The organism is Poseidonocella sedimentorum (assembly GCF_900116005.1).
GTDB classification, from domain to species: Bacteria; Pseudomonadota; Alphaproteobacteria; order Rhodobacterales; family Rhodobacteraceae; genus Poseidonocella; species Poseidonocella sedimentorum.
In genome coordinates this window covers 562,741-617,628 of record NZ_FOYI01000001.1, presented here as the reverse complement: position 1 = coordinate 617,628, position 54,888 = coordinate 562,741, and the positions used below count along the sequence as shown (strand labels likewise).

The window sequence follows — 54,888 nt, the reverse complement described above, 5'->3', positions numbered from 1 at the left end:
TGGAAATCCTCGAAGCTGATGGGGATGTGCCGGATCGGCCGCCCGGTCGCCTCTGACATCTCACGCGCCATGTCGGCAAAGGTCATCAGGCGTGGCCCCGTCACCTCGTAGAGCTCGCCCTTGTGGCCCTCTTCGGTCAGCGCCGCGACCGCGACATCCGCAATGTCGTCGATGTCGATGATCGGCTCGGCGATATCGCCGCCGGGCATCGGCAGCACGCCGGCAAGGATCGGGTCACGCAGGTAGCCTTCGGAGAAGTTCTGCGCGAACCAGGCGGCTCGCACGATGGTGAAATCCACGCCTGAATCGCGCACGACCTGCTCACCGAGACGGGCGTGATGCTCGCCCCTGCCCGACAGCAGGACGAGGTGCTCGACGCCGACGTCTTTCGCCGTCTCGACGAGGGACTCGAGCGTCTCGACCGCGCCGGGGAATGCGAGATCGGGGAAGTAGGTGACATAGGCCGCGCGGGCACCGCGCAGGGCCGGAGCCCAGGTGTCTGGCGCCTCCCAATCGAAAGGCGTGGCGGATTTGCGTGCGCCGCGGCGCACATCGTGCCCCTTGGCTTCGAGGCGGGTGGCGACGCGGGCCCCGGTCTTGCCGGTGGCGCCGATGACGAGGACAGGTTTCGTTGGCATGGGTCTTGCTCCTTGACTTCAGGCAATGGCCAAGGGGTAGCAGCGGGGGCGCCGCGCGGTATTGACCGGGCTGGCCACCGTTTTGACCGCCGTCGCCAAAGCGGCGTCAACGGCTCGATCGTTCCTTGCGATAACTCGCTGGCGTCGTGCCGACCCAGCGTTTGAAAGCCCGGGTGAATGAGCTCTGTTCGGAGAACCCCGTCAGGAACGCGATCTCGGACAGGGAATAGCTTTCGTCGCGCAACAGCCCCTCGGCAAGGTCGCGGCGGGTGTCCTCGGCCAGGGTCTGGAAGCTCATCCCGTGTTCCGACAGACGCCGATGAAAGGAGCGCGCGCTCAGGCCAAGGCCGCGCGCGATATCCGCCATCCTGGGCGCACCCTCGCTGAGCGTCTGTGCGATGGCGTCCTTCGCGCGGGCGACCAGCGGGGCCTCCTCGGCAATTTCGGACAACTCGGCATCCAGATGCGAGATCAGGTACCGCGAAATTCCCTCGTCTCCGAGAATGTTGGGCTGCGCCAGCGTCTTCCGCGAGAACAGGATCGCATCCAATTGCGCGCCAAACCGGATGGGACAGCCGAAATAGCCGGCATGGGAGGCCGTGGACTTCGGGGCCGGATGCCGGACCAGCAGTTCCAGCGGCGTGACGGGCACCGGGCTGACCTGCCTCGCGATCGAAACGGCGCTCGCCAGCGTCGCCTCGTTCGACAGCCGAAGGCCCAGCCGCCGTTCGCCGGACCTGTGCAGGATGAAGAGCGTGCCGCGCGGATCGGGGCGCAGCTCATACTCCACCACGCTGGTCCAGAGCCGGCCATACCGCTCGACCCGCGCATAGGAGCTGCCGAGAGTCGTCGCCGCCTTGAACGCCAACCCCAGTGCGCCGTACTCGTCGAGCCGCATGGACGCACCAACGCGCACCGGCAGATCGGTCACATCCGTCTGCGCGGCGATGCGCTCCAGCATATCGTAATAACTATCCGCGGGCAGCATCGCCTTCGGATCCCAAGGCCCTTCCGCATCGAGACCGACCGAGGCAAGCACAGCGGCGGCATCGACGTCGGCGCCCGCCGCGGCGACCATCTTTCGCGCGAATAATGAGGTAACGTAGCCCATGATTGAAATATTGCGCAGAATGCGCCCGAGCTCCAGATCGGCGCCTGCCTGACGCCGTGGCGACGACCCGGATCAATCAGGCGGGACGATACGGGCTCTCGGCCAGGTATTTCGCGCATATTCTGGTCTGTGCTATTCGGGGGCGGTAGCGTTCCAGCTCGGAACGCCAAGCAATTCGATAGAGTGCCGACCGAGATGGACAAACTTTCCGTCATGCACGCCTTCCGCCGCATCGTCGAACGCGGCAGCTTCGCGCGTGCGGCGGAGGATCTTGGCGTCTCGCCCGCGCTTCTGAGCCGGGAGATCAAGCTGCTCGAAGAGAGCTTGGGGACCACCCTGCTCACCCGCACGACCCGCGCCATGTCGCTCACCGATGCCGGGCGGCTCTACTACGACGAGGCGACAGGCATTCTGGACGCCGTTGCCGGGGTCGAGACGCGCATCCGGGATGGCGCCGGGGCCGTGCGCGGCCACCTGAAGGTCAACGCCTCCAGCTCGTTCGGGCAGACGGTGATCGCGCCGATCCTGCCGGCGTTTCTTGACGCCTACCCCGATGTGCGGCTGACGCTGTCCATGGACGACCGCGTTGTCGACATGGTCGAGGGCGGGTTCGATGTCTCGATCCGCATTCGGCCTGCCATGCCGGACTCGGCGCTGGTGGCGCGAAAGGTCGGGACAATGCGGCAACGGATCTTCGCGGCACCCGCCTATCTGGAACGGGCGGGCATGCCGGTTGTCCCGCAGGACATCGCCCGGCACCGGGTGATCGGCTTCCTGCTTGCGGACCACCTGACGTCATGGGCGCTGACCGGCCCGTCCGGCACGGTCACGATGGGCCTCGATCCGCCGGTTCGGGTCGGCAACAGCCTCGTCCTGCGCGACCTCCTGATCGCGGGTCAGGGCATCGGCACCCTGCCGGACTTCGTCTCGAACGAGGCCGAGGCGCGGGGCGCGCTGGTGCGGGTTCTGCCCGACTGGGAGCTTCCCGCGCCGGAGATCTTCGCCGTGTCGGCCTCGCGGCTGGGGATGGACGCGAAGGTCACGGCGTTTCTCGACCACCTGCGCGCGGCGCTCCGGTCCTGACATTCTTCAACCTGCGTAAAGAATGAAGTGACGCGGCGCGGGTTATTCCGGCGCGGCTGATCCCCGATCCTCTCAGGCATCGAAACCCCATGCCCCGAGAGGATCCCATGACCCGTGTTCTCGTTCTCTACTATTCCAGCTATGGCCATGTCCGCGCCCTTGCGCAGGCCGAAGCCGAAGGCGCGCGCAGCGTGCCCGGCACCCATGTCGACCTGCGCCGCGTGCCTGAAACTGTTCCCGAGGAAATCCGGCAGAAGGCTGGCTTCGTGGCGGATGACACGCCCGTTGCCGCACCGGGCGATCTCGAAGCCTACGACGCCATCATCTTCGGCACGCCGACCCTCTTCGGCATGATGGCCGGGCAGATGAAATCCTTCCTCGATCAGGCCGGCGGCCTCTGGGCGCGGAATGCGCTTGTCGGCAAGGTCGCCGCCGTCTTCGCCTCCACCGGCTCGCAGCATGGCGGGCACGAGGCGACGCTGCTCTCTACACAGATCCCGCTCCAGCACTTCGGGATGCTGATCGCGGGCATGCCCTACAGCTTTGCCGGCCAGACGACGGCCGAGGGCATCATCGGCGGCGCGCCCTATGGCGCGGGCACCATCGCGGGCGCGGACGGCGCGCGCGCCCCCACCGAGACCGACCTCGCCGGCGCGCGCTTTCAGGGCGCGCATGTCGCCGGAATCGCCGCGCGGCTTGCCGGGGGCACCCAGTCACGGGAGGCCGCGTGATGGCGTCCCTCACCGTCGACTTCTTCCACGATGTGGTCTGCTGCTGGTGCTTCAACATCTCGTCGCGGATGCGGGCGCTTGACGCCGAGTTCGACCTCGACATCCAGCATCGCACCTTCGTGCTGCAAGCCAGCCGCGCCGAGATGGCCACCCGCTGGGGCGCGCCGGAAGACGCCCGCGCGACCATCCTCGGGCACTGGGCGGCCTGCCGCGAGGTCAGCGACCGGCCTGAGCGTGTCGATATCGACGCGATGCGCGCGGCGCCGTTCGAGTATCCCCATGGGCTGACCGCAGCGCTCGGGTGCAAGGCGGCGGAGCGGCTTGGCGGACAGGCCGCCCACTGGGACATGGCTGACCGCCTGCAGCGCGCGCATCTGACCGAAGCGCGAAACGTCGCCGATCCGGCAACGGTGCTGCACGCCGCCCGGGATCTCGGTTTCGAGAGCGCTGCCTTCGCCGATGTTTTCGAAGACCCGGCCACCCGTCGTGCCGTCGAGGCCGACCGGCAATACGCCCGCGCCCTTCAGGTCCGGTCCATTCCAACCCTCATCGTCCGCGAGACCGGCTCCCGCCTCGTCAACGGACCGCGAGAGGATCTGGCCGCTCAGCTGCGCGCCGCCCTCCGCCTCGCCGCCTGAAAGGAAATGCAATGACCCACACGTCCCTCCGCAATGAAGCCCGGCGCCGCCACCGCATCCCGCGCGGGGTTCCGCGCGAACTGCCGCCGCATCTGATGCGCGACATCGGCCTCGATCCCTGGCCGGACCGCCCGCGCTTTCCCTTCCATCCGCTCCGGTGAGACCCCATCAGGAGACAGACCCATGTCCCGCACCACCGACATCCTTCTCACAGCGCTCGCCCCGGCGATCTGGGGCAGCACCTATCTGGTCACGACCGAGGCGCTGCCCGCGGGATACCCCGTGACCCTCGCCGCGCTGAGGGCCTTGCCAGCCGGACTGCTGCTGCTTGCTGTCACGCGTTGCCTGCCCCCCCGGGCCTGGCTGGGCCGGGCCTTTCTGCTCGGCGGCCTGAACTTCGCGCTGTTCTGGGTGCTGCTTTTCGTGGCGGCCTACAGGCTTCCCGGCGGGGTCGCGGCCACGCTCGGCTCGCTTCAGGCCATGATGGTGATCTTCATGGCGCGCGGCTGGCTCCGCACGCCAATCCGGGCGGGCGCGGTTGCCGCGGCTGCGACCGGCGTCATCGGCGTGGCGCTCCTGCTGATCTCGCCGGACGCCGCCCTCGATCCCATCGGCGTCGCCGCCGGCCTCGGTGGCGCCGCGTCCATGGCCGCCGGCACGGTCCTCAGCCGGAAATGGCAACCGCCCGTCTCGGCCCTCAGCTTCACCGCCTGGCAGTTGACCGCCGGAGGGTTGATCCTGTTGCCGCTGGCGCTGATCGTGGAACCCGCGCTGCCGACACTGACGGCGACGAACCTTGCCGGGCTGGTCTGGCTCGGGCTCATCGGTGCTGCGGCCACCTATGCGCTCTGGTTCCGGGGCGTCGCCCGGATCGAGCCCGGCGCGGTCGCGATGCTGGGCATGATGAGCCCGGTCACGGCGGTGATCCTTGGCTGGGTGGTGCTGGGCCAGTCGCTGTCTTTGCTGCAATGCCTCGGCGCGCTGATCGTCCTCGGCTCGGTCTGGGCAGGTCAACGGGCGAGCCGCCCGACGACGCCAGCGCCGGCAAAGCCGAAACCGGGCCCCGACCCGGCTGGCGGTACGTTCCTGAACCGCACCGGTGCCTTTCCGGCAATGTTCGGCGCGAAGCCGTTCCGGTACGTTGTGGCCCATCGCACCGAAAGGAGGCCCTGATGACCGATCCCGCACCGATGCCCGCGTTTGCCCGCCAAGCCCGCCTTGCGGGCGTGCTGTACCTGCTCATCATCGTCGCGGGTCTGGGGGCCGAGCTGGGCCTGCGTGGCCCGTTGATCGACCTTGACGATGCGGCAGGCACCGCGGCGGCGATCCTGGCCGCCCCGGGCCAGTTCCGGCTGGCCATCGCCGCCGACCTGGTGATGGCGCTTTGCGATGCCGGGCTCGCCATACTGCTTTATCTGATCTTTCGGGCCGCGTCGCCGGGGCTTGCCCTGTCGGCGATGGTGTTCCGGCTGATCCAGACCGTACTGATCGCCGCGAACCTCATGGCCCTCCAGGCCGCGTGGCTTCTGATTTCCGGCCCCGGCGCGCGTGTGGGTGCCAACGCACTTGCGCTGGTGTTCCTCGATCTGCACGGACATGGCTATGATCTCGGCCTCGTCTTCTTTGGCGTCAACAGCTTGATCATGGGTCTGCTTGTCTGGCGATCCGGTCATTTTGCGAAGATCTTCGGGGCTGGCCTCGCGATCGCCGGGCTCGTCTATCTGATCGGCAGCGGCCTGCGCTTTTTCTCCCCCGAATGGTCCGAGGCCTTCGTGCCGGCGTATCTGCTGACGATCCTCGCCGAGACGGCGTTTTGCATCCGGCTGCTTTTTCAGAGAAACCCGCTCTGACATGGAGAGCCGGTTTCGGCCTGTCACAAACAACCATGAGAGGTTTCATGTCTCAACGAGGTTTCACTGTCCGCGCCTTGGGCGAAATCGCCATCCGGTGCATCGATCTTGATGCAATGGTCGCGTTCTATCGCGATGTCATCGGGCTCGAACCGCTCAACGATCCGGACAACGGCCGTATCGTATTTCTTCGCATCGCCGAGGGATTTGGCGGCCATACGGCGGTTCTGGCGCTGTTTCGTCATACCATCGAAGCCGCAGGCCGGACGCAGGCGTCTGACCTGCCCCCGGCGACGGGTCCAGGCTCATCGCTTCATCACCTTGCGCTCAGCCTGCCGTGGGATGAGCAGGAGGCCGTCATCGGCTGGTATGAGAACCTCGGGCTGGAATACACCGTCGAAACATTCGACTGGGTGGGTTGGCGCGGCGTTTTCACCTTCGACCCCGACGGCAACACCGTCGAACTCGTGGCCAAAGATCCACGCTGGGTCGCCTCTTGAAGCGCGGCATCTCAAGCGGCGCGCCGTTGAACGCGCTACCAAGCAAGACATGCGGGGTGCATGATCTGTCAAAGCCTTGGCGGCCGAGGCCAATGCTGTGGGATCAGGTCCGGCCACAGGCCATACCAGAAGTCATTTCACCCGAGATGAGGGGGCCCTAACAATGCTATCTGACTCTCCGACGCTGCACATGCTGTGCGGCAAGATCGCATCCGGGAAGTCCACCATGGCCGCCCAGCTTGGGGCCGCGCCCGGAACGGTTCTTGTTGCCGAGGACGTCTGGCTCGAGGCGCTCTTCGCAGAAGAGCTGCATTCGCTGAAGGATTATCTGCGGTGCTCATCGAAGCTCCAAACAGTCATGGGGCCTCACGTGGTTGCGCTTCTGAACGCAGGCGTGTCGGTGGTCCTCGACTTCCCGGCGAACACCGCCGCGCAACGCGCCTGGATGCGGGAAATCATCGCCGGCACCGGAGCCGCGCATGTGCTTCATGTGTTCGATGTGCCAGACGAGGTCTGCCTGGCGCGGCTGCGCGCGCGCAACGCGGCGGGAGACCACCCGTTCGCGGTGACGGAGGCCCAGTTCCACCAGTTTTCCAGTCACTTCGCACCACCGACCGCTGAAGAAGGCTTTGATCTCGTGGTGCATGGCAAAGCACACCGTCGGGCGCTGGAGACCTGATCCGAGGTTTATCGGATGGCAGCGCCCTGATGCTCATCATGACCCCGAGGGGCGCGCGCACGCGCCCTAGTCAGATGGGGGCGGGCAAGAGCAAAATCGCGTCGTGTTGTGATGCGGGAAACGAACCCGCCGCGCAGGTCCATCGCGGCGGGCCATGTTTTATTTTTGCGAAATCAACGGGGCTTTCCCGTGAAGGTCTTCGCGGTCCAGGGCATCGATCAGCCATTGCGCCACCGAGGCGCGTGAAATCTGCATCACGGGCTTGGGTTTGTTGGCCCCGTCCACCACATAGCTTTCGATGACGGGGGCCGTGCCGTCCTTTTTGCCCAGCATCATCGCGCGGCCCACTGTCCAATCCAGACCAGACGCGGCGAGCGCATCCTCGACCATTTCATGATCGCGGTAGGCCTGGCCCAGATTGGACCACTTGATGAGCATCCGCATCACAAAGGGTGCGGTGTCATAGCTGTCGTTCACCCCGGCGGCCCCCAACGACACGATGCGGCGCAGGCCTTGTTCGCGCATCGCGGCGATGGTGATATCAAAGATATCCTTCAACAGCGTGTCGCGGTTTACCAGCTTGGCAAACGGGGAGTCGGAGGCGCGCGCGTTGTTCAGCGTGCTGATAACCACGTCGCAGCCCTGCATCGCCTTTGCGACATCGTCGGCATTTTCGGGCGTGCCTTTGACAAGCGTCAGTTGGGGGTGGGTTTGCGATATCGCAGCCGGGTTGCGAACCAAGGCGCGCACGCTGTGTCCCGCGGCCAGGGCCTTTTGCATCACAAATGTTCCAGTGCGGCCGGAGCCGCCGTAAAGGAGGATCGTTTTCGTCATCTTCATGTCCTGTGACAAAGGGTGGGCCCGCCATTGTGACGGACCCCGTTTCGGTTAGGTTTTGCGCGACACCATCATCCGCAGCAGCGTGCCATCTTTGCGCACGAACTGGTTGAACACGGCGGCGGCAGCATGGATCGTGATCAAACCAAAGAGCACGATGTTCAAAAACCCGTGCACATCACCCAGATCGGCAACGCCGTTCCATGTCATCCCGCCGGTGATCACCATGCCGATCAGCGCGCCGTAGAGCGCCCAGTGAACAGTCGTGGCGATCCTGGCCTGCATCGGGGATGTCCCGGGCGCGTGGCCGGGCGCGCCGTAGCGGTAGCGCAGGTACAGCCGCGCCAACACAGCGAGAAAGATCGCTGATCCAAATCCCGCATGAACCCAGGCCATCGTCGTGTCATTGCCTGCGGGCGTGGCATGTGTCTGCAGTGCCCTGAGGGTGCGCTTCATCGGCTCGTTGAAAAGCCACTGCACCCAGAGGGCCGCAAAGACGACCCAGTGCAAGATGATCTGCGCGGGGCGGTAGGCTGCGGGGGATGTGCTCATGGTGCTCTCCTACGTGTCGCTGCGCAGAGTGAGGGCGATACCTGCGGGATCGGTCCCGCGCAGGACGTCGCCGTCTCGGCGCAGATGGTTCGGGGCGGCGAAGTCGCCATGGGTGATGAGTTCGTAGTGCACCAACCCCGCCATGTCTGTCGGCCTGGGCGGGCGGTTTGGCCCGGACCAGATGTTCATCGCCAGGCGATGCGTGTTGGGCTTGCCAGCGTTCATATCGGCAAAGCCCCAAGCGTCCAGCGTCAGGTGGCGCTCAAATCCAAGGGTCTCGAACCAGTCGAGGGCAGGCTCGAGTGCGGCGACCTTGAGGTGCAGATGCGCGAGGTAGCTGTCGTCGGCCAAGGGCGCCGAGGGGTCTGCGCCCGCCGCATGGGCCAGCTCGGCCTTCAGATCGAGCGGGCCGCGTCCGGAATGGGCATTGCCGTCAACATCGTAGAGCGCCAGCCCTCGACTCATGTCGCCGAAATGCGAAAACCGTTCTGGCGTCTCATAGGTTATTTCGATTTCCAGACCGTCAGGATCCTGCAAATACAGAGACTTCGCCATCAGGTGATCCGTCGGTCCCACCTGAATCTTCAGGTGGATCAGGCGGGCAAGCAGCCGCGAGAATTCGGCCTGACTGCGCACACCAATCGCTAGGTGATACATGCCCGTAAAGGGCGCTTTGACAGGGGCATTCGCACCGGGATGAAGGTTGATCAGCGTCCGGGCCTTTGTTCCCAATGCAATGCCGGGGGAGGCAATGTCGCGTTCGATCAACCCCAGGGCAGTGGTCCAGAAGGCAACCGCGCGATCAAGGTCGGTGACCTGAAGGTCCACCACGCCCCAAGACAGGCGGTCAGTTTGCGGAGACAGGTTTGTATGGTCGGCGGGCACGGATTTGAGCATGGGAAGGCAACCTGTTGAAGAATTGGGGCGCCCCGGCGGGAGATACCGGGGCGCGTCAGGGGCGATCAGGCGCGCGGTGCGATCGCTGCCTTCTTCGTGCGGCCCCAGACCACGAAGGCGGCCAGTGCAAACAGGATCGCGTTGATCGGCAGCACCTCGAACTCGCCGCGAATGATGTGCAGGCCAGAAGCCAGAACCATGATCACGGCAAGACCGGCGGCGGCCAGTGTCGTCAAACCCGGCATGATGCGTGTTGCGGCCGGCAGGATCAGCCCAAGAGCACCGGCAACTTCCGCAAGTCCGATGAACTTGATCAGCAGGAAGGGCGCGTTTTCCGCCCAGCCCATGCCCATCGCGACCAGGTCGGCCGATCCGGACGTCAGCTTTGTGGCGCCTGCCATCAGGAACATCGCAGCCAGGAGGGCCTGGGCGATCCACAGGCCGATGGTCCAGCCCTTGTTGGTTTGTACGGGGTTTGTGTCGAGTGTCGTCATGTCGTTGTCTTTCCTGAAATCGCTGTTGCAGCGTGTTGTGATGCAGACAGTGATAGACCTTTCCCTTTTCGACATCATTAGGGTATTTGTTGATTGAACATTCACTGTGAGTTGATGATGGACACACTTCTGAGCCTGCGTGTTTTTGCCGAAGTCGCTGAACACAAAAACTTTTCCGCCGTGGCGGAGCGCCTTGGTCTCTCGCCTGCGATGACCAGCAAACACGTCAAGCATGTGGAGGCGCGCGTCGGCGCGCGCCTGCTCAATCGCAACAGCCGCAACGTGAGTCTGACCGAGGCTGGCGCGCAGTATTTGCTGACGATCCGCCCCTTGCTTGATGGCTTGGCCGAAGCTGAGGCGCAATTGACCTCCGACAGCCTGTCACCGCGCGGTACGCTCAGAATGTCGATGCCTGCCTGGATGTCCACTCCAGCCTTCTCGCACATCCTGACCGCCTATCATCAGCAAAACCCGCATGTGATGTTTGATGTCGACCTGAGCGGGCGCAAGATCAACATGGTGGAAGAGGGAATCGATCTGGCGCTGCGCGTTGCGTTCAAGCTGGACGAGGGTCTGATCGCGCGCAAACTGGCGGAGGTCACGTTTCAGTTGGTGGCGGCGCCTGCATTCCTGGACAGGTTCGGCCGCCCCGATACCCCGGAAGATCTGATCAACGCGCCGCTGCTTGCCTATTCTCGGGTTGCCGCGGACGGGCGCCTCAAATTTGGTGGCGAGAATGGGCTGGATCTCAGGCTCAGGCCGATTCTGGTAAGCTCCGACGAGAACATTCTTCATCAGGCGGCAGTCGCTGGCATGGGCTTTGCCATGCTGCCAAACTGGTCAGCCCAGAACGACGTGAAAGACGGTCGACTTGAAACCGTATTGCCCGGGATCGCATGGCCGAAATTGCATATTCAGGCAATTTACCCTGATCGTAGCTACCTACCCGCCAAGGTACGAAGCTTTCTGGACTTCCTGGCCGGGCCGGATGGGTTCTCCGCCTTTTTGACGTAGCGCGTCGACGACCGAGTGCATGGCCCGGGCAACAGCCAGAAAACCCTCATCGCCGATCTTCGCCGCTCAGACGGACCATTTGAAGCCGACGGCCTCCTCCGAGACGTCCCACAGCCGCGCCATGACCGGTTTGTCATGCGCGTGGGGGTTCAGGGTTCCGCGACCGACCGGGCCGACGAATTCGCGCGTGCCGGTCGGGCCGTAGAGCGCGCGCGGCTCCAGCCCGTCCTCGGTCGCGCACATGACTTCGGGATAGGCGCCCTGCTCGGCGGTCTGGACCATCGGCGTCTTGGTCATGAGCCACCAGACAAGGCGCATCATGCGGCTACCGCTGGTCGAGATGAGAGAGGTCGCCGAGGAGCCGGGGTGACAGACATAGACTTCCACATCGCTCCGGCCCGCGGCGGCGAGGCGGTCCTGCAGCTCAAAGGCGAACATCATCTGCGCAAGCTTGCTCTGGGAATAGGCGGTGTTCGCGCCGTAGCCCTCTTCCCAGTTCATGTCGTCGAATTTGATCGTCTTGAGGCCCATGTTGTAGCCAAGGCTCGCCACCACGACGATCCGGCCCCGCGACTGCGCGATCCGATCGAAGAGCAGGCCGCAGAGCAGGAAATGGCCGTAGTGGTTGGTGCCGAGCTGGCTTTCGAACCCGTCCACCGTGAGCTTGCGCGTCGGGACCTGCGCGATGGCGGCGTTGCAGATGAGCGCGTCGATGCGGGGCACGGTCTGCGCCACCTCCCCGGCCGCGGCGCGCACGCTGTCCAGAACCGAGAGATCCATCCGCACAAAGCTCACATCGGCGCCGGCGCCGAATTCGGCCCGGAGCGCCTCGATCGCCGCCTGCGATTTTTCGGCCGAGCGGTTGAGCATGACGACTTTCGCGTTTTGCTTCAAAAGCATCCTCGCCGCCTGAAAGCCCGCCCCGGCGTTTGCGCCGGTGATGAGATAGGTCTTGCCCTCAAGGGGGCCGAGGCGCTCGGGCGTCCAGCCCTTGGGTGCGAACATCGTGTCTGCCATCTGGTCTCTCCTCTGCCCCGGGGTCCGGGGGCGTTCTTGTTCTGTCGAGAAAGCAGATAACTCTCCGACATCGCTCGAAACAGGCACAATAATCGCGAATACTTGCCCGATTGTCTCGCGCGCATTGCATTCGGCCATTTTCCTTGCCAGCCTACGGTCATGAGCAAGGACCGTATCACCCGGATCATCGAGCGCCGCCTGCCGCAGGCTGGCCTCGTCCAGACCGCGCTGAAAGGCGTGCGGCTCTTTCGCGTGACCGAGCCGGTGCCGTGTGTGCCGGCGGTCTATGAGCCGACGGTCGTGGCCATTCTTGGCGGCTCCAAGGAGGCGGTTCTGGACGGCGCGCACCGCGTCTACGACAGCAGCCGATACCTCCTTTGCCCGATGACCCTGCCGGTTGAGGCGGGCGCGCCGCAGGCCTCCGAGGACAGCCCGCTTCTGGGCGTGATGATCGCGCTGGAGCCGCGGGTCATGCGCGATCTTGCGATCGAAATGGAGAGCGCCGCCGGGGCCGTGCGCAGGTCCGAAGCCCCTCCCCCGCCAGCGCTCGCGCTCGCGGCGTGGGACGCGGGGTTCACCGAGGCGCTGCGCCGGCTTCTGGAGCTGCTCGACAGCCCGGTCGACACGGCGGTGCTCGGGCCGGGGCGCCTGCGCGAGCTCTATTACGCGGTGCTCCGGGGCGAGGCCGGCGCCGCCGCACGGCGGGCCTTCGGCGTCGGCAACGAGATCGCGCGCACCATCGATTACCTCTCCAGCCACCTGCAGGAACCGCTCACCATCGACGATATGGCGCGCCATGTCGGGATGAGCCGGGCCGTGTTTCACCGGCGTTTCAAGGAGGCGACGACCATGTCCCCGATCCAGTTCGTCAAATCGATGAGGCTCAACAACGCCGCGATGAAGATCGCCCAGGGAAAGACCGTGAACGAAGCGGCATGGGACGTGGGCTATGCGAGCACGTCGCAGTTCAGCCGCGAATTCAAACGCCTCTACGGCCACTCGCCGCGGGACTGGAGCCGGTCGGTGCAGGGCGCGGCGCGGCTCATGTGAGAGGTCCGTCGGGATCACTCCGAAGCTGCCGGTCTGGGTCTTGCTGAGGAACGCCTCTTGCGCCGCGACGACCTTTTGAGTGGGACTACCTCGGCCAGATCCGGGCGGTGGAGCCGATGAGGGTGATGTCCGTGAGGTGCATCACGCGCAGATCGGAGCCGACGATGGGCCCGGCGATGGCGCCGGAGGGCACCCGCCGCCCACCGCGTTTCAGCATCTTGAGCACCCGGGAAAAGGCGTCGCCGCCGACGGTGTCGACCGCCGCATCGACCGACTGCGCGCCGAGCGCCCGTGAAAGGTCAGCCCGACGCGCCGCGTTCGATCAGGGGCTGTCACGCTTGGGGTTTGCCGGTCCCGGCCTGCGCCAACGCCTCGCAGAACGCGCCGCCCCGCAAGCGAGGTCAGAGAACCTGGCGCACCGCCAGGCGAAGCTCGGGGTGCAGGATCCAGTTGCCGAGATCATCCTTGCCCTCGTCGGTCTCGGCCCGAAAGCCGAGCAGGGCCGTGCCGTCCGCGGCGTCCGGGGCGGCGCCGCCCTCGGCCTCGGACGAGAGGTATTCCGCGATCAAATGCCCCGTCGCCATGAAGGATTTATTGGCCGAGGACTTGGACTTGTAGCCCGCCGCATTGGCCATGCGCGCATCGGTCATCCCCTCGTCACCCGCCAGCGAGAGCGCCTTGAGCATGGCGCGCTGCGGGCCGGACAGCGTTACCTGACGGACCGCCTCGACATATTCTTCCACGCTGGGCACATCGACGCCGTTTTCAGAATCGCTGCGCCGCTCTTCATTGCGGCGGGTTTCGCGCGCGTCGATGACCTCGTGCAGCGCGGCAATCGCCGCCTCTTCCGTCGCGCCGGTCGCCTCGGCGATCATGCCGCGGGCCTTTGTCGGAGGTTTGGGAAAGGCGCGCGCCACGAAAGTGCCCGCAAGCCAGCCCGACTTGATCTGGTACCGGCTGTGCTCGCCGAGCTGGATGACAGCTTTCTCCTTGGGCTTTTCCGCCGGTTTCTTGGGTTTGGCCATGCTCTTGAACGGATCGCGGAGCGCGGTCGCCTGTCTTGATGAACCGTGGGTCGCCATGGGGAAACTCCTTGGAGTTGGGGTCGGAAAAATGACCTGCCGGGGAGGGGCGCAAGGCCCGATCAGGCAGTGTGCGGAGTGCGGGACCAGATGGCGGCATTCAGCGCGAATGCCACCGTGATCCAGATAAGGTAGAGGCCGAAGAGCGCGCTGGCGACAGGGTCGACCTGCCAGAAGGCCAGCGTGGTGATGAGGACCGAGATCCAGAGCACGGCCAGGATGGCCAGCGCGGCCCGGATTTTCTTCAATCCGAAAAAGACCCCTGACCACAGGGTGTTGAAGGCGATTTGCGTCGCCCAGAGGGCCAGAAGCGTCGCGCCAGAGGGCGCATCGGCCACACGCGCAGCCGCGATCGACATGCTCACGTAGAGGATCAGCCAGACGACGGGAAACATCCGGTCAGGCGGTGTCCACCGCGGCTTGTTGAGGCGGGCGTACCAGTCGCCGGGCTTGAACAGCATGCCGGAGACCGCCGGGGCGGCGCAGGCCGCAAGGCAGGCCGTGAAGACGACCCAATTCATGCGGGCCAATTCATGCGGGCCAATTCATGCGGGCCAGTTCATCCGCGCATGCCGCTTCGGCCGAGTGTCAGGCCCGCGCCGTTTGGCACGATCGCAGCCCTGACCGGGTTTGGGCGCAAGCGAAGTCGGGCAGTGGGCGCGCGAGGCGCCCATTGCCCTGTTCAACTCACGCGAGGGCGAGATTGGTCGCGCTTTCGCGGCCGTCACGGCCGGTTTCGACCTCGAACGTCACTTTCTGGGCGTCCGACAGAGTCGTCAGACCGGCGCGCTCAACGGCGGAAATGTGGACGAAGACGTCCTTGCCACCGGTTTCGGTTTCGATGAAGCCGAAGCCTTTTTGAGTATTGAAAAATTTCACGGTGCCTTTGGCCATATCCGTGGTCTCCTGTTCAAGTGCTGCCCACAGTACGCGGCAGCTCGGCAAAGTCAGACTGAATCGATCAACTGAGAGCCGGATGAACGGAAGCAGTGGTTCGAAGCAAATAACGTTAGCAGCGCACACATGCGCTTTTCGCGGGCGACATACAAGGATTATCGCGCCCGTTTGCGAAAATTCGCCGCGTCGCGGCCGCCTGCTCCCGCCGTATCATTGACAAGCAATCGGCGGCTCGCCATGTAGACAGGGCGTTATCGCTCTGCCGCGTGAGCAGGCGGGATACCCCGCCCCCGGCCCTGACGCACCGTTTTCCCACATCACGCAGGGGGGACCCCGCCCAGGGTGGCCCCGGCGCAATGCGGCGCCGTTGCGAACGCCCCGGGTGCACCCCGACCGACCGCGCCTGCGCGCGCCTCGGTGATGCCGGACGCAAGGTCCGGCCAAGGATAGACATGACGTTTGACGAACTTGGGCTCAATGCCCGCATGGTCACGCGGCTCGAGGGCCTCGGACTGACACAACCGACCCCGATTCAGCAAAAGGCGATCCCGCACGCGCTCGAGGGCCGCGACATTCTCGGCATCGCCCAGACCGGCACCGGCAAGACCGCCGCCTTCGGGCTTCCGCTGATCGTGACGCTCTCGAAACAGCAAGAACGCCCCGCGCCGCGCTCGGCCCGCGGCCTCGTGCTCGCCCCCACGCGCGAGCTGGCGAGCCAGATCGTCCAGACGCTGCAGGGGCTCACCGCCGATCTGCGGATCTCGCTCGTCGTCGGCGGCAAATCGATCAACGCCCAGACCGAGCGGCTCGCCCGCGGGACGGACATTCTCGTGGCCACGCCCGGCCGGCTGATCGACCTGATGGACCGCCGGGCCATCGATCTCGGCCAGACGCGGTTCCTCGTGCTCGACGAGGCCGACCAGATGCTCGACATCGGCTTTGTCCACGCCCTGCGCCGCATCGCCCCGATGCTGAACCCCGACCGCCAGACGATGATGTTTTCGGCCACGATGCCCAAGTCGATGGCCGAGCTTTCGCGCCAGTACCTGAACGATCCCGTCCGCGTCGAGGTCTCGCCTCCGGGCAAGGTCGCCGACAAGGTCAGCCATTCGGTGCATTTCGTCGCCAAGGACCAGAAACAGGGGCTGCTGATCGAGCTGCTGCGCGGCCACCGGCAGGACCGCGCGCTTGTCTTTGCGCGCACCAAACACGGCGCCGAGCGGCTGATGAAACAGCTCGACCGATCCGGATTCGCCGCCACCTCGATCCACGGCAACAAGAGCCAGGGACAGCGCGACCGCGCCATCGCGGCCTTCAAGGAGGGGTCGGTGCGCGTGCTGGTCGCAACGGACGTTGCGGCGCGCGGGATCGACATTCCCGGCGTGGCCTATGTCTACAACTACGATCTGCCGAACGTGCCGGAGAACTACGTGCACCGGATCGGGCGGACGGCGCGCGCAGGCAAAAGCGGCCAGGCGATCGCGTTTTGCGCCTCCGATGAGGTGAGCGAGCTCAAGGCAATCGAGAAGGTGCTCGGCATGCGCGTCGAGATCGGCGGCGGCCGGGCCTGGCCCGGTGCTGGCGAAGAGCCGAAAAAACCCGGCGGCAAGCGGCGGCGGCGGCGCCGTGCGGGGGCCCGGTCCGAACGGGTGGCCAACTGATCGGCGGCCCGGACCACGAGGACGCGCCCCGATGCCATCCGTCACCATCACCCACGTAACGACCTATCACTACGCCTCCCCGGTCCACCTGGGCCAGCACCGGCTGATGCTGCGCCCGCGCGAGACGCGGGACCTGAGCCTGACCTCCTTCGATCTGGAGATCACGCCCGAGGCCCGCGTCGACTGGTCCAATGACGTGGCCAACAACGCGATCGCAACGGCGCAGTTCGACACGGCGGCGACGCTGCTGTCCATCCGCTCCTGCGTGCGGCTGGAGCTGCGCGCCGCGGTCTGGCCCGTCTTCCCGATTGCGGCATCGGCGACGCGATATCCGTTTCGCTATGCGCCCGACGACCGGACCGATCTCGGTGCGCTCACCACGCCGCAATACGCCGATGACACCGGGCGCCTCACGGCCTGGGTGACCGGGTTCATCATGGGGCAGCCGACGGACACGCTGTCCTTGCTCAAGGACATCAGCAACGGCGTGACCGCCCGTATTTCCTACCAGAGCCGGGAGACGGAAGGCACGCAAGGCCCGCTCGAAACCCTCGACAGGGGCTGGGGCTCCTGCCGTGATTTCGCGGTGCTCTTCGCCGAAGCCGTCCGAACCCTCGGGTTCGGCGCGCGCCTCGTGTCGGGATACCTCTACGATCCCGGCGGCGATCAGTTGGGCTCCGCAGATGCGGGTTCGACCCATGCCTGGGTCGAGGTATTCGTGCCCGGCGCCGGCTGGATCGCGTTCGACCCCACCAATCGTTCGGTCGGCGCCACCAATCTGATCCCCGTCGCGGTCGCAAGACGGATCGGTCAGGTCGCGCCCGTCATCGGCAGCTTCCACGGACGGCCCGGCGATCTTCTGTCGATGGATGTCTCCGTCGATGTCCGCACCGGCTGAGCCTGCCCCAGCCACCTGCCCCGCCGGACTGGAAACGCACACCCCTGGCCATCGGGCGGGACCGGAAAATGATCGATCATTTTCCGGCACGTTTTCTGATCAATCAGAAAACGGCTCCAGACCCGGTCGACAGCATTGACCTTTGGCGGCCCGCGGGCGTTCAGGGTTGGTGGCCGAGCGCATCTGCGATCGTTTGGCCGATTTCTATGGCGCTCTCGGCGATGATCACCCCGGCTTCGGAGAGGATCTCGATCTTGTCCGCAGCGCTGTCGCCACGTGACACGGCGATCGCACCGGCGTGGCCGAAGGCGCGGCCGTGGGGGACGGTCTGTCCGGCGACATGGGCGATGACCGGCTTGCTGACGTGGCCCTTGATGAACTCCGCCGCTTCGGCCTCCTGCGGCCCGCCGATCTCGCCGATCATTGCGATCACCTCGGTGTCATCGTCCTGCTCGAACCAGCCAAGCACATCGCGAAACGACGAGCCGTTGATCTGATCGCCGCCGATCCCCACCGATGTCGAAACGCCGACGCCAAGCGCCTTTAGTTGGGCTGCCGTCTCGTAACTCAGCGTTCCGGAGCGTGAGATGATGCCCACCGGTCCCGGCAGGTAGACCTCGCCCGGCATGATGCCCATCAGCGCCTTGCCCGGGCTGATGGTGCCGGCGCAGTTCGGCCCGGTGAGGATCATCCGCCGCTCGCGCGGGTAGCGCCACATGTAACGTTTGACCGCGATCATGTCCTGCGCCGGGATGCCGTCGGTGATGCAGACGCAATAGCTGATACCGCCGTCGGCGGCCTCCATGATGCTGTCGGCGGCAAAGGGGGGCGGCACGAAGACGAGGCTCGCCGTCGCCCCGGTCTCCGCCACCGCCGCCTTGACCGTGTCGAACACAGGCAGCCCTTCGACGCTCTCGCCCCCGCGCCCGGGCGCCACGCCGCCAACGACGTTGGTTCCGTAAAGCTGCATCCGGCGGGTGTGGAACTGGGCGAGCTTGCCGGTGATCCCCTGCACCAGAACGCGGGTCTGCCCGTCGATCAGGATGCTCACGGCTCGGCCCAGAGCTTGGTGGCCTGGGCCTGATCGCTGCGCCAGGCGGCGACGCTGCGCTCGGCGGCGTCCCTGAGCGTGGCGGCGCGGATGATCGGCAGGCCCGATTGCGCGAGGATCTTCTGCCCCTCCACCAGGTGCGTGCCAGCAAGACGCACCACGACGGGAATGTCGCTCTGCATCTCCTGCATCGCCTGCACCACCCCGCGCGCGACCCAGTCGCAACGGTTGATGCCGGCGAAAATGTTGACCAGCACCGCCTGCACCCGGTCATTGGCCATCACGATGCGAAACGCCTTGGCCACCCGTTCGGGCGAGGCCCCGCCGCCGATATCGAGGAAATTGGCCGGCTCCCCGCCCGCGGCCTTGAGCGTGTCCATCGTCGCCATGGCCAGCCCCGCGCCGTTGACGATGCAGCCGATATGCCCGCCGAGCCCGACGTAGTTCAGCCCGCGATCCGCCGCGCGGCTCTCCAGCGGGTGCTCTTGCGACTTGTCGCGCAGCTCGGAAATCTGGGGGTGGCGGAAGAGCGCGTTGTCGTCGAAGGCCATCTTGGCATCGAGCGCGAGCAGCCGGCCATCGGCGGTGGTCACGAGCGGGTTGATCTCGATCATGGTGGCATCAAGCTCGGTGAAGGCGCGGTAGCAGCCCTTGAGCGTGCGGACCATCTGCTGCGTCACCGCGGGGGAGACGCCAAGCGCGAAGGCGATCTCGCGCGCCTGAAAATCGCGCAACCCGGCGGCGGGCTCGATGGTCGTGCGGGTGACGCTGCCGGGCCGTTGGCTGAGGATCTCCTCGACCTCCTCGCCGCCATGGGGCGAGGCCAGGATCATCACCCGCTGGCTGGAGCGGTCGAGCATCAGCCCGACATAGAACGCGCGCTCGATCTCCACCGCGGCCTCGACATAGACGCGGTAGATGCCCTTGCCCCCCTGCCCCGTCTGGTGGGTCACCAGCTTCCGGCCGAAGAGGTTTTCGCAGATATTCTGGATTTCCTGATCGCTGGAGCAAAGCTTCACCCCGCCGGCCTTGCCGCGCCCGCCGGCGTGGACCTGTGCCTTTACGACCCAGCGGTCGCCGCCCAGCTCGCGCGCGCGATAGGCGGCTTGCTCGGGGCTGTAGGCGAGCGCGCCGGGAGGCGCCGTCACGCCGAAACGCGACAGCACCTCCTTGGCCTGATACTCATGTATTTCCAATCAGGCCGCCCTATTCCGCCGCGATGGTCTCTCCGAAATGCTTGGCGAGGATAGCATCGAGCGCGGCGCGATCAACCGGCATCCCCAGCTTTTCCGCCGCATCGGCGAAACGGGAAACGATGGTGTTGATATGGTCGGTCGAGAGCAGGTTGAGGATCCCGATGCGGATCTGGACCGGCTCCGACAGGGTCGGCCAGATGCCGAAATTCTCGGCGCGGCAGGCCTGGACCAGCTCCATCTCGCGGCCCGCGAAGGCGCCGGGGAGGTTGAAGACCACGAGCGACGTCATGTTGGACGTCACCTCGCAGCCCATCTCCTCCAGCGCCGCGCGCAGGGCGCTCTCGTAGAACCGGTAGCTTTCCGACCGAGCCGCGAGCCCTTCCTGAAGCGTGATGCGCAGGGCCTCGTGGAAGGCGGCGACCGCGTAGGCCGAATGGGTCCGGTGATAGGTGCCTTTTTCCGCATCCTTGCCGTCGATGATGCCCCAGTGACGCGCCTCGAGGATCGGATGATGGACGAAACTGCGCGTCCCGCTGGCCTTGAGCGCCTCGATGTAGCGGTCCGAGAAGGAGACTGGCGCATAGGTCAGCGGCAGACAGCAGATGCCCTTCTGCGGACAGGAGGCCCAGCCGACGATCCCGGGGTAGTCATCGATTGCGAAATCCTCGACGCCGAGCGACGAGACCGCATCGACCAGCCCCATGGCCCTGTGTTTCTCGCAGGCGGCCGAGAGCGCGGCGATGTCGTTGGTCCGGCCCGAGCCGGTCTCCCAATGCGCCATGGCGGCCCACTTGGGCTTGTGCTCGGCAAGGGCGGCATCGATCACATCGGCGGTCACGGACTCCCCATGGGGCACGTTGACGATGGTGACGCTGGCGGGCTGCGGATCGAGGGGCGCGGCGGCGAGTTCTTCGGCGGTCGCGGCCTTCATCCGCACGGTCAGCCCGTCGAGGCCGGAGAACGTCCCGTTGACGAACATCACCACCGTGTCGCCCGGCATCACCGCGTTGAACATCACGTCCAACCCGCTCCAGCCGGTCCCGGCGACGCCGTAGGTGTAGGTGTTTTTCGTGCCCATGATCGCGCGCAGCATCTCCTTGCACTCGACCATCCCGCGCAGCACGTCGGGGTGCATGTGATCGGCAACCCCCGCCGAGGCGAAGGCGTTCAGCACGCGCTCATCGGTGTTGCCCGGCCCCGGCCCGGCGGCGATCGTGGCGGGAATCGTGAGTTTCGGGTAGATGACGGTGTCCATGGCATGCCTCCCCAATGCGCGGATGTAGTCGGTCGGCCTAAGAAACGCGCGATTGCCTTGGCGGGCAACGTCAGTTACTCCTGCTTTTGGGCAGCTATTTGGGTAGTCTTTTTCCCATACTTTCGTGTAAGTATCCAATCGTATACTGAAATCACCCCTGCCCAATAGGGTGGTTTATTCGCCAAACGTAAGTGAGATCAAAAGGTTAGACAAAATGCCCACGCCGATCGAGATCATGCTCGCCGACAGCAATCCGCTCGTACTGTCGGCCATGTCGGAGATTTTCGAGAAGGACGACCGCTTTTCGGTCATCGCCACCAGCGCCACGGCCGAGGGGTTTCTCTCGGCGTTTCTGCGGGTGCCGACGCTCGTGGGCGTCGTGGAATGGAACCTGCCGCTTCTGGGCGCGGCCAAGCTCATCGAGGTGTTGCGCGAGCAGAGCGCACCGCCCCGGATCGTCATCTTCGATGATCAGGCAGGCGATCTGCCCCGGCGGGCCATGGCGGCGGGAGCGGCCGGTTTCGCCCCCCGCTCGGGCGAGGTGAACGGGCTGCTCTCAACTTGTGTGGACGTGGCGGCGGGCAAGATGGTCTTTCCCTTCGTCGATGTGCGCGAGCTTCAGGCCGATCCGATCCAGTCGCTTTCGCGCAAGGAGCGCGCGATCCTCGAAGCGCTGTCCAAGGGGCTGACCAACCGCGAATTGTCGGCCGAGCTCGGGATCACCACCAATACGGTGAAATTCCACCTCTCCAACCTCTACGAGAAGCTCTCGGTGCGCAATCGCGCCCAGGCGATCGCCTTCTACTACGCCTCGCGCCTCCCGGCCGAAAAAGGCTCCTGATCCGCGCTCAGAGCGGCCAGAACCATGGGATCAGGGCGGAGGCGAGCAACCCGGTCGAGAGGTTGAGCGGGATGCCGACCTTGAGGAAATCGGTGAAACGATAGCCGCCGGGGCCGTAGACGAGCATGTTGGTCTGGTAGCCGATGGGCGTGGCGAAACTGGCCGAGGCGGCCATCATCACCGCGATCACGAGCGGGCGCGGGTCGAACCCGACCGCCTGGGCCAGACCAATCGCGATGGGGGTGACCACGACGGCCACGGCGTTGTTGCTCACCAGCTCGGTCAGGATGCTGGTCAGCAGGTAGATCGCCCAGACCACGAGGAAGGGCGGCAGGCCGGTCAGCGCCGGGGCCACCGCATCCACGATCAGCGCCACCGCGCCCGATGCCTCCAGCGCCGCGCCGATGGCGAGCATGGCGAAGATCAGCGCGAGAAGGCGCCCCTCGATGAAGGAAAACGCCTCATCAGCATCGATGCAGCGGGTGACAAGCACCGCGGTGACGGCGAAGACGGTCAGCACCAGGATCGGCGCGACGTTGAAGGCCGCGAGCCCCACGATGCTCATGAGCGCGGCGAGCGCGAGCGGCGCGTGGGAGCGCCGGAAGCCGCGGGCGGAGGGCTGGGAGACGTCCACGAGCTCCATTTCCGCGGCGAGGCGCTGGATGTCATCGGGCGCGCCTTCGAGCAGCAGCGTGTCGCCCACGCGCACCACGAGATCATCGAGCTGGCGGCCGATGTTCTGGTTGCGGCGGTGGACGGCGAGCGGGTAGACGCCGAAGCGCCGCCGCAGCCGGAGCGCCCCGAGGCGCCGCCCGACCATCTTGCAGCCCGGCGTGATCAACGCCTCGACGGTCGTGGTTTCCTTAGCCGAGAGCTGGTCCACGCGTTTGAGGGACTTGTCGCGCTGGAGCGACAGCAGCTCGGTCATCTGGGTGCGCAGGACCACGCGATCGCCGACCTGTAACGTCACGCCCTTCAGATCGCGCCGGAGCGATTCGTCGCCGCGCACCACGTCGACGAGGCGCACCCCGTCGCGGCGGAACAGCTGCACCCCGGTGACCTCGCGGCCGATGAGGTTGGATTCGGGCGGGACCACGGCCTCGGTAAAGAACTTCATGCGCGAGCGATCCGAGAGCATCGTCGCCATGCTCGGCCGCTCCGGCAGCAGGCGCGGCGCGATGAAGGCGAGATAGAACATGCCCCAGGCCACGAGGACGATCGCCAGCGGCGTGACCTCGAAAATGCCGAAGGGGCGCTGGCCGTTGCTGCGCGCGACGCCATCCACCAGCAGGTTGGTCGATGTGCCGATCAGCGTCAGCGTGCCGCCGAAAATCGCGCCATAAGACAGCGGGATGAGCAGCCGCGAAGCGGAAATCCCGATGGTGCGCGCAAGCTGGACGAAGACCGGGATCATCACCACCACGACCGGCGTGTTGGACACCACCGCCGAGGCCAGCACGACGATCCCCATCAGCGCCGCGAGCGCGAGCTTGGGCCGGGTCCGGGCGTGGCGTTCGGTGAGCGAGGTGAAGGCCTCCAGCGCGCCGGTGCGCACCAGCGCGCCCATGACGATGAACATCCCCGCGATGGTCCAGGGCGCGGGGTTCGCCAGCACCGTGCGCGCGTCCTCATAGGGCAGAACGCCGGTCAGGAGCAGCACCGATACACCGGTGAACGCGACGACCTCCGTCGGGAAGGTCTCCCGCAGGAACATCACGAACATCAGCGCCACGACACAGAGCGCCAGAATGGCCTCCGCCGACTGCGACAGGGTCAGGATATTACCCAAAATCAAAGGCTCCCGTCAGTTCCGCCGTGCATCTTCCGCGATCGCGGGGCCGGGGGCAAGCCTGCGCGCGCGCCCCGCGACCAGATGCCCGCCTCACGGCCCCGCCGCCTCCAGCCGCCCGCCCTGCCGGACCATGCGGATCGAGGTGGCCTTGCCGGTCCGGTCGTCGGTCTCGACGAACACGCCCGAGAGTGTTGCCTCCCCGAGCGCGGGGGTAAACCGCTCCTTGCTCATGCCCGTCACGAAGCGGCGCATGGGCTCGGCCTTGTCCATCCCGATCACGCTGTTGTAATCGCCGCACATCCCCGCATCGGTGAGATACCCCGTCCCGCCGGGGAGGATCTGGGCATCGCCGGTGGGCACGTGGGTGTGGGTGCCGACCACGAGGCTCGCGCGCCCGTCGCAGAAATGCCCGATCGCCATCTTCTCGCTCGTCGCCTCGCAATGCACATCGACGAGGATCGCCTGCGCCTGCCCGCCGAGCGGATGCTGGCGCAGGACGGCGTCGAGATGGGAGAACGGATCGTCAAAGGCGCGTTTCATGAAGACCTGCCCCAGCACCTGAGCCACGAGGATCTTTCGCCCGCGCCGATCCTCGAAGAGGCGCGCGCCGCGCCCGGGGGCGGATTTGGCGTAGTTGAGCGGGCGCAGGAGCCGCGTCTCACCCTCGATCGCGCGCAGCATGTCCTTCTGGTCGAAGGCATGATCGCCGAGGGTCACGCAATCGGCGCCCGCCTCCAGCAGCGCCTTGGCATGATCGCCGGTCAGCCCCATGCCGTTGGAGGCGTTCTCGCCGTTGACCACGACGAAATCCAGTCGCCAGTCCTCGCGCAGCCCGGGAAGATGTTCGGTCACGGCGGCGCGGCCCGCGCGGCCCATGACATCACCAAGAAAGAGAAGTCTCATGCCCCGATGCCTAAGCCCGGAATTTCGGGGCGGCAAGGGAAACCGCGCCGCGCGCCGCTTGGGGCCATGAATTTGCGCGCGCCCCCTTGTCGGCGGGGCCCGGGCATACTACCTCCTTCCGAGGCGGGTGCTGCCCTTCTCGTCAACGGTTGCATTCCGGTGGCCTTAAGCAATTCCGAGGGAGCTGGCTCTGTCCGGATCCTGGTCCGGTTACCTGGCGCCCACCTGTACATACAGGTCCTCGGGAATGAGATAACCAGACGGCTGCGTGCGGGCCCGCCACTTTTCCGCACCTTGGCGCTCAGGCATCCAGCTTGCGCGCGACGATGAACCGCCGCGGCGGGTTTGCGGGGTAATTGCCCGCCTCCAAGATCTCGAACCCGGCGCGTGCGGTGGCCCGATCAAGCTCGGCTACTTTCAGGAACGTGACCGCCGGCGCCTTGCCCAGGACGCGCAGGACCGGCAGCGCCGCGCGCATCGCATGGAGCCAGAGCGGCGCACGCCCGTCCGGCAGGCAAAAGGTCTTGGAAATGAAGAGCCCGCCGGGCTTGAGCAGCCCGTGCACATGCGCCACCGCCGCCTCCGGATCGGGCAGCAAATGCAGCAGGTTCAGTGCGATCACCGCATCCCACCCCCGCCCCTCGGGCGCGATCTCATGCGCGCCGGCGACGCGGAAGTGAAGCGTCTTTGCCCCGGCCGCCTCTGCCTTCTCGCGCGCGATCGCGATCATCTCCGGCGCATAGTCGCTCGCGGCATAGGCGCGGACCTGCGGCGCAAGGCGCAGCGCGGTGGACCCGGTGCCGCAGCCGAGCTCCAACACCTCGGCCTCCGGCGTCAGATAGGCGCCGATCCGCTCCAAGGTGTACTCATAAGCCGCCTCGTCCGAGATCGGCGATTGGGCGTATTTCCGGGCCTGACGGTCCCAGAACCTGTGGCTGGTCATGGGCTCTCCTTTGCAGGGTCGCGCTTCTGCACGTAGAGAGACTGGCGCAAAATCGGCGCGGCGTCATACGAAAACGACCGCACCGGGCAGCTTTGTTGGCGCCCGGCCTCGCGCCCCGTCCGTCGCTCCCCGGGCGCGATCAAAAGGCCTCGGGGCGGGCCTCTCGCGCCATGTGGTCCAGCACGGCATTGACGAATTTCGGCTCGCGGCTTTCGGGAAAGAACGCGCGGGCGACATCGACGAATTCGGTGATGACCACCTTTGGGGGCGTTTCGGGGTCGAGGAACTCGGCCCCCGCCGCGCGGAAGAGCGCGCGCAAGGTCGGATCGATCCGGGCGATGGGCCACTTGGCCACAAGCGCGCGGTCGGTCATCTGGTCGATTCGGGCCTGATTGTTGACAGCCTCCGTCACCAGAGCGCCGAAGAGCTCCACATCGCCTTCGATATACTCGATCCCCTCGTCCTCCACGAATGCGCCGAAGCGGTGGTCGAGGAACTCACGCTGGATGGCGTCGATGGTCTGGCCCGCGGCCTCCATCTGGAACAGCGCCTGCACGGCATAGAGCCGGGAGGCGGAGCGCATCTTGCGTTTCTGGTTGCCCGAGAGGGTCTCGCTCTTGGTCATGCGGTGCCTTTGGATGAGCTTGCGATCTGATACTCGTCGCCCTGGGGCTGAAAGCCGACCCCCTTGCGCGAGCCGCCCCATCTACGGGCCAGCGCGATGAGATGCAAGGCCGCTGCGGCCGCGCCGCCGCCCTTGTTCTGACCCGCCGGATCGGCGCGCACTTCGGCCTGCGCCGCGTTCTCGACCGTCAGGATGCCGTTGCCGATACACAGGCCTTGAAGCCCGAGGAGCGTGAGCGCGCGGGAGCTGTCGTTGCAGACCGTATCGTAATGGGTCGTCTCGCCCCGGATGACGCAGCCGAGCGCCACGTAGCCATCGAAATTCGAGAGCCGCTCGGCGATGCCGATGGCGGAGGGCACTTCCAGAGCGCCGGGCACCTCGACGGTCTCGTGGCTACCGCCCGCGGCCTCGATCTCGGCCCGCGCGCCGGCGAGCAGGTCCTCGGCGATGGCACGGTAATAGGGCGCAACGACGATGAGAATTTTCACCGGTTTGTCAAAGCTCGGGCGGGCGAGCGCGTCATCGTGGGTCACGGCCATCAGCCAAGCTCCGAAATCTTGCGCGTGCCGGCGATCTCGAGCCCGTAGGCGTCGAGCCCGACCACGCGGGGGGTGGGCGAATTGGTGAGCAGGATCAGCTTCGACAGGCCGAGCGAGGACAGGATCTGGGCCCCCAGCCCGTATTGGCGCAGCGTTTTCGGCGAGACGTGGTCTTCGGGCGTGAGCTTCATCGAGGTGTCGCGCAGCAGCACGACCGCGCCCCGCCCTTCCTCGGCCACAAGGCGCATCGCATCGGCGAACTCGTCGGCACGCCCGCGCGGCCCGGTGCCGATCACATCGAGAAACGGATCCATCGCGTGCATCCGCACCAGCACCGGCGCGTCGCCGTCAAGCTCGCCCTTGGTCAGCACCACATGCTCGTCGCCGTGGGTCTCATCGGCGTAGATCCGCATCCGCCATTCGCCGCCGAATTCGGAGGTGATGATCTCGTCGCGGGTGATGCGCACGAGGTTGTCGTGGCGGCGGCGATAGGCGATCAGATCGGAGATCGTGCCGATCTTGATCCCATGGCGCTGCGCGAATCCGATCAGCTCGGGCAGGCGCGCCATCGTCCCGTCATCGTTCATGACCTCGCAGATCACGCCCGAGGGATTGAGCCCGGCCAGCCGCGAGATATCGACCGCGGCCTCGGTGTGGCCCGCGCGGACCAGCACGCCGCCCTGACGCGCGCGCAAGGGAAAGACATGGCCCGGGGTGGCGATGTCGGCCGCGCTCTTGGTCGGATCGATGGCCACCGAAACGGTGCGCGCCCGGTCCTGCGCGGAGATGCCGGTCGTCACGCCCTCGCGCGCCTCGATCGAGGTGGTGAAGGCGGTCTCGTGGCGCGAGGAGTTGTTGGCGCTCATCAGCTTGAGGCCAAGCTGTTCGATCCGGTCGGAATTCATCGCAAGGCAAATGAGCCCGCGCCCGTAGGTCGCCATGAAATTGATCGCATCCGGCGTCGCCATCTGGGCGGGGATAATCAGATCGCCCTCGTTCTCGCGGTCTTCGTGATCGACGAGGATGAACATCCGCCCGTTGCGCGCGTCTTCGATGATCTCCTCGACGGAGGAAATCGCATCGCGCAGATTTTCCTCGATCGGGCCCGGGGTTTCAATCGTCATGCAGTGTCCTTCCTATGCCGCGCAGGCGACCTTCGCTGGCTGGCGGGATAGTCGGATTCCGTGGCTTTGGCCAGAGCCGAGGCCCAGCGGAGACGCAGCGAATTCTCAGTGCGCCGATGAATAAACCGCCCCGCGCGCTGGCGCCCGGGACGGTTTGCCTCTCAAAGCGGCCGGCCGATGCGGGCCGGCGCGCGCGGATCACTCGGCGTCAAGCGCGAGCGCCACGAAACGCGGGTTGCCGTCCCGGCGGATCAGAAGCAGGAGCGATTTGCGCCCGGCCTCCTCCGCCGCCGCGATCTGCTCTTCGAAATCGGCGATGCTGGTGATCTTCTGCTGGCCCGCCTCGGTGATCAGATCGCCCGCGCGCAGGCCCTTCTCATAGGCCTGGCTGGTGTCGTCGATGTCGGTGATCACCAGCCCGTCGACCGTAGCGCCGAGCCCCATCCCGGAGCGCATCTCATCGGTGAGCGGCGCGATGGTGAGGCCAAGCAGGCTCTTCTCGGCGGGCTCTTCCACCTCGGGAGCCTGAGCCACGGCGGGGATCGTCCCCTCAGCTTCCTCGCGGCGGCCGAGCGTGACCAGGATGGTCTGGGTCTCGCCCCCCCGGTTGACCACGACGCGCACGGTCTTGCCGACCTCGGTGGCGCCGACCTGCCGCGTCAGATCGCGGATATCGGCCACGTCCTCCCCGTCAAAGGTCACGATCACGTCGCCGGCCTGAATGCCCGCATCCGCCGCCGGCCCGTCCGGCACATCGGCCACGAGGGCGCCCGCGGTCGAGGACAGCCCGAGCGCTTCGGCCATGTCATCGGTGATCGGTTGCAGTCGCACGCCAAGCCAGCCGCGGCGGGTCTCCCCGAAGTCGCGCAGCTGGTCGACCACGCGGGTGACCACGTTGGAGGCCATCGAGAAGCCGATGCCGATCGAGCCGCCGTTGGGGCTCAGGATCGCGGTGTTCACGCCGATCACGTCGCCGTCGAGGTTGAAGAGCGGCCCGCCGGAGTTGCCGCGGTTGATGGCGGCGTCGGTCTGGATGTAGTCGTCATAGGTGCCGGAGAGCGCGCGGTTGCGCGCCGAGACGATCCCGGCCGAGACGGAGAAGCCCTGCCCCAGCGGATTGCCCATCGCAATCACCCAGTCGCCCACGCGGGCGGTGTCGCTGTCGCCGAAGCTTACATAGGGCAGCGGCTTGTCGGCCTCGACCTTCAGCAGCGCGATATCGGTCTTGGGATCGGTCCCGATCACCTCGGCGGCAAGCTCCTCGCCGGAGAAGAACTCGATGGTGATCCGGTCGGAGCCCTCGATGACGTGGTTGTTGGTGACCACGTAGCCATCTTCGGAAATCACGAATCCCGAGCCGAGCGCCGAGGTGCGCCGGGCGCGGTTGCCCTCGCCTTCGCGCTCGCGAAACTGGCGAAAGAAATCCTCAAAGGGCGAGCCCTCGGGGACGACGCCCTGCGGCCCGGTGCTCTGGGCCACGACGGTGGATGTGGTGATGTTGACGACCGAGGGGCTGATCTTGTCAGCGAGGTCGGCGAAGCTTTCGGGAAGCGCGCGCGCGGCGACTGTCTGAAGCATCAGCAGAAGCACTGCGACAAACGCGAGGCTCCACACGCGAAGCCCGGTCATCGGATCCCGAACCGGTATGGCGATTTGTTGCGGTTTCACTCGACTATCTCCTGTCTGTTCATGCCCACCCGGCTGCGACACCCTAGGACTAGCACACCGGGAGGTTTCAAGCATCAATGTAGGGCATCGAAGGTGCAACACAATCCGGGGTCACAATTCTTCACCCCGGCGTGTGGCGCGCGGGCGGGGTCAGAACGGGATGAGATCGGAGGCCAGAACCAGCATCAACCCGAGCGCCATGGCCACAAGCCCGACCTGCCGGCGGCTGGGGATGGGCAGCGCGCGCAGCATCTCCAGCATGCGCTCCAAAAGATGGGGGGCCAGCGCATAGGCCAGCCCCTCCACAAACAGTACAAGCCCGAGGGCGAAAAGGATCTGGGCGATCAATTCCCGGTCGGGGTTTCGGCCTCGGCATCGCCCGCCTCGGCCTCGGTCTCAACCGCCTCAGTCTCCGCCGCTTCAGCCTCCGATGCGGGCTCCTGCGGCGCCTCGGCGGCGGCGTCTTCCTCAAGCCGCAAGCGCTCGGCCTCCGGCAGGTCGGGCGATGTCCCGGTCTCCGGCGCCATCTCGCGCAGCGCGTCCAGATCGATATTGCCCATCTGCACCGGCTCAAGACCTTCGGCCCGGATCGCTTCAAAGAGCGGCCTGATGAACTCGCTGTCGGGCGAGATCACAAGCGTCGAATTCTCCGACTGCAAGGTCCGCTCGAAGGCGGTCAGCGAGCGGTAGAAGGCGAAGAAATCGGGATTGTCGCCAAAGGCTTCGGCATAGACGCGGTTCCGTTCCGCATCGGCCTCACCCCGGGTGATCTCCGCTTCCCGCTCGGCGTTCGAGACCGTCTCGACCACCGTCCGGTCCGCCGCGGCGCGCACCCGTTGGGCCGCCTCGTTACCGCGCGCGATCTCGTCCGCCGCTTCCCGTTCACGCTCCGCGCGCATCCGCGCAAAGGTCGCTTCGAGGTTCTCTTCGGGCAGGTTGGTCTGCTTGAGCCGAACGTCCACGATCTCCAGCCCGAGGCTATCGGCGCTGGTCCGGGCCTGGGCGCGGATGCGCAGCGCAAGATCGCGCCGCTCGGGCGAGAGGATCACGTCGGACGTGACCTGATCGGCGCCGAGCACCTCGCGGATCTGGGCGTTGAGGATCGAGGACAGGCGCACTTCGGCGGCGCGAATCCCGCCCACCCCGACCGCCTGACGGAACTGGACCACATCGGCGATCCGGTAGCGCGCGAAGGCATCGACCACGAGCCGGCGATCATCCGACGGCGTGACCTCGATCGTGTCGGTGTCGAGCGACAGAATCCGGTCGTCGTATTTCACGACCTCCTGGATCAAGGGCACCTTGAAGCCGAGCCCCGGCTCCTCAACCACCTGGCGGATCTGGCCGAATTGCAGGACAAGGGCCTTCTCGCGCTCGTCCACGATGAAGAGCGACATGAAGATACCGACCAGCACGACAACGCCGGCGGCGATGAAAATACCTGATTTGCGCATCAGTTCGCTCCTTCGTTCGTGCGGGAGGCTGCCCCGGATCGGTTGAGCTCGTTGAGCGGCAGATAGGGCAAGACGCCGGAGCCGCCCTCGCCGCCTTCGTCAAGCAGGATCTTGTCGACCCCGCCGAGCGTGCGCTCGATGGTTTCGAGATAGAGCCGGCGCTGCGTGACTTCGGGGGCCGCGTTGAATTCCTGCGCCACCGCAAGGAACCGGCTCGCTTCACCGATCGCCTCGTTGACCACCTGGGCGCGATAGCCCTCGGCCTCCTCAAGCACCTGTGCGCCCAGACCGCGCGCCTCGGCGAGCACGGTATTGGCATAGGCATCGGCCTGACGTTGCAGCCGGTCGCGCTCCTGCTCGGCGGCCTGAACGTCGCGGAAGGCGTCGATCACCTGCTCGGGCGGGTCCGCCGCATCGAGGTTGATCCGCACGATGTTGATCCCGCTCTCGTAGTCGTCCAGCGTCGACTGGATGTTGTCCTTGGCGGTGTCGGCGATGATGCCCCGGTCACGGTTGAGGATCGGCGCGAGGTTCGACGCCGCGATGATCTCGCGCATCACCGATTCGGACACGGCCGCCACGGTCAGCTGCGGATCGCGCATGTTGAACAGAAGCTTGGCCGGATCGTTGATGTTCCAGACCACCTGGAACTCGATATCGACGATGTTGGCGTCGGTGGTGAGCATGAGCCCGTTGTCGTTGCGGCCATTGCCCGCGCCGATGTTCTCCGTCCGCTCCGAGGTCACGTTGAGCACCTCGTAGGTGACCAGCGGCCAGGGCGCGAAGTTGAGCCCGGGCTGGCCGGTGTCGGAGTATTTCCCCAGAAAAAGCTCGACCGATTGTTCCTCGGGCTTCACCGTATAGAAGCTCGAAAACGCCCACATCCCCACGAGCACCAGCGCCGCGAGGCCCAGTGTGCCGCGCGAAAAGCCGGGGCCCGAAGGCCCGCCCGAGCCGCCGCTGCGGCCATCGCCGCCGCGCCCGCCCATGAGGACACGCAGGCCCTCCTGGCCCTTCTTCACCAGATCGTCGATCTCGGGGATCTGCGACTCGCCGCCGGGCTTGCGCCCGCCGCCGCGATTTCCACCCCGGTTGCCGCCGCCGCTCTGGCCGCCGCCCCCGTTTCCGCTGCCCCAGGGGCCGCCGTTGTTCTCAGACATTCAGCCTCTGTCCTCTTTGTTGTCTCGTGACATACCTGTGCAATCGTGGCTCGAAATCAAGCCGTCCGCGTCGGATGGCGCATGGTCACGATTTCCTCCGCCATGGTCGGATGGACCGCAACGGTGCGGTCGAAATCCTCTTTCGTGGCGCCCATCTTGATCGCGATCGCCGCCATCTGGATCATCTCTCCCGCTGCCGGCGCGACGATATGGCAGCCCAGAACCCGGCGCGACGCCTGTGAGACCACGAGCTTCATCAGCACCCGGTCGGGCTTGCCGGCAAAGGCGCTCTGCATCGGGCGGAACGTGGTCGTGTAGACCTCGATATGCTCCAGCTCGCGCGCCGCCTCCTCGCTGAGCCCCACCGCCCCGAGCTCGGGCTGGGTGTAGACCGCCGAGGGGACCAGCACGTGATCCACCGGGGTCGGATTGCCCCGGAACACCGTCTCGACAAAGGCCATCGCCTCGCGGATCGCAACCGGTGTCAGCGTGATCCGCTCGGTCACATCGCCGATGGCGAAGATCGAGGGCACGTCGCTCTGGCTGTATTCGTTGACCACGATCTCGCCGCCGCGCCCGAGCTTGACGCCCGCCTCCTCCAGCCCGAGCCCCTTGGTGTTGGGCACGCGCCCGGTGGCAAAGAGCACCGCGTCGAAGGTCTGGTCCGTCCCGTGGATGCAGCGCACGCGGATCGGCCCGCCCTGCGCGCCCGGCGTGACCGGGCTCATCTCGGCAATCTCGGTATCGACGCGCAGATCGATGCCCTGAGCGATCATCTCCTCGGCCATTAGATCGCGCGCCTCGTTGTCGAACCCGCGCAGGATCTGCCCGCCCCGGTAAAACTGGGTGACCGCAACCCCGAGCCCCTGCATGATGCAGGCAAACTCGCAGGCGATGAACCCGCCCCCGATGATCAGCAACCGCTCCGGCAGCGCGTCGAGCTCAAAGAGATCGTCCGAGACCATCCCGAGCTCCGCATTGGGCACATCGGGCCGGACCGGATGGCCGCCCGTCGCCACGAGGATATGCTTGGCGGTAAAGGTCTCGCCCGTCGACAGCGCCACCGTGTGCGGATCCTTGATCACCGCGCGCGCGTCGAAACTGTCGACACCGGCGTTTTTCAGCAGCTTGCGGTAGATCCCCTCAAGCCGGTCCAGCTCGGCGTGCAGCGTGCCGCGAAATGCGCTCCAGTCGAAAGCGCCGGCCTGATGCCCCCAGCCATAGGCCGAGGCCGTCTCGATCATACCGCCGAATTCCGACGCGAAGACCATCAGCTTCTTGGGCACGCAGCCGCGGATGACGCAGGTCCCGCCATAGCGGCTCTCCTCGGCCAGCCCGACCCGCGCCCCGGCCTCGCCCGCCGCGACCCGCGCCGCGCGCACGCCGCCCGAGCCGCCACCGATGACAAAGAGATCATAGTCGAATGCGCTCATGTCAAAACTCCTCTAGCCCGGATCAGCCGGCGATGTCGCGAAACAGGTTCTCGCCCTCTTCGCCGGTGCCATGTTCCTCGGTAAAGGCCCCGGAGGCCAGATCGCCGATCTCCACCCGCCCGTCACTGTGCCCGATGATCACCGTGTCGCACAGGTCGATGAAAAGCCCGTTCTCCACCACACCCGGCACGGTGTTGAGCGCGGTGGCCAGCCGGCGCGCATCGCCGATCCGGCCCAGATGCAGATCGAGAATGTGGTTGCCCTCATCGGTGACGAAACGCGCGCCATCGCGCTCACGAAAAACCGCCTCGCGCCCGGACACATCCGCCTCATCCAGCAGCGCTGCGATATGGCGCCGCGTGCTTTGCATCCCGAACTCAAGGACCTCGACCGGCAAGGGAAAGGCGCCCAGGGTGCCCACGTGCTTGCCGGCGTCGGCGATGACGATCATCCGCTCCGACGCCGCCGCGACGATCTTCTCCTGCAACAGCGCCCCGCCGCCGCCCTTGATCAGGGTCAGCGTGTCGTCAAACTCATCCGCGCCGTCGATGGTCACATCGAGCGATCCGGCCTCGTTGAGCGTGGTGAGCGGGATGCCAAGCTCCTCTGCAAGCCGCGCTGTCGCGGTCGAGGTCGGCACGCCGACGATCTCAAGCCCCTCCTCGCGCACCCGGCGCCCCAGCTCGCGCACCATATGCGCCGCCGTGCTCCCGGTGCCCAGCCCGACCCGCATCCCGCTCTCCACGAAATCCACCGCGCGCCGCGCGGCGACCAGCTTGGCGAGATCAATGGGGGAGTTGCTTGCGGACATGACAGGGGCTCCTTGCGCGTTTCCGCCGTCTTATAGAGAAGCCCCGCGGCGGGTGCGAGCGCTTTCGCGCGCTCAACGTGGCGCGCCCGCCAAGACGGCGCGTCGCGCCCCCACCGGGCAGAAACGCGTGCGCGGAAGCGCGCAATTGCCTTGCCCCGCCCCTCGCGCGGCGCCGGGGATCAGGGGCGGGGGTCAGGGCCAGGGGTCAGAGGCTATCCCACCGGGGCGCCTCCGCCAGCCCGTCGAGCATCGCGCCGAGGCAATCGGTCGGCAGCATGAGCAGCATCTTGGCCGTCGTCATCGCAAGATAGACCGCGCCGTCGGCGATGTTGGATGTCCCCACACGCCCATCGGGCGAGAACCCGATCCCGCCGATCGGCCAGCGCAGCCCGTCGCTTGTCCCCGAGGCCGGCCCGAACGGAAAGAGCGAGACCCGCGTGCCGGGCGCGAGGTCCAGCCGCAGCGCGGGGGGCAAGAGCAGCGCGATATCCCGCTCTCCGATCAGGACCCCGCGCTTGTGCGGCTGGCGCACCAGCGTATTGAGCACGGCCAACTCATGATCGAGCCGCGCGCCGAGAAAGCCCAGCCCGAGAAACAGCGGCGTCTCCACGTTGCGCAGCACTTTGTCGAAATCCGTGCTGTCCTGCTCGTCGATCCGGTGGAGCCGGTCTGCGGGCAGCGCCGAGATCTCCCCGGCGCGGATCGAATCCATATCGCCGATCACCGCCTCGGGCATCTGTCCGCGCGCCAGCGCGTGGCGCGCGCCGCCATCCGCCGCGACGATCCTCGGCGCGTGCGCAAGTGCCGCGTCAAAGCCCGCGTCGCTCACCGCGCCGCCTCCGATGAGCGTGAGCGGCTGGTCCGAGCGCAGGATCACGCCGCGCTCCCCGAATGCGGCCCGGATCGCGCGCCGATCATCTCAGCCCTCGCCGTCCCGGCCAGGTGCGGCGTCCGGCTCGGCCTGCCCCACGCCCCGGAACACCGCCTTGAGCGGAAAGGCCCAGACGAGGCCAAGCGCCACGTAGAGCACAAACTCGGCCCAGAGCGGCGGGCGATCGAGCAGGCTCACCAGCCACACCGCCAGAATGATGTAGACCGGCAGCCCGACCAGCAGGATCAGGAGCGACAGGCGGCGGCGGGTGCGATAGCGCATGGCCCGCTCAGTCCGAGAACGGATCGGTGACGAGGATCGTGTCCTCCCGCTCCGGCGAGGTGGACAGCAGCGCGACGGGGCAGCCGATCAGCTCCTCGACGCGGCGGACGTATTTGATCGCGTTGGCCGGAAGATCGGCCCAGCTCCGCGCCCCTTCGGTCGAGTCGCTCCAGCCCGGCATCTCCTCGTAGACCGGCGTACAGCGCGCCTGCCGGTCGGCCGCGGTCGGCAGGTAATCGAGCACCTCGCCATCGAGCGCGTAGCCGGTACAGATCTTGAGCGTCTCGAACCCGTCGAGCACGTCGAGCTTGGTCAGCGCGATGCCGTTGACGCCGCTGGTGGCGCAGGTCTGGCGCACGAGGCAGGCGTCGAACCAGCCACAGCGGCGCTTGCGCCCGGTGGTCGTGCCGAACTCATGACCGCGCTCGCCGAGCTGCTGGCCGTCGGCGTCGTCGAGCTCGGTCGGGAACGGCCCCTCGCCGACGCGGGTGGTGTAGGCCTTGACGATCCCGAGCACGAAGTCGATCGCGCCGGGTCCGATGCCCGTCCCGGTCGCTGCCTGCCCCGCGATGACGTTGGAGGAGGTCACGAAGGGATAGGTGCCGAAATCGATGTCGAGCAGCGCGCCCTGCGCCCCTTCGAAGAGGATCCGCTTGCCCGCCTTGCGCTTTTCGTTGAGCACCTTCCAGACCGGGGCCGCGAATTTCAGGATCTCGGGCGCGATCTCTTCAAGCTTGGCGATCAGCCCGTCGCGGTCGATGGGCTCAAGCCCGAGCCCGGCGCGCAGCGCGTTGTGGTGGACCAGCGCCCGGTCGACGCGCGTCTCCAGCGTCGCGCGGTCGGCCAGATCGGCGACCCGGATGACCCGGCGGCCCACCTTGTCCTCATAAGCCGGACCGATACCGCGGCCGGTGGTGCCGATCTTGGCCATGGCGTTCTGGCCCTCCCGCGCGCGGTCGAGCTCGCCGTGGAACGGCAGGATGAGCGGCGTGTTCTCCGCGATCATCAGCGTCTCGGGGGTGATCTCGACGCCTTGCGCGCGGATCGTCTCGATCTCGCCCAGGAGGTGCCACGGGTCGAGCACAACCCCGTTGCCGATCACCGAAAGCTTGCCGCCGCGCACGACCCCGGACGGCAGCGCGTGCAGCTTGTAGACCTCGCCGTCGATGACGAGCGTATGGCCGGCGTTATGCCCGCCCTGAAAGCGCGCGATCACGTCCGCCCGCTCGCTCAGCCAGTCCACGATCTTGCCTTTGCCCTCGTCGCCCCATTGTGCGCCCACGACAACCACGTTCGCCATTCCGTTCTCCCGGTCAGCGGATTGAAACCCGTGCCGATATATCCGGCGGGATGCGGGGGGGAAACCGGTAAATCGCGGTCAGCGTCATTTGGCGCGGGGCGCACCGGCGCCGGGGCCCTTGTGCGGGGCGGGTCCGTAGGCTCAGTTCGGGCGGGCGACGCGCCGCGTCTGGTCGAGGATCGCCGCGCCGATCTGCTCCAGCGGGAGCTGCCGCTCCACCGCGCCGAGCTCGAAAGCGCGCGCGGGCATGCCGTAGATCATCGAGGTCGCCTTGTCCTGTCCGATGGTGCGCGCCCCGGCCTTGCGCAGGGAGAGCATCTCGGCCGCGCCGTCGTTGCCCATGCCGGTGAGCTGCACCGCCAGAACCTTGCGCGCCTTCGGCACAAGCGAGCGAAACATCACATCGACGGACGGCCGGTGGCCGTTCTCGGCCGGCGCATCGGATAGCGCGATGCGGCAGCGCCCGTCGGTCCCGCGAATTTCCACATGGCGATCGCCGGGCGCGATGAAGACGCGGCCGGGCTCCAGCAGATCGCCATCCTTGGCGAGCGAGACCTTGGGCGGCAGGAAGTTGTCGAGCCGGGTCGCGAGGCTGCGCAGGAAGTTTTCCGGCATGTGCTGGCTGATCACCGTCGGCGGGCAAAGCGCGGGATAGTGCGACAGGACTGCGGTCAGCGCTTCGACACCGCCCGTCGAGGAGCCGATCGCCACTAGCCAGTTGCCGGGCCGAAAGCTTTCGTCAACCACGGGGCGGGGGCGCAGTCGGCGCTCATCCTTGCCTTCCGCCGGAGTGACCTGATGCATCCGCGCCCCGGAAGCGAGGCGCACAAGCTCGGGCAGCTTGCGATAGAGATTGCCCGGATTGCCGCCCGACGGCTTGCCGATACAGGCCACCGCCCCCATCGAGAGCGCCCGGATCGCGGCATCGTCGCCGCGCGATGTATGGCTGGACACCATGATCACCGGACGCGGGCGCGCCCGCATCAGCCGGCCAAGGAATTCCAACCCGTTCATCCCAGGCATCTCGACATCGAGGGTCAGCACATCGGGGTTGCGCTGCTTGACGAGATCGCGCGCTTCGTAGGCATCGGCCGCCTCGCCGGCGATCTCGATATCGGGGTGCGACGAAAGAGCATCGGCGATCAGTCTGCGCTGCGTGGCGCTGTCGTCAACGATCAGAACACTTGTACTGCTCATGCAATCAATCTCCGCCACATCGTCGTGGCGATCCTTCCTGGCGGGTAATTCCGGGACATCGCCCGGAGCCGGGCCATCCGGTTTTAATCTCTTCCTCAAATGTCTGAAGGAAGTGTAAATCGGATTTGCGCATGCATCGCCTTGCAGTGTCGCGCCGATTGCCCTAAGTCGTCGCGGACCCTCAGAACCGACGCTTCGGAACCGCCTTATGGAAAACGTCCTGCTCATCGTCCACTTGCTGCTCGCACTCGCCCTCATCGGGGTGGTTCTGCTTCAGCGTAACGAGGGCGGTCTGGGCTCCATGGGCGGCGGTGGCGGCGGCGCGATCTCCGGCCGGGCGGCGGCAACCGCGCTCGGCAAACTGACGTGGTATCTCGCCGCGGCCTTCATCTGCACCTCGATCGCCCTGACGGTTTTCGCGGCCTCCAACAGCGCCGGGACCTCGGTCATCGACCGGCTCGGCGACGCGCCGATCGAGAGCGGCGCGGACGCGCCGATTCTGCCCGGAATGGAGGGCGGCTCGCTGCTGCCCCCCTCGGCCGACGATGCTCCGCTGGTGCCGAGCGCGGACTAGACGTCTCAAAATATTGAGAAGCGGCAGGTTCTGCCAACACGATATTGCGGGTACTGTTGCGCTGGCGCGCCGAATCTCTTAGTATTCAAGTCCCGTGATGCCGCGGTTTTTCGACCGTGGCGAGCAGTGAGCAATTCAGGCGGAACGCGCCGACAAATCACGGGAGCGAGAGCGCATGGCTCGGTTCATTTTCATTACTGGTGGTGTGGTCTCCTCGCTCGGCAAGGGGCTTGCCTCAGCCGCGCTCGGCGCGCTGTTGCAGGCGCGCGGCTTCACCGTGCGGCTGCGCAAGCTCGACCCCTATCTCAACGTCGATCCCGGCACGATGAGCCCGTTCGAACACGGCGAGGTTTTCGTGACCGACGACGGCGCCGAAACCGATCTCGACCTCGGCCACTACGAGCGCTTCACCGGCGTTGCGGCGCGCCAGACCGACTCGGTATCTTCGGGACGGATTTATTCAAATGTTCTGGAAAAAGAGCGCCGCGGCGACTACCTCGGCAAGACGATTCAGGTGATCCCCCACGTCACCAACGAGATCAAGGACTTCATCTCGATCGGTGAGGACGAGGTCGATTTCATGCTCTGCGAGATCGGCGGCACGGTGGGCGACATCGAAGGCCTGCCCTTCTTCGAAGCGATCCGCCAGTTCGCCCAGGACAAGCCCCGCGGGCAGTGCATCTTCATGCACCTGACGCTCCTGCCCTTCATCGCGGCCTCGGGCGAGCTCAAGACCAAGCCGACGCAGCACTCGGTCAAGGAGCTGCGCTCGATCGGCATTGCGCCCGATATCCTCGTCTGCCGCTCCGAAGGACCGATCCCTGAGAAGGAGCGCGAGAAGCTGGCGCTTTTCTGCAACGTGCGGCCCGACAGCGTCATCGCCGCCCAGGACCTCAAGTCGATCTACGAAGCCCCCCTGGCCTATCACCGCGAGGGGCTCGACCAGGCGGTGCTCGATGCCTTCGGGATCTCGCCTGCGCCGAAGCCGGACCTTGCCAAGTGGGAAGACGTCGCCGACCGGATCTATCACCCGGAGGGCGAGGTGCGCGTCGCGATTGTCGGCAAGTACACCCAGCTCGAAGACGCCTACAAGTCCATCGCAGAGGCCCTGACCCATGGCGGCATGGCCAACCGGGTGCGGGTCAAGGTCGAGTGGGTGGACGCCGAGATCTTCGACCGCGAGGACCCCGCGCCGCATCTGGAGGGCTTCCACGCGATCCTCGTCCCCGGCGGGTTTGGCGAGCGCGGCACCGAGGGCAAGATCAAGGCCGCCACCTTCGCGCGCGAACACAAGGTCCCCTATCTCGGGATCTGTCTGGGCATGCAGATGGCCGTGATCGAGGCGGCGCGCAACATGGCCGGCTTCGACGCGGCGGGCTCGGAGGAGTTCGACCACGAGGCCGGCAAGAAACGGTTCGAGCCGGTGGTGTATCACCTCAAGGAATGGGTGCAGGGCAACCACACCGTCCAGCGCAAGCTCGGCGATGACAAGGGCGGAACCATGCGGCTCGGGGCCTATACCGCCCATCTCAAGGAGGGCTCGCGCGTGGCCGAGGCCTATGGCGCCACCGAGATCGAGGAGCGCCACCGCCACCGCTACGAGGTCGATGTGAAATACCGCGAGAAGCTGGAGGCCTGCGGGCTGACCTTCTCGGGCATGTCCCCCGATGGCCGGCTGCCCGAGATCGTCGAATGGAGCGACCATCCGTGGTTCATCGGGGTGCAGTTCCACCCCGAGCTGAAATCCAAACCCTTCGATCCGCATCCGCTGTTTGCCGATTTCATCCGCGCGGCCAAGGAGATCAGCCGCCTGGTCTGATCGCGCTTGATCGCGGCGCCTCAATGCGGGTGTCGGAAAACCGTGATGCGACTGTTACACTTCGCAGGGTAAACCGGGCTCGGCCCCGCCGCACGCGGGACCGAGACGCCCCGAGACGACAGCGCGAACGGAATTCCGATGCCCACCGACAGACCCACCGACACACCCACCGACACACCCACCGAGACACCCGCCGAGACGCCCACCGACCCCGATCCCCGCGACTGGCTCGAGACCGAACTCGCCGACACGCTCGACGAAGACTACGAGATCGAGCTTGAGGACGCGGTGCTGTCGATGAAGATCCGCGAGATCTACCGCGCCGCCCATGGGCCGACGATCCCGCGCCCGGAGTATTTCAAATCGCTCCTGCGGCTTCAGGCCGAGTTGATCCGGCTTCAGGACTGGGTGGTCTATCACCGCAAGAAGGTCGTCGTCATCTTCGAGGGCCGCGACAGCGCCGGCAAGGGCGGCGTGATCAAGCGCATCTCCCAGCGGCTCAACCCTCGCGTTGTCCGGACCGTGGCCCTGCCCGCCCCGTCGGACCGCGAAAAGACCCAGTGGTATTTCCAGCGCTACGTCCCGCACCTGCCCGCAGGCGGCGAGATCGTGCTCTTTGACCGCTCCTGGTACAACCGCGCGGGGGTCGAGCGGGTCATGGGCTTTGCCGGCGAAGACGAGGTCGAGCAGTTCTTCGAGGACGTGCCAGAATTCGAGCGGATGCTGCGCCGGTCGGGCATTCACCTTGTGAAATACTGGTTCTCGGTAACGGATGAAGAACAGCAGATGCGATTCCTCATGCGCATCCACGACCCGCTCAAACAGTGGAAACTCTCGCCCATGGACCTGCAATCGCGCGTCCGCTGGGAGCAATACACCAAGGCCAAGGAAGAGATGCTGGCGCGCACCAACATCCCCGAGAGCCCGTGGTACATCGTCCCCGGCAATGACAAGAAACGCGCGCGGCTCAACTGCATCGACCACCTGCTCTCGCTCTTCCCCTACGAAGACGTGCCGCACGAGGAGGTCGAACTGCCCGACCGGGTCTTCAACCCCGACTACGAGCGCGCGGTGCTGCCGCCCGAGCTGTACGTCCCCTCCAAGTACTGAGGCGAAAGTTTTGGCCTGGCGGTTTGCCCTTCCCGGGCGGACCGACTATATCGAGCGGATGTTTGGTGACTTTCTCAAATCCCTCCTCGCCCCCGAGCCCGCGCCGCTGACCGAAGCGGACGGTCGGCTTGCCCTCGCGGCGCTCATGGTCCGGCTGGCGCGCTCCGATGGCGATTATGCGGCCGCCGAGATCGCGCGAATCGACCGTGTGCTCACGGCCCGTTACGGGCTATCGGAGCCGGATGCGCGCGCCCTGCGCGGCGAGGCCGAGGCGCTGGAGGCCGAGGCGCCCGACACGGTGCGTTTCACCCGCGCGATCAAGGACACAGTGCCTTATGAGGACCGGCTGGCTGTGATCGAGGCCCTGTGGCAGGTGGCGCTGGCCGATGGCGCGCGCGATCATGAGGAGGACTCGCTTTTGCGCCTCGTGACATCGCTTCTGGGCGTGACGGACGTGGACAGCGCGATGGCGCGGCAGCGCATCGAGACACGCGGCTGAACAGGCGCCGATATCGCCCGAAACACTGCCCGATTCGACGCCTTTCGCCCGATTTGAGCCGAATGACCCGAAGTCAAACCCGGCGCACCCCATTGCCAAGCGCTGAAATCTCCGTCCTTATATGTCGAATTGAGCGGCGCCCAGCGGGTGCCGGGTGCCGGGCGACCCAAGGCCCCGGGGGGAAGATGGAGCGGCGATGAGTTCAGCCGAGGCACAGGGCACTGCGGTGCTGGATATCCGGGGTCTGCACAAGGCCTACGGCGATGTCGAGGTGATCCGCGGCGTCGATATCACCGCGCGGCGCGGCGATGTCGTCTCGCTCATTGGCTCGTCGGGCTCGGGCAAATCGACCATCCTGCGCTGCGCCAATCTGCTGGAAGACAGCCAGCAGGGCGAGATCCTCTTCGAGGGCGAGCCGATCCGCTGGAAAGGCACCGGCCTTGCCCGCCGTCCGGCCGACGCCAAGCAGGTCCTGCGGATCCGCACGAACCTGTCGATGGTGTTCCAGCAGTTCAACCTCTGGTCCCACATGAGCGTTCTCGACAATGTCATGGAAGCGCCGGTGACCGTGCTCGGCCGTCCGCGCGACGAGGTCGAGGCCGCGGCGCGCGGTTATCTCGACAAGGTCGGGATCGGTGACAAGGCCGACGCATGGCCCGCCCAGCTCTCGGGCGGCCAACAGCAACGCGCCGCGATCGCCCGCGCGCTCTGCATGGAGCCGCGCGCGCTGCTGTTTGACGAGCCCACCTCCGCGCTCGACCCCGAGCTGGAGCAGGAGGTTGTCCGGGTGATCAAGGATCTGGCCGCCGAGGGGCGCACGATGCTGATCGTCACCCATGACATGAAAATGGCGCATGACGTCTCTGACCACGTCGTGTTCCTGCACAAAGGGCTGATCGAGGAAGAAGGCCCGCCGGGCGCGCTCTTCGGCAACCCGCAATCCGAACGGCTTCGCGGCTTCCTGAGTTCGACCCGCGCAGCATGACCAACCATAAACAAGGGAGTTCCCAACCATGAAACATCTGCTTCTCGGCACGGCGGCGCTGGCGCTGACCGCCACGATGGCCCTGGCCCAGGACGTCGTCCGCATGGGCACGGAGGGCGCCTACCCTCCGTATAATTTCATCAATGACGCAGGCGAAGTCGACGGCTTCGAACGCGAGCTTGGCGATGAGCTCTGCGCGCGCGCCGAGCTGACCTGCGAGTGGGTCACCAACGATTGGGATTCGATCATCCCCAACCTGACCTCGGGCAACTACGACACCATCATCGCGGGCATGTCGATCACCGAAGAGCGCGAAAAAGTCATTGATTTCACGCAAAACTACTACCCGCCCACCGCGTCGCGCTACATGGCGCTCTCCGATGACGCGGATCTCGAAGGCGGCGTCGTCGCGGCCCAGACCAACACCATCCAGGCGGGCCACGTGGCCGAAACCGGCGCGACGCTGCTGGAATTCGCCACGCCCGACGAGACCGTCGCGGCCGTGCGCAGCGGCGAGGCCGACGCGGTCTTTGCCGACAGCGATTTCCTCCTGCCGATCGCCGAGGAGAATGACGCGGGCCTCAAACTCGTGGGTGAGCCTGTGCCCCTCGGCGGCGGCATCGGCCTTGGCCTGCGCGAAAGCGACACCGAGCTCAAAGCCAAGTTCGACGCGGCCATCACCTCGATGAAGGAAGACGGCTCGCTCAACGAACTGCTGATCAAGTGGTTCGGCGAAGACACCAGCACCTTCTGATCAAAGACGGGGCGCGCGCCACGTGCGCGGGCGCCCCCTGCCCCCATGTTCTCCTATTGCACCGACCCCGACACGCTCGACAGGATCCGCTGGTTCAGTTGTTATCTGACCACCGGGGTGCATATGAATTTCTACAAGAGCTTCGGCACAGTGCTGCTGCTGCTCGCGGTCACCGCGCCGGTCGCGCTGGCCTTCGGGTTCATCGGTGCGATCGCGGCGCGCTCGTCGATCCTTGCGATCTCGCTGCTGGGCCGGACCTATACCGCGATGGTGCGCGGCGTGCCGGACATCGCCTATTTCCTCTTCTTCGTCATCGCGCTCGATCAGGCGCTGGAATGGGTCAAACACCGCGTCGTCTGTCCCGACTGGACCGAACCGGTGCGGCAGGGCGCGAACTTCCTCGTCTGCCCGGCGGCCAAGATCCCGATGGGCAACGCGCCGCAAGCGATCCATGAGGCCTATGGCTTCGCCATCGCCGTCTTCACCTTCGCCATCGTCTTCGGCGCCTTTGCCTCCAACGTGCTCTATGGCGCCATGCGCTCCGTGCCCCGCGCCCAGCTGGAAACCGCCGAGGCCTATGGCATGACCCGGCGCCAGAGCTTCTGGCGGATCCTCGTGCCGCAGATGTGGGTCTATGCCCTGCCTGGCCTGTCGAACCTGTGGATGGTGCTGGTCAAGGCGACGCCGCTTCTCTTCCTGCTCGGGGTCGAGGATATCGTCTACTGGGCGCGCGAGCTTGGCGGAACCAAGACCCCGCGCTTCACCGATTACCCCCACGGCGACTGGCGCATGTGGTATTTCCTCGGGCTGCTGGTCTTCTACCTCGCGCTCACGCGGGTCTCCGAGATCGGGCTTGAGCGGCTCATGCGCCGGCTCACGCACGGGCAGGCCACGGCGGGCGGCGACGCTCTGCGCCGGGAGGGGCCGGCATGAGCTGCTGGCAGACCATCGCGGATTACGGGCTGCGCTCGCTCGGCTATGGCGAGCGGCTGCTGCCGCGCAGCGATTTCACCCTCTGCCAGCAGTTCACGTTGATCGGCTCGGGCATGATCTGGAACATCTACTTCGGCGCCCTTGCGCTGCTGGCGGGCTTCATCCTCGCGGTGGCGCTCGCCGTCGCCAAGGCCAGCCCCCGGCGCAGGTTTCGCAAACCGGCCGAGTGGTTCATCTTCCTCTTCCGCGGCTCGCCGCTCTTCATCCAGTTCTTTTTCGCCTACTTCTTGTTTCTGTCGCTCAAAGGCGTGGTGCCGGCCGTCTCGGCGCTCACATCGGCCTGGCTCGGGGCGCTCGTGGTGCTCTTTCTCAACACCGCCGCCTATTCCGGCGAGATCTTCTACGGTGCGCTGCGCTCGATCCCGCGCGGCGATCTGGAGGCGGCGGATGCCTACGGCCTCTCGGGCTGGACCCGCTTCCACCGGGTGGTTTTCCCGACGATGTTGCGACTCGCCTGGCCGGCCTATACCAATGAGGCGATCTTCCTCTTTCACGCCACCACGCTGGTCTTCTTCTCGGGGTTTCCCGCGCTCCAGCAACGCGGCGACGCGCTCTATTACGCCAGCTATTTCGCCGACAAGACCTACAATCCCTTCGTGCCCTACCCGATCCTCGCCTTCTATTTCATCGTGCTGACCCTGCTCATCGCGGGCGGGTTCGGCCTCATGAACGCGCGACTCAACCGCCATCTTTCGGCCGCAGAGCGCCCCAGGTTGCGCCTGCGCCCCAAGCTTATCAGGTGATCATGCCCCATCTTTCGCTCCTGTCCGCCCGTCTTTCGCTGCGCCACAGCCCCGCACGCTGCCCGGAGGCCGCGTCATGGAGCTGACCGCCCTGCCGACGATCCGCGTCGCCGCCGCCGATCTCAACGGCCAAATGCGCGGCAAGCGCATGGCCGGCGCAGGAGCGGACAAGATCGCCGCGGGCCTGCGGATGCCACTCTCGGCGCTCAACGTGGACGTGACCGGCGCCGATATCGAGGGCAGCCCTCTGCTGTTCGAGACCGGCGACGCCGACGGCATCCTCAAACCGACCGGTCGGGGCCCGGTGCCCATGCCCTGGCTCAGCGGGCGCACCGCGCTGGAGCCGCTCTGGATGTTCCACGAAAACGGCGCGCCTTTCGCGGGCGATCCGCGCCATGCGCTGGCGGGCGTCTCGGCGCGCCTCGCCGCGCGCGGGTTGACGGCGCAAGCCGCTGTGGAGATGGAATTCTATCTCATCGACGACGCCGATACCGCCCTCGCCCCACCCGCGAGCCCGCTCAGCGGGCGGCGCCTGTCTACCTCCGCCGTGCTCGATCTGCGCCAGCTCGACGCCTTCGATGCCTTCTTCACCGATCTTTACGAGGCCGCCGGCGCGATGGGCATTCCCGCCGAGGCGGCGATTTCCGAATCCGGGCTCGGGCAATTCGAAGTGACGCTCCACCATCAGGACGCGCTGCGCGCTGCCGATGATGCGTGGCTGTTCAAGGTGTTGGTGCGCGGGCTCGCCCGGCGCCATGGCATGGCCGCGAGCTTCATGGCCAAACCCTTCGCCGACCAGCCCGGCAACGGGATGCATGTGCATGTCTCGATCTGGGATGGCGACGGGCGCAACATCTTCGACGATGGCGCCCCCCAGGGCACCGAGGCGCTGCGCCACGCGGTGGCCGGTTGCCTTGGCTCGATGGCCGGCGCAACGCTCATCTTCGCCCCCCACGCCAACAGCTACACCCGCCTCGTGCCCGGGGCGCACGCCCCCACCGGCGCGGCCTGGGCCTATGAGAACCGCACCGCCGCGATCCGCATTCCCGGCGGGCCGGCCTCGGCGCGGCGCATCGAACACCGCGTCGCGGGCGGCGACGTCAACCCCTACCTGCTGCTCACGGTGATCCTCGGCTCGATCCTCACCGGGCTCGAAGACGCGGCCCCGCCGCCCGCCCCGATCACCGGCAACGCCTACGAGCTTGACCTGCCCGGCCTCGCCGCCGACTGGGAGAGCGCGATCGCGGGCTTCGAGAGCGATCCTGTCATGGCGCGGATCTTCCCAGCCGAGCTCATCGCCAACCTCGCGATGACCAAGCGCCAGGAGCTCGCGCTCTTCGCCGGTGTCCCCGCCGAGCGGCACTGGACCTACCTGCTGGAGACGGTCTGACCGGCCCGTCTCCTCCCCCCGTGACGGGCCTTGCCGCGCGCCCCGCCACGGTCTAGCCTCCGCGCAGTCAAGACCCTCAGGTGACACATGCATATCGGTATTCTTCAGGCTGGCCACGCCCCGCGCGAGCTTGAGCCTGAAACCGGCGACTACGCCGAACAATGTCAGGAGCTCCTCTCCGGACAGGGCTTCACCTTCTCGACCTTCAACGTCGTCGACGACGCGTTCCCCGACAGCGCGGATGCGGCCGAGGGCTGGCTCATTACCGGCTCGCGCCACGGCGCCTATGACCCGCTGCCCTGGATCGCCCGGCTGGAGGCGCTGATCCGTGAGATCGTGGCGGCGCAAAAGCCGCTGGTCGGGATCTGCTTCGGCCATCAGATCATCGCCCAGGCGCTTGGCGGAAAGGTCGAGAAATACGCCCGTGGCTGGGCCGTCGGGCGCCACGGCTACACGCTTCTGGGCGAGGCGATCGCGCTCAATGCCTGGCATCAGGATCAGATCACGGCCCTGCCCGAGGGCGCCGAGGTGGTGGGCTCCAGCCCCTTCTGCCGCTACGCCGCGCTACAGTATGGCCCGCGGATCTTCAGCCTCCAGCCCCACCCGGAATACGGGCCGCGGATGCTGCGCGGGCTGATCGAGCTGCGCGGGCCGAACGTGGTCCCGGCCGATCTTCTGCAGGTTGCCGAAGAGAGCCTCGACGCGCCCACCGATGCGCCCTTCGTGGCCGCCCACATGGGCGCGGTCCTGCGCGGGGAGGCCCGGACATGAGCCGCGACAGCAGCGACCACTGGACCGACGATCTTCCCCCCAAGGCCAAGGCCTATCTGGAGGGGCGGCGTCTCGACGAGGTCGAGTGCATCATCTCCGACATCCCCGGGATCGCCCGCGGCAAGGCCGTCCCCGCCTCCAAATTCGCGCGGCAGGACTATTTCCACCTGCCCGACAGTATCTTCTACCAGACCATCACCGGCACATGGTCCGACGCCGCCGGGGCCCAGGGCTTTCTCGAACGGGACATGATCCTGCGCCCCGACATGACCACCGCGAGCGCCGCGCCCTGGACCGGGGACTGGACGCTTCAGGTGATCCACGATGCCTTCGACCGAGACGGCACGCCGGTCCCCTTCTCGCCGCGCAACGTGCTCAAACGCGTGGTCGGGCTCTACGAGGCGCGCGGCTGGACACCGGTCGTCGCGCCGGAGATGGAGTTCTTCCTCATCGCCCGCAACCTCGATCCGGCGCAGGACATCAAGCCGATGGTCGGCCGCTCGGGCCGCCCCGCCGCCGCGCGACAGGCCTATTCGATGACCGCGGTGGACGAGTTCGGCCCGGTGATCGACGACATCTACGATTTCGCCGAGGCCCAGGGCTTCGAGATCGACGGCATCACCCAGGAAGGCGGCGCGGGCCAGCTTGAAATCAACCTGCGCCATGGCAATCCGGTCAAGCTTGCCGACGAGGTGTTCTATTTCAAGCGGCTGATCCGCGAGGCCGCGCTGCGCCACGACTGTTTCGCGACCTTCATGGCCAAGCCGATCGCCCATGAGCCGGGCAGCGCGATGCACATTCATCACTCGGTGCTGGACCGCAAGACCGGCCAGAACCTCTTTTCGGACGCCGATGGCGCCGAGACCGCCGCCTTCATGCATTTCATCGGCGGGCTCCAGTCCCACCTGCCCTCCGCCGTCGCGATGCAGGCGCCCTACGTCAACAGCTACCGCCGCTACGTGCGCGACCACGCCGCGCCCATCAATCTCGAGTGGGGCCGCGACAACCGGACCACCGGCATCCGCGTGCCGCTCTCGGGGCCGGAAAGCCGCCGGGTGGAGAACCGCGTCGCGGGGATGGATTGCAACCCCTACCTCGGCTTCGCCGCCTCGCTCGCCTGCGGATATCTGGGGATGGTGAACGGGATCACGCCGCGCCCCGTGTTCGAGGGTGACGCCTATGAAGGCGAGCCGGATGTGCCCGAAGTGCTCGGTCAGGCGCTCGATCTCTTCGAGGAGGCCGATGCTCTGCACGAGGTTCTGGGGCGCGATTTCGCGCGGGTCTATTCGATCATGAAGCGGACCGAATACGAGGAGTTCCTGCAGGTGATTTCCCCCTGGGAGCGCGAGCACCTGCTCCTCAACGTCTGAGCCGCCCGATGGACCTGCTTTACGCCAACGACAAGCCCGGCGCCTATCCCGCCTCATGGTACGCCGCGACGGCGGACGCCGGGCCGCTCCGGGCCCGCGCCGAGGGCGAGAGCCGCGCCGATGTGGTGATCGTGGGCGCGGGCTACACCGGGCTGTCGGCGGCGCTGCATCTGGCCGAACGGGGCGTGCGCGTCGTGGTGCTGGAGGCCCATCGCGCCGGCTTCGGCGCCTCGGGGCGCAACGGCGGCCAGCTCGGCTCGGGCCAGCGCCAGACGCAAGACACCCTCGAAAAGCGCGTCGGCCAAGATGCGGCGCGCCTGTTGTGGGAGATGGGTGAGGACGCCAAGGCGCTGGTGCGCGATCTCATCGCACGCCACGGGATCGACTGCTACCTGCGCGACGGCGTCGCCTGGACGGCCTCTTCGGAGGGCGATGTGCGCGATCTGCACCGATACGCCGCGCATCTGTCCCGGGGCTACGGCTATGACGAGATCGAGGCGCTGGACGCCGCCGCCTGCCGCGCGCTCTGTCCCTCGCCGGACTATCGCGGCGGGATCCTCGACATGGGCGCGGCCCACCTGCACCCGCTGCGCTTCGCCCAGGGGCTCGCCCGCGCCGCCGAAGCCGCCGGCGCCGTGATCCACGAGGCAAGCCCGGTGACCGCGCTGCGCCCCGGGCCCCGCTCCGGAAACCGGACCGAGATCCGCACCGAGCACGCCAGCATCACCGCCGATCACGTGATCCTCGCCTGCAACGGCTATCTTGGCGGGCTCCAGCCCGCCGTCGCCGCCCGCGTCATGCCGATCAACAACTTCATCGTCGCGACGGAGCCGCTCGGGCAACGCGCGGCGGAGGTGCTGACCCGGGACGTGGCGGTCGCGGATTCGCGCTTCGTGGTGAACTACTTTCGCCTCAGCCATGACAAGCGGCTGCTTTTCGGCGGCGGCGAGAGCTATGGCTACCGCTTCCCCGCCGACATCGCCGCGCTGGTGCGCAAGCCGATGGCCCGGGTCTTTCCGCATCTTGCCGACGTGAAGATCGATCATGCCTGGGGCGGGACCCTCGCTATCACCCGCGCGCGCATGCCGCTCTTTGCCCGCCCCGCGCCGGGCCTGTGGAACGCGTCTGGCTATTCCGGCCACGGGGTCGGGACCGCGACCCACGCAGGCCAGATCCTGGCCGATGCGATCCACGGCGACACCCGAGGCTTCGATGCCATGGCGGCGGTGCCCATCGCGCCCTTCCCCGGCGGCGGCGCGCTGCGCAGCCCGCTGCTTGCGCTCGCCATGAGCTGGTACGCCCTGCGCGACCGGCTCGGGCTCTGACACGCCCCCCTAGATTTTTCCGCGCGCTCCACGGCAGTTTCGTGATGCCGTTACATAGTATATTTAGAAAAGCGAAAGATTCGATTTCAAAAAGTGGAAACTAATGACCCCGAGCCGCACCCCGACCGCCGAACCCATCCCGGCGCACGCCCGCGCCGAGGTCGACCGCCTCTTTGAAAGCGGGGATCTCTTTCGCTACGCCGATCCGGCCAACGCGCCGGTCGCCCGGCTGGAGGAGGCCTTTGCCGCCCTGCTCGGCCGGCGCTACGCGCTCGCCGTCTCCTCCTGCTCGGCTGCGCTGTTCCTGTCGCTCGAAGCGCTCGACCTGCCCCGCGACGCGCGGGTCCTGATCCCGGGCTTCACCTTCGCGGCGGTGCCCTCTTCGGTGATCCATGCCCGCGCGACGCCGGTTCTGGCCGAGGTCGGCGCAGATTACCGGCTCGATATGGATGACGTGGAGCGCCAGTTGAGGGGCGGGGTCGATGCGGTCCTCGTGAGCCACATGCGCGGCCATATTTCCGACATGGACCGGCTGACGGCGCTGTGCGAGGCCCATCAGGTGCCGCTCATCGAAGACGCGGCCCACGCGCTTGGCGCAAGCTGGGATGGCCGCCCGGCGGGCAGCATGGGCGTGATCGGCGCGTTCAGCTTCCAATCCTACAAGCTGGTGAACGGTGGCGAGGGCGGGATGCTCGTGACCGACGATCCCGACCTCTTCGCCCGCGCGGTGATCATGTCCGGCGCCTATGAGCACACCTGGGCACAGCACCTCGCGGACCACGACGTGGCACTGCGCGCGGCCTTCACCCGCTGGCAAAACCGCCTGCCGCTCTTCAACCTGCGCCTGTCGAACCTCTCGGCCGCGGTGATCCGTGCCCAGCTCGACGACATCCCGCGCCGGGTGGCGGCGGGGCGCGCGAAATACGACCGGCTCGCGGAGCTGCTCGCGGCGAGCCCGTGGTTCAACGTGCCGCAGCCACTGGCCAAGGAGATCCGCGCGCCGGATTCCATGCAGTTCAACCTCAGCGGCATGAGCCCCGAGCAGATCGACGGGTTCGTAGCGGAAGCGTCACAGCGGGGCGTCTCGGTGCAGGTCTTCGGCCGGGCCACCGACAACGCGCGCGCCTTCTGGAACTGGCAGTTCCTCGGCCAGACGCCGGTGCTGCCCCAGACCGAAGCGATGCTCGCGCGCGCGTGCGATCTGCGCCTGCCACCCGCGCTCACGCTGGGCGAGATCACCGGGATCGCCCGCGCGCTCATCGAGGCGGCGAAGGCGGTCTGCGCGCCGGCCCCCGGCCGCGCGCCCGCCTATGGCACCTGACCGCTACTTGGAAAGCTTGGAGAGCTTTTGCTGCAGCTCGGCGAGCTCCTTGCGGATATCATCGAGGTTCTCGCCCGAAGGCGCCTCGTCCTCCCGGGCGGGCCCGCTCATGCCGCCGGGCATGACGCCGCCGGTCATGGCCTTGAGGAAGGCTTCCTGCTGAGCCTTGAGCGCGTCGAATCCGGGCATCTGGGCCATCGGATTGATCGAGGTGATGTTCTCGACCATCTTGCTCTGCCCGTCGCGCAGCATTTCGAAACTCGCCGCGAGGAACTGCGGGACCATCGAGGTCGCCTGGCTCGAATAGCTGCGCACGAGATCGTTCAGCACGTTGATCGGAAGGACATTTTCGCCCCGGCTCTCATGCTCGGCGATGATCTGAAGCAGGTATTGCCGCGTGAGGTCATCGCCTGACTTAAGGTCAACGATCTGCACCTCGCGCCCTTCCCGGATGAACCCGGCGATGTCATCGAGCGTCACGTAATCGCTGGTCTCGGTATTGTAGAGACGGCGACTGGCATAGCGCTTGATGAGCAGGGGCTTTTCAGTGGCAGACATACGCGACCTCCCAAGTATGCAGCAGTGCAGCGAAGCCTAGGACAGGCTTGCGCAAAAGGAAAGCACTATGCACGGGGCGCATGGCGCGGCGTGTTTGATCAAACTTGTCATAAAAGCGTCAAGTCTCCCATGCAGAAGCGCTGCAGCAGTCGCCGCCCTCACCGGGCGCGACGCTGGACCAAACTACCACAGATGGGGGACATCTACAGATGACGCATTCCAGATTACTCGCCGGCACCGCGCTGAGCCTGCTCGCGCTCGCGCCGCTCACGGCCCAGGCCGCCACCTGTACCAGCCTCGGCACCGACATCGCCTGCCTCGCGCCCGGCAGCGGCCCGGTCAGCTCGGGCACGGATGCGGTTCAGGTCATCGTTGCCATCGGCGCGTCGATCGAGAGCGATGACGAGGATGTGCCCGCCGTCGCGCTGACCGGCGACGCTGTCTCGGTTGTCAACAGCGGCACGATTACCCAGACCAATACCTCCAACGGTGGCCACGCCATCCTCGGCGAGGGCGACATCGTCACCATCGTCAACGACGGCACGATTTCGAGCGGGGATCGCGGCATCGAGATGGACGGCGGATCGGACCTGACCGTCCTCAACGCAGCCGGCGCAACGATCTCGGCCCGGCGCCAGGCGATCCGCGCCGGCACCGACAGCCCCAATGCCTTCGTCTCCAACGCCGGTACGATCACATCCACCGAAGGCCGCGCGCTGCAGCTGCGTTCCTTTGGCGCGAGCGTGTTCAACACCGGCGAGATCATCGGCGGCGAAGAGGTGATCGAGGCGCGCGGCGATTTCTATCTCGAAAACAGCGGCACGATCCGATTGATCGACGACAGCATCGAAGACGAGGACGCGGTCCAGTTCGCGGGCGGCGAGGTCCAGAATTTCGGCCAGATCATCGGCTCGGATGACGGGATCGACGTCGATGAGGGCTTGATCGTCAACCACGCGGGCGGGCTCATCAAATCCACCGCGCCGGATGCCAACGACAACGGCGGGATCGACATCGACGAGGTCTATGACGACGGCGTCTCCGCCCTGCGCGCGCCGACCTCGCTCACCATCATCAACGACGGCACCATCGAGGGGCCCAAGGCGATCAACACCGATCCGGCGGCGGTCTCCTCGCTCTTTGTCACCAACCGCGGCATCCTCAACGGGCGCGGCGGCACCGCGATCGCGCTCGCGGCCGGCATGGGCGACAGCAGCCTTGAATTGGACGGCGGCAGCGAAGTCTACGGCGACGTGATCTTCGGCGGCGGCGACGATGAGCTGGGGATCATGACGATCACCTCGGGCCTTCTGGGCACCGGGATCTTCGACGGCGGCACGGGCAGCAACACGCTGAGCTTCGGCGCAGGTCTCGCCGCCTTCGAAAGCGCGCGCCTGAGCGGGAACCGGCTGGAGCTATCCTTCCTGTCGGGCGGCGATCTGCTGTCGGGCACCTTCCTCAACTTCGGCACGGTCGTCATCGGCGGCGCGCGCTACACCGCCTCCGAGGCCGCAGCGCTCATCGCAGCCGCGCCTGTGCCCCTGCCCGCGGGCCTGCCGCTTCTGCTTGCCGGTCTGGGCGGGTTTGGCCTGCTGCGCCGCTGGCGCTGATCGGGTGGGCGCTGTCCGGCACCCTCCTCAAACACAAACCGCGCGCGAGGACCCTGCCCCGCGCGCGGCACTTTGAAAAAAATCACTCTGAAACAAAATTGGGCGGACCCGAAGGCCCGCCCAGAAAACACACCGGCGAAAAAACTGGGAGGAAAGTACCGGCGTGATCTTGCCTGCGGCTTACTTGGCGTTGGCCGCTTTCTTGGCAGCGGTCGACACGTCTTTGGTCGCTTTCTGAACGGCAGCAGCGGCGTCTTCGGAGAAGTCCTTGCCAGCAGCCATCATCAGCTCGACGGTTTCCATCTGCACTTTCTTGGCAACTTCAGCGAAGGCGGCCATGTGCTCGGACGCAACTTCCGCGGTGGCGGAGGCGAAATCGGTCATCGCCTTGGCGTAGTCGGCGGGCTCGGCTTTCGCTTTGGACATGTCCGACAGACGGCCCAGAGTGTCCTTGGTCCATGCCGAGGAGATCTCGGTGGATTTTTCAGCAGCTTCCAGAACAACGCCCGACAGTTTTTCATTCAGGGTCGTGGAGCTTTGGAACACGTCGGTCATCGCCTTGGTGTCGATCGGGAATGCGCCCATCATGTCTTTGAAGATGGCGGTGAAATCTTGGGTTTGCTTGGTAGCCATGGTGACACTCTTTCAATTGGGAGGAGCCCGCTTTCGTCCCGGGCCGTTTCTGCGTCTGCATCCCATATGCATGCTGCATTGCGGCAATTCAAGAGTTTTTTGTTCTGATGAGGCTGTTTTTTATGACGTAAAGACTTTTGCTGCGTTGCAGCGTGACCTAGCGGCAAGACCTCCTGCCGCTAAGGCATTGTATCGCTTCAAAATTGTACGGAGGCGCGGCCGCACCCCTCACCCGAGAGGCGCAGACGGCGGGCAGCTTTAGGCGGGGCGCACCCGTTTCACATAGGTTCCCGGCGCGGGGCCGAGCGAGGGATGGGCCGAATCGCCAGGGGTGCGCGCGGGGATTTTCTTGCCTGAGC

At 66.4% G+C, this 54,888-nt stretch carries 59 protein-coding genes and 1 pseudogene (2 of these 60 cut by a window edge); 27 read left to right on the top strand and 33 right to left on the bottom strand.

The annotated features are described in order from the left end of the window. Together BM353_RS02915 and BM353_RS02910 are read right to left on the bottom strand one after the other, a co-directional pair. A protein-coding gene (locus BM353_RS02915; RefSeq protein WP_092076402.1) for an NAD(P)H-binding protein crosses the window boundary here: on the bottom strand, positions 1-638 show its 5' portion. 190 nt of this gene lie to the left of the window's left edge; the window shows 638 of its 828 coding nt (coding positions 1-638); its start codon is at positions 636-638; its stop codon lies beyond the left edge, outside the window. Between the two features lie 106 nt (positions 639-744). Continuing rightward, positions 745-1,749, bottom strand: coding sequence for an AraC family transcriptional regulator (locus BM353_RS02910; protein WP_092076400.1), 1,005 nt, complete (start codon positions 1,747-1,749; stop codon positions 745-747). Positions 1,750-1,944: 195 nt separating this feature from the next. Between BM353_RS02910 and BM353_RS02905 the strand changes: the two genes are divergently transcribed. The 8 genes from BM353_RS02905 to BM353_RS02875 all read left to right on the top strand — a co-directional run bounded on the left by BM353_RS02905 (position 1,945) and on the right by BM353_RS02875 (position 7,230). Then, the gene (locus BM353_RS02905; RefSeq protein ID WP_092076398.1) at positions 1,945-2,832 is read left to right on the top strand and encodes a LysR family transcriptional regulator; all 888 of its coding nucleotides are present in this window, start codon (positions 1,945-1,947) and stop codon (positions 2,830-2,832) included. Between the two features lie 107 nt (positions 2,833-2,939). Continuing rightward, the gene (gene wrbA, locus BM353_RS02900) at positions 2,940-3,563 is read left to right on the top strand and encodes an NAD(P)H:quinone oxidoreductase (RefSeq protein ID WP_092076396.1); all 624 of its coding nucleotides are present in this window, start codon (positions 2,940-2,942) and stop codon (positions 3,561-3,563) included. After that, positions 3,563-4,201, top strand: coding sequence for a DsbA family oxidoreductase (locus tag BM353_RS02895; protein ID WP_092076394.1), 639 nt, complete (start codon positions 3,563-3,565; stop codon positions 4,199-4,201). The genes wrbA and BM353_RS02895 overlap by 1 nt, the downstream gene beginning before the upstream one ends. A gap of 11 nt (positions 4,202-4,212) precedes the next feature. After that, positions 4,213-4,362 carry a hypothetical protein gene (locus BM353_RS16845; RefSeq protein ID WP_177220438.1) on the top strand — a complete coding sequence of 50 codons (150 nt, stop codon included), beginning with the start codon at positions 4,213-4,215 and terminating at the stop codon, positions 4,360-4,362. A 22-nt stretch (positions 4,363-4,384) separates the two neighbouring features. After that, positions 4,385-5,374 carry an EamA family transporter gene (locus BM353_RS02890; protein WP_092076392.1) on the top strand — a complete coding sequence of 330 codons (990 nt, stop codon included), beginning with the start codon at positions 4,385-4,387 and terminating at the stop codon, positions 5,372-5,374. Further along, positions 5,374-6,051 carry a DUF4386 domain-containing protein gene (locus tag BM353_RS02885; protein WP_092076390.1) on the top strand — a complete coding sequence of 226 codons (678 nt, stop codon included), beginning with the start codon at positions 5,374-5,376 and terminating at the stop codon, positions 6,049-6,051. Before BM353_RS02890 ends, BM353_RS02885 begins: the two co-directional genes overlap by 1 nt. Before the next feature lie 47 nt (positions 6,052-6,098). Beyond that, the gene (locus tag BM353_RS02880; RefSeq protein ID WP_092076388.1) at positions 6,099-6,551 is read left to right on the top strand and encodes a VOC family protein; all 453 of its coding nucleotides are present in this window, start codon (positions 6,099-6,101) and stop codon (positions 6,549-6,551) included. A gap of 163 nt (positions 6,552-6,714) precedes the next feature. Further along, positions 6,715-7,230, top strand: a complete 516-nt coding sequence (locus BM353_RS02875; RefSeq protein WP_092076386.1) for a P-loop nucleotide/nucleoside kinase family protein — start codon at positions 6,715-6,717, stop codon at positions 7,228-7,230. Between the two features lie 159 nt (positions 7,231-7,389). Here the strand turns inward: BM353_RS02875 and BM353_RS02870 are convergent, their stop codons facing one another. From BM353_RS02870 to BM353_RS02855, 4 genes are all read right to left on the bottom strand, one after another. Next, positions 7,390-8,064: an NAD(P)-dependent oxidoreductase gene (locus tag BM353_RS02870; protein ID WP_177220437.1), complete on the bottom strand. Its 675-nt coding sequence runs from the start codon at positions 8,062-8,064 to the stop codon at positions 7,390-7,392. A gap of 54 nt (positions 8,065-8,118) precedes the next feature. After that, complete coding sequence (locus BM353_RS02865; RefSeq protein ID WP_092076382.1) at positions 8,119-8,619, bottom strand: cytochrome b; 501 nt, start codon at positions 8,617-8,619, stop codon at positions 8,119-8,121. A gap of 9 nt (positions 8,620-8,628) precedes the next feature. Further along, entirely contained in the window at positions 8,629-9,516 is an 888-nt protein-coding gene (locus BM353_RS02860) for a VOC family protein (protein ID WP_092076380.1), read from the bottom strand. Between the two features lie 65 nt (positions 9,517-9,581). Then, positions 9,582-10,010 carry a DoxX family protein gene (locus BM353_RS02855; protein ID WP_092076378.1) on the bottom strand — a complete coding sequence of 143 codons (429 nt, stop codon included), beginning with the start codon at positions 10,008-10,010 and terminating at the stop codon, positions 9,582-9,584. Between the two features lie 114 nt (positions 10,011-10,124). Between BM353_RS02855 and BM353_RS02850 the strand changes: the two genes are divergently transcribed. Next, a complete protein-coding gene (locus BM353_RS02850) occupies positions 10,125-11,024 on the top strand; it encodes a LysR family transcriptional regulator (protein ID WP_218155449.1) in 900 nt (299 codons plus the stop codon). 66 nt (positions 11,025-11,090) lie between these two features. Here the strand turns inward: BM353_RS02850 and BM353_RS02845 are convergent, their stop codons facing one another. Further along, positions 11,091-12,041 carry an SDR family oxidoreductase gene (locus BM353_RS02845; RefSeq protein ID WP_092076376.1) on the bottom strand — a complete coding sequence of 317 codons (951 nt, stop codon included), beginning with the start codon at positions 12,039-12,041 and terminating at the stop codon, positions 11,091-11,093. Between the two features lie 159 nt (positions 12,042-12,200). Between BM353_RS02845 and BM353_RS02840 the strand changes: the two genes are divergently transcribed. Further along, entirely contained in the window at positions 12,201-13,091 is an 891-nt protein-coding gene (locus BM353_RS02840) for an AraC family transcriptional regulator (RefSeq protein ID WP_092076374.1), read from the top strand. A gap of 85 nt (positions 13,092-13,176) precedes the next feature. Here BM353_RS02840 and BM353_RS17145 read toward each other — a convergent pair. From BM353_RS17145 to BM353_RS02820, 4 genes and pseudogenes are all read right to left on the bottom strand, one after another. Further along, positions 13,177-13,374 (bottom strand): annotated as a pseudogene (locus tag BM353_RS17145) (alcohol dehydrogenase); the annotation flags it as partial. A gap of 118 nt (positions 13,375-13,492) precedes the next feature. Further along, complete coding sequence (locus tag BM353_RS02830; protein ID WP_092076372.1) at positions 13,493-14,173, bottom strand: hypothetical protein; 681 nt, start codon at positions 14,171-14,173, stop codon at positions 13,493-13,495. A gap of 62 nt (positions 14,174-14,235) precedes the next feature. Continuing rightward, a complete protein-coding gene (gene tspO / locus BM353_RS02825) occupies positions 14,236-14,694 on the bottom strand; it encodes a tryptophan-rich sensory protein TspO (protein ID WP_092076370.1) in 459 nt (152 codons plus the stop codon). Positions 14,695-14,860: 166 nt separating this feature from the next. Beyond that, positions 14,861-15,067 carry a cold-shock protein gene (locus tag BM353_RS02820; RefSeq protein WP_092076368.1) on the bottom strand — a complete coding sequence of 69 codons (207 nt, stop codon included), beginning with the start codon at positions 15,065-15,067 and terminating at the stop codon, positions 14,861-14,863. Between the two features lie 455 nt (positions 15,068-15,522). Between BM353_RS02820 and BM353_RS02815 the strand changes: the two genes are divergently transcribed. Both BM353_RS02815 and BM353_RS02810 read left to right on the top strand, forming a co-directional pair. Then, positions 15,523-16,731 carry a DEAD/DEAH box helicase gene (locus BM353_RS02815; protein WP_092076365.1) on the top strand — a complete coding sequence of 403 codons (1,209 nt, stop codon included), beginning with the start codon at positions 15,523-15,525 and terminating at the stop codon, positions 16,729-16,731. A 31-nt stretch (positions 16,732-16,762) separates the two neighbouring features. Continuing rightward, complete coding sequence (locus BM353_RS02810) at positions 16,763-17,629, top strand: transglutaminase family protein (RefSeq protein ID WP_092076363.1); 867 nt, start codon at positions 16,763-16,765, stop codon at positions 17,627-17,629. 160 nt (positions 17,630-17,789) lie between these two features. On the opposite strand, the gene sucD is transcribed toward BM353_RS02810, so the two are convergent. The 3 genes from sucD to BM353_RS02795 are packed head-to-tail and all read right to left on the bottom strand — an operon-like array spanning position 17,790 to position 21,131. Then, the gene (gene sucD / locus BM353_RS02805; RefSeq protein ID WP_092076361.1) at positions 17,790-18,680 is read right to left on the bottom strand and encodes a succinate--CoA ligase subunit alpha; all 891 of its coding nucleotides are present in this window, start codon (positions 18,678-18,680) and stop codon (positions 17,790-17,792) included. Next, positions 18,677-19,876, bottom strand: a complete 1,200-nt coding sequence (locus BM353_RS02800; protein WP_092076359.1) for a malate--CoA ligase subunit beta — start codon at positions 19,874-19,876, stop codon at positions 18,677-18,679. The genes sucD and BM353_RS02800 overlap by 4 nt, the downstream gene beginning before the upstream one ends. A 10-nt stretch (positions 19,877-19,886) precedes the next feature. Beyond that, complete coding sequence (locus tag BM353_RS02795; RefSeq protein WP_092076357.1) at positions 19,887-21,131, bottom strand: pyridoxal-phosphate-dependent aminotransferase family protein; 1,245 nt, start codon at positions 21,129-21,131, stop codon at positions 19,887-19,889. 214 nt (positions 21,132-21,345) lie between these two features. Between BM353_RS02795 and BM353_RS02790 the strand changes: the two genes are divergently transcribed. Further along, positions 21,346-21,972 carry a response regulator transcription factor gene (locus BM353_RS02790; protein ID WP_245759532.1) on the top strand — a complete coding sequence of 209 codons (627 nt, stop codon included), beginning with the start codon at positions 21,346-21,348 and terminating at the stop codon, positions 21,970-21,972. A 7-nt stretch (positions 21,973-21,979) separates the two neighbouring features. On the opposite strand, the gene BM353_RS02785 is transcribed toward BM353_RS02790, so the two are convergent. From BM353_RS02785 to BM353_RS02710, 16 genes are all read right to left on the bottom strand, one after another. Then, entirely contained in the window at positions 21,980-23,752 is a 1,773-nt protein-coding gene (locus BM353_RS02785) for an SLC13 family permease (protein WP_425439382.1), read from the bottom strand. 102 nt (positions 23,753-23,854) lie between these two features. Further along, the gene (locus tag BM353_RS02780; RefSeq protein WP_092076355.1) at positions 23,855-24,667 is read right to left on the bottom strand and encodes a TIGR00282 family metallophosphoesterase; all 813 of its coding nucleotides are present in this window, start codon (positions 24,665-24,667) and stop codon (positions 23,855-23,857) included. A 301-nt stretch (positions 24,668-24,968) separates the two neighbouring features. Continuing rightward, complete coding sequence (locus BM353_RS02775) at positions 24,969-25,610, bottom strand: class I SAM-dependent methyltransferase (protein WP_092076353.1); 642 nt, start codon at positions 25,608-25,610, stop codon at positions 24,969-24,971. Between the two features lie 139 nt (positions 25,611-25,749). Further along, entirely contained in the window at positions 25,750-26,235 is a 486-nt protein-coding gene (gene nusB / locus BM353_RS02770; protein ID WP_092076351.1) for a transcription antitermination factor NusB, read from the bottom strand. After that, entirely contained in the window at positions 26,232-26,774 is a 543-nt protein-coding gene (locus BM353_RS02765) for a 6,7-dimethyl-8-ribityllumazine synthase (RefSeq protein WP_092076349.1), read from the bottom strand. The genes nusB and BM353_RS02765 overlap by 4 nt, the downstream gene beginning before the upstream one ends. After that, on the bottom strand, positions 26,774-27,898 hold the full coding sequence (ribB, locus tag BM353_RS02760; RefSeq protein WP_092076347.1) for a 3,4-dihydroxy-2-butanone-4-phosphate synthase: 1,125 nt from the start codon (positions 27,896-27,898) through the stop codon (positions 26,774-26,776). Before ribB ends, BM353_RS02765 begins: the two co-directional genes overlap by 1 nt. 198 nt (positions 27,899-28,096) lie before the next feature. Then, complete coding sequence (locus tag BM353_RS02755; RefSeq protein ID WP_092076345.1) at positions 28,097-29,527, bottom strand: Do family serine endopeptidase; 1,431 nt, start codon at positions 29,525-29,527, stop codon at positions 28,097-28,099. Between the two features lie 189 nt (positions 29,528-29,716). Further along, on the bottom strand, positions 29,717-29,911 hold the full coding sequence (locus BM353_RS02750) for a DUF2065 domain-containing protein (RefSeq protein ID WP_092076495.1): 195 nt from the start codon (positions 29,909-29,911) through the stop codon (positions 29,717-29,719). Then, complete coding sequence (gene hflC / locus BM353_RS02745) at positions 29,911-31,020, bottom strand: protease modulator HflC (protein ID WP_092076343.1); 1,110 nt, start codon at positions 31,018-31,020, stop codon at positions 29,911-29,913. The genes BM353_RS02750 and hflC overlap by 1 nt, the downstream gene beginning before the upstream one ends. After that, complete coding sequence (gene hflK / locus BM353_RS02740) at positions 31,020-32,180, bottom strand: FtsH protease activity modulator HflK (RefSeq protein ID WP_092076341.1); 1,161 nt, start codon at positions 32,178-32,180, stop codon at positions 31,020-31,022. The genes hflC and hflK overlap by 1 nt, the downstream gene beginning before the upstream one ends. A 56-nt stretch (positions 32,181-32,236) precedes the next feature. Next, positions 32,237-33,613: a glutathione-disulfide reductase gene (gene gorA / locus BM353_RS02735; protein ID WP_092076339.1), complete on the bottom strand. Its 1,377-nt coding sequence runs from the start codon at positions 33,611-33,613 to the stop codon at positions 32,237-32,239. 22 nt (positions 33,614-33,635) lie between these two features. Beyond that, complete coding sequence (gene rpiA, locus BM353_RS02730; protein WP_092076337.1) at positions 33,636-34,424, bottom strand: ribose-5-phosphate isomerase RpiA; 789 nt, start codon at positions 34,422-34,424, stop codon at positions 33,636-33,638. Between the two features lie 205 nt (positions 34,425-34,629). Beyond that, the gene (locus tag BM353_RS02725) at positions 34,630-35,301 is read right to left on the bottom strand and encodes a thiamine diphosphokinase (RefSeq protein WP_092076335.1); all 672 of its coding nucleotides are present in this window, start codon (positions 35,299-35,301) and stop codon (positions 34,630-34,632) included. 42 nt (positions 35,302-35,343) lie between these two features. Further along, the gene (locus BM353_RS02720) at positions 35,344-35,577 is read right to left on the bottom strand and encodes a DUF2842 domain-containing protein (protein WP_092076333.1); all 234 of its coding nucleotides are present in this window, start codon (positions 35,575-35,577) and stop codon (positions 35,344-35,346) included. Between the two features lie 7 nt (positions 35,578-35,584). Further along, positions 35,585-36,877 (bottom strand): adenylosuccinate synthase, encoded by a 1,293-nt coding sequence (locus tag BM353_RS02715; RefSeq protein WP_092076331.1) that lies wholly within the window; start codon positions 36,875-36,877, stop codon positions 35,585-35,587. Positions 36,878-37,018: 141 nt separating this feature from the next. Next, a complete protein-coding gene (locus BM353_RS02710) occupies positions 37,019-38,074 on the bottom strand; it encodes a protein-glutamate methylesterase/protein-glutamine glutaminase (RefSeq protein WP_092076329.1) in 1,056 nt (351 codons plus the stop codon). A 208-nt stretch (positions 38,075-38,282) separates the two neighbouring features. On the opposite strand from BM353_RS02710, the gene secG reads away from it, so the two are divergent. The 13 genes from secG to BM353_RS02645 all read left to right on the top strand — a co-directional run bounded on the left by secG (position 38,283) and on the right by BM353_RS02645 (position 51,728). Further along, complete coding sequence (secG, locus tag BM353_RS02705) at positions 38,283-38,648, top strand: preprotein translocase subunit SecG (protein ID WP_092076327.1); 366 nt, start codon at positions 38,283-38,285, stop codon at positions 38,646-38,648. A 175-nt stretch (positions 38,649-38,823) separates the two neighbouring features. Beyond that, positions 38,824-40,467 (top strand): CTP synthase, encoded by a 1,644-nt coding sequence (locus BM353_RS02700; protein WP_092076325.1) that lies wholly within the window; start codon positions 38,824-38,826, stop codon positions 40,465-40,467. A 138-nt stretch (positions 40,468-40,605) separates the two neighbouring features. Beyond that, complete coding sequence (ppk2, locus tag BM353_RS02695) at positions 40,606-41,577, top strand: polyphosphate kinase 2 (RefSeq protein ID WP_092076323.1); 972 nt, start codon at positions 40,606-40,608, stop codon at positions 41,575-41,577. Positions 41,578-41,635: 58 nt separating this feature from the next. Next, the gene (locus BM353_RS02690; RefSeq protein WP_092076493.1) at positions 41,636-42,076 is read left to right on the top strand and encodes a tellurite resistance TerB family protein; all 441 of its coding nucleotides are present in this window, start codon (positions 41,636-41,638) and stop codon (positions 42,074-42,076) included. Positions 42,077-42,272: 196 nt separating this feature from the next. Continuing rightward, positions 42,273-43,061, top strand: coding sequence for an ABC transporter ATP-binding protein (locus tag BM353_RS02685; RefSeq protein ID WP_092076321.1), 789 nt, complete (start codon positions 42,273-42,275; stop codon positions 43,059-43,061). Positions 43,062-43,089: 28 nt separating this feature from the next. After that, positions 43,090-43,815, top strand: coding sequence for a transporter substrate-binding domain-containing protein (locus tag BM353_RS02680; RefSeq protein ID WP_092076319.1), 726 nt, complete (start codon positions 43,090-43,092; stop codon positions 43,813-43,815). Between the two features lie 45 nt (positions 43,816-43,860). Next, positions 43,861-44,748: an ABC transporter permease gene (locus BM353_RS02675; protein ID WP_092076317.1), complete on the top strand. Its 888-nt coding sequence runs from the start codon at positions 43,861-43,863 to the stop codon at positions 44,746-44,748. Continuing rightward, positions 44,745-45,551, top strand: coding sequence for an ABC transporter permease (locus BM353_RS02670; RefSeq protein ID WP_092076315.1), 807 nt, complete (start codon positions 44,745-44,747; stop codon positions 45,549-45,551). Before BM353_RS02675 ends, BM353_RS02670 begins: the two co-directional genes overlap by 4 nt. Positions 45,552-45,627: 76 nt before the next feature. Beyond that, positions 45,628-46,941: a glutamine synthetase family protein gene (locus BM353_RS02665; RefSeq protein WP_092076313.1), complete on the top strand. Its 1,314-nt coding sequence runs from the start codon at positions 45,628-45,630 to the stop codon at positions 46,939-46,941. Between the two features lie 87 nt (positions 46,942-47,028). Continuing rightward, on the top strand, positions 47,029-47,712 hold the full coding sequence (locus tag BM353_RS02660) for a type 1 glutamine amidotransferase (RefSeq protein WP_092076311.1): 684 nt from the start codon (positions 47,029-47,031) through the stop codon (positions 47,710-47,712). Then, the gene (locus tag BM353_RS02655; RefSeq protein ID WP_092076309.1) at positions 47,709-49,082 is read left to right on the top strand and encodes a glutamine synthetase family protein; all 1,374 of its coding nucleotides are present in this window, start codon (positions 47,709-47,711) and stop codon (positions 49,080-49,082) included. Before BM353_RS02660 ends, BM353_RS02655 begins: the two co-directional genes overlap by 4 nt. A gap of 8 nt (positions 49,083-49,090) precedes the next feature. Then, the gene (locus BM353_RS02650) at positions 49,091-50,407 is read left to right on the top strand and encodes an NAD(P)/FAD-dependent oxidoreductase (protein WP_092076307.1); all 1,317 of its coding nucleotides are present in this window, start codon (positions 49,091-49,093) and stop codon (positions 50,405-50,407) included. Between the two features lie 103 nt (positions 50,408-50,510). Further along, positions 50,511-51,728, top strand: a complete 1,218-nt coding sequence (locus tag BM353_RS02645) for a DegT/DnrJ/EryC1/StrS family aminotransferase (protein WP_092076304.1) — start codon at positions 50,511-50,513, stop codon at positions 51,726-51,728. A 3-nt stretch (positions 51,729-51,731) separates the two neighbouring features. Here the strand turns inward: BM353_RS02645 and phaR are convergent, their stop codons facing one another. Further along, positions 51,732-52,286 carry a polyhydroxyalkanoate synthesis repressor PhaR gene (gene phaR, locus BM353_RS02640; RefSeq protein ID WP_092076302.1) on the bottom strand — a complete coding sequence of 185 codons (555 nt, stop codon included), beginning with the start codon at positions 52,284-52,286 and terminating at the stop codon, positions 51,732-51,734. Between the two features lie 209 nt (positions 52,287-52,495). Here phaR and BM353_RS02635 point away from each other — a divergent pair, with 209 nt between their 5' ends. Continuing rightward, positions 52,496-53,896 (top strand): VPLPA-CTERM sorting domain-containing protein, encoded by a 1,401-nt coding sequence (locus tag BM353_RS02635; protein WP_092076300.1) that lies wholly within the window; start codon positions 52,496-52,498, stop codon positions 53,894-53,896. A 180-nt stretch (positions 53,897-54,076) separates the two neighbouring features. Here the strand turns inward: BM353_RS02635 and BM353_RS02630 are convergent, their stop codons facing one another. After that, positions 54,077-54,529, bottom strand: a complete 453-nt coding sequence (locus BM353_RS02630; protein WP_092076298.1) for a phasin, PhaP — start codon at positions 54,527-54,529, stop codon at positions 54,077-54,079. A gap of 258 nt (positions 54,530-54,787) precedes the next feature. Beyond that, a protein-coding gene (gene phaC / locus BM353_RS02625; protein ID WP_092076296.1) for a class I poly(R)-hydroxyalkanoic acid synthase crosses the window boundary here: on the bottom strand, positions 54,788-54,888 show its 3' end. It continues 1,696 nt past the right edge of the window; 101 of the gene's 1,797 nt are visible here — the last part of the coding sequence; its start codon lies beyond the right edge, outside the window; its stop codon occupies positions 54,788-54,790.

Bases quoted from the DNA above. Each gene is read 5' to 3' on its own strand.
- BM353_RS02910 (WP_092076400.1), bottom strand. From the start codon at position 1,749: ATGGGCTACGTTACCTCATTATTCGCGCGAAAGATGGTCGCCGCGGCG.
- BM353_RS02905 (WP_092076398.1), top strand. From the start codon at position 1,945: ATGGACAAACTTTCCGTCATGCACGCCTTCCGCCGCATCGTCGAACGC.
- wrbA (WP_092076396.1), top strand. From the start codon at position 2,940: ATGACCCGTGTTCTCGTTCTCTACTATTCCAGCTATGGCCATGTCCGC.
- BM353_RS02895 (WP_092076394.1), top strand. From the start codon at position 3,563: ATGGCGTCCCTCACCGTCGACTTCTTCCACGATGTGGTCTGCTGCTGG.
- BM353_RS16845 (WP_177220438.1), top strand. From the start codon at position 4,213: ATGACCCACACGTCCCTCCGCAATGAAGCCCGGCGCCGCCACCGCATC.
- BM353_RS02890 (WP_092076392.1), top strand. From the start codon at position 4,385: ATGTCCCGCACCACCGACATCCTTCTCACAGCGCTCGCCCCGGCGATC.
- BM353_RS02885 (WP_092076390.1), top strand. From the start codon at position 5,374: ATGACCGATCCCGCACCGATGCCCGCGTTTGCCCGCCAAGCCCGCCTT.
- BM353_RS02880 (WP_092076388.1), top strand. From the start codon at position 6,099: ATGTCTCAACGAGGTTTCACTGTCCGCGCCTTGGGCGAAATCGCCATC.
- BM353_RS02875 (WP_092076386.1), top strand. From the start codon at position 6,715: ATGCTATCTGACTCTCCGACGCTGCACATGCTGTGCGGCAAGATCGCA.
- BM353_RS02870 (WP_177220437.1), bottom strand. From the start codon at position 8,064: ATGACGAAAACGATCCTCCTTTACGGCGGCTCCGGCCGCACTGGAACA.
- BM353_RS02865 (WP_092076382.1), bottom strand. From the start codon at position 8,619: ATGAGCACATCCCCCGCAGCCTACCGCCCCGCGCAGATCATCTTGCAC.
- BM353_RS02860 (WP_092076380.1), bottom strand. From the start codon at position 9,516: ATGCTCAAATCCGTGCCCGCCGACCATACAAACCTGTCTCCGCAAACT.
- BM353_RS02855 (WP_092076378.1), bottom strand. From the start codon at position 10,010: ATGACGACACTCGACACAAACCCCGTACAAACCAACAAGGGCTGGACC.
- BM353_RS02850 (WP_218155449.1), top strand. From the start codon at position 10,125: ATGATGGACACACTTCTGAGCCTGCGTGTTTTTGCCGAAGTCGCTGAA.
- BM353_RS02845 (WP_092076376.1), bottom strand. From the start codon at position 12,041: ATGGCAGACACGATGTTCGCACCCAAGGGCTGGACGCCCGAGCGCCTC.
- BM353_RS02840 (WP_092076374.1), top strand. From the start codon at position 12,201: ATGAGCAAGGACCGTATCACCCGGATCATCGAGCGCCGCCTGCCGCAG.
- BM353_RS02830 (WP_092076372.1), bottom strand. From the start codon at position 14,173: ATGGCGACCCACGGTTCATCAAGACAGGCGACCGCGCTCCGCGATCCG.
- tspO (WP_092076370.1), bottom strand. From the start codon at position 14,694: ATGAATTGGGTCGTCTTCACGGCCTGCCTTGCGGCCTGCGCCGCCCCG.
- BM353_RS02820 (WP_092076368.1), bottom strand. From the start codon at position 15,067: ATGGCCAAAGGCACCGTGAAATTTTTCAATACTCAAAAAGGCTTCGGC.
- BM353_RS02815 (WP_092076365.1), top strand. From the start codon at position 15,523: ATGACGTTTGACGAACTTGGGCTCAATGCCCGCATGGTCACGCGGCTC.
- BM353_RS02810 (WP_092076363.1), top strand. From the start codon at position 16,763: ATGCCATCCGTCACCATCACCCACGTAACGACCTATCACTACGCCTCC.
- BM353_RS02795 (WP_092076357.1), bottom strand. From the start codon at position 21,131: ATGGACACCGTCATCTACCCGAAACTCACGATTCCCGCCACGATCGCC.
- BM353_RS02790 (WP_245759532.1), top strand. From the start codon at position 21,346: ATGCCCACGCCGATCGAGATCATGCTCGCCGACAGCAATCCGCTCGTA.
- BM353_RS02780 (WP_092076355.1), bottom strand. From the start codon at position 24,667: ATGAGACTTCTCTTTCTTGGTGATGTCATGGGCCGCGCGGGCCGCGCC.
- BM353_RS02775 (WP_092076353.1), bottom strand. From the start codon at position 25,610: ATGACCAGCCACAGGTTCTGGGACCGTCAGGCCCGGAAATACGCCCAA.
- nusB (WP_092076351.1), bottom strand. From the start codon at position 26,235: ATGACCAAGAGCGAGACCCTCTCGGGCAACCAGAAACGCAAGATGCGC.
- BM353_RS02765 (WP_092076349.1), bottom strand. From the start codon at position 26,774: ATGGCCGTGACCCACGATGACGCGCTCGCCCGCCCGAGCTTTGACAAA.
- ribB (WP_092076347.1), bottom strand. From the start codon at position 27,898: ATGACGATTGAAACCCCGGGCCCGATCGAGGAAAATCTGCGCGATGCG.
- BM353_RS02755 (WP_092076345.1), bottom strand. From the start codon at position 29,527: ATGACCGGGCTTCGCGTGTGGAGCCTCGCGTTTGTCGCAGTGCTTCTG.
- hflC (WP_092076343.1), bottom strand. From the start codon at position 31,020: ATGCGCAAATCAGGTATTTTCATCGCCGCCGGCGTTGTCGTGCTGGTC.
- hflK (WP_092076341.1), bottom strand. From the start codon at position 32,180: ATGTCTGAGAACAACGGCGGCCCCTGGGGCAGCGGAAACGGGGGCGGC.
- gorA (WP_092076339.1), bottom strand. From the start codon at position 33,613: ATGAGCGCATTCGACTATGATCTCTTTGTCATCGGTGGCGGCTCGGGC.
- rpiA (WP_092076337.1), bottom strand. From the start codon at position 34,424: ATGTCCGCAAGCAACTCCCCCATTGATCTCGCCAAGCTGGTCGCCGCG.
- BM353_RS02720 (WP_092076333.1), bottom strand. From the start codon at position 35,577: ATGCGCTATCGCACCCGCCGCCGCCTGTCGCTCCTGATCCTGCTGGTC.
- BM353_RS02715 (WP_092076331.1), bottom strand. From the start codon at position 36,877: ATGGCGAACGTGGTTGTCGTGGGCGCACAATGGGGCGACGAGGGCAAA.
- BM353_RS02710 (WP_092076329.1), bottom strand. From the start codon at position 38,074: ATGAGCAGTACAAGTGTTCTGATCGTTGACGACAGCGCCACGCAGCGC.
- secG (WP_092076327.1), top strand. From the start codon at position 38,283: ATGGAAAACGTCCTGCTCATCGTCCACTTGCTGCTCGCACTCGCCCTC.
- BM353_RS02700 (WP_092076325.1), top strand. From the start codon at position 38,824: ATGGCTCGGTTCATTTTCATTACTGGTGGTGTGGTCTCCTCGCTCGGC.
- ppk2 (WP_092076323.1), top strand. From the start codon at position 40,606: ATGCCCACCGACAGACCCACCGACACACCCACCGACACACCCACCGAG.
- BM353_RS02690 (WP_092076493.1), top strand. From the start codon at position 41,636: ATGTTTGGTGACTTTCTCAAATCCCTCCTCGCCCCCGAGCCCGCGCCG.
- BM353_RS02685 (WP_092076321.1), top strand. From the start codon at position 42,273: ATGAGTTCAGCCGAGGCACAGGGCACTGCGGTGCTGGATATCCGGGGT.
- BM353_RS02680 (WP_092076319.1), top strand. From the start codon at position 43,090: ATGAAACATCTGCTTCTCGGCACGGCGGCGCTGGCGCTGACCGCCACG.
- BM353_RS02675 (WP_092076317.1), top strand. From the start codon at position 43,861: ATGTTCTCCTATTGCACCGACCCCGACACGCTCGACAGGATCCGCTGG.
- BM353_RS02670 (WP_092076315.1), top strand. From the start codon at position 44,745: ATGAGCTGCTGGCAGACCATCGCGGATTACGGGCTGCGCTCGCTCGGC.
- BM353_RS02665 (WP_092076313.1), top strand. From the start codon at position 45,628: ATGGAGCTGACCGCCCTGCCGACGATCCGCGTCGCCGCCGCCGATCTC.
- BM353_RS02660 (WP_092076311.1), top strand. From the start codon at position 47,029: ATGCATATCGGTATTCTTCAGGCTGGCCACGCCCCGCGCGAGCTTGAG.
- BM353_RS02655 (WP_092076309.1), top strand. From the start codon at position 47,709: ATGAGCCGCGACAGCAGCGACCACTGGACCGACGATCTTCCCCCCAAG.
- BM353_RS02650 (WP_092076307.1), top strand. From the start codon at position 49,091: ATGGACCTGCTTTACGCCAACGACAAGCCCGGCGCCTATCCCGCCTCA.
- BM353_RS02645 (WP_092076304.1), top strand. From the start codon at position 50,511: ATGACCCCGAGCCGCACCCCGACCGCCGAACCCATCCCGGCGCACGCC.
- phaR (WP_092076302.1), bottom strand. From the start codon at position 52,286: ATGTCTGCCACTGAAAAGCCCCTGCTCATCAAGCGCTATGCCAGTCGC.
- BM353_RS02635 (WP_092076300.1), top strand. From the start codon at position 52,496: ATGACGCATTCCAGATTACTCGCCGGCACCGCGCTGAGCCTGCTCGCG.
- BM353_RS02630 (WP_092076298.1), bottom strand. From the start codon at position 54,529: ATGGCTACCAAGCAAACCCAAGATTTCACCGCCATCTTCAAAGACATG.